Source organism: Caulobacter sp. AVps18, assembly GCF_058681425.1.
The window spans coordinates 4,087,869-4,144,412 of sequence record NZ_CM178737.1; the positions used below are offsets into that span (position 1 = coordinate 4,087,869).

At 66.2% G+C, this 56,544-nt stretch carries 49 protein-coding genes (1 of these 49 cut by a window edge); 20 read left to right on the top strand and 29 right to left on the bottom strand.

Annotated features, from left to right (window positions below):
* A protein-coding gene (locus ACW179_RS18595; RefSeq protein ID WP_492060936.1) for a pectate lyase crosses the window boundary here: on the top strand, window positions 1-67 show its end. 1,571 nt of this gene lie to the left of the window's left edge; the window shows 67 of its 1,638 coding nt (coding positions 1,572-1,638); its start codon lies off the left edge, out of view; the stop codon is at window positions 65-67.
* Here the strand turns inward: ACW179_RS18595 and ACW179_RS18600 are convergent.
* The 3 genes from ACW179_RS18600 to ACW179_RS18610 all read right to left on the bottom strand — a co-directional run bounded on the left by ACW179_RS18600 (window position 51) and on the right by ACW179_RS18610 (window position 2,264).
* A complete protein-coding gene (locus ACW179_RS18600) occupies window positions 51-656 on the bottom strand; it encodes an SRPBCC family protein (RefSeq protein WP_492060937.1) in 606 nt (201 codons plus the stop codon). The genes ACW179_RS18595 and ACW179_RS18600 overlap by 17 nt on opposite strands.
* Window positions 657-727: 71 nt before the next feature.
* Window positions 728-1,798 carry an alkene reductase gene (locus ACW179_RS18605; RefSeq protein ID WP_492060938.1) on the bottom strand — a complete coding sequence of 357 codons (1,071 nt, stop codon included), beginning with the start codon at window positions 1,796-1,798 and terminating at the stop codon, window positions 728-730.
* Between the two features lie 145 nt (window positions 1,799-1,943).
* Window positions 1,944-2,264 (bottom strand): metalloregulator ArsR/SmtB family transcription factor, encoded by a 321-nt coding sequence (locus ACW179_RS18610; protein WP_492060939.1) that lies wholly within the window; start codon window positions 2,262-2,264, stop codon window positions 1,944-1,946.
* 121 nt (window positions 2,265-2,385) lie between these two features.
* Between ACW179_RS18610 and ACW179_RS18615 the strand changes: the two genes are divergently transcribed.
* A complete protein-coding gene (locus ACW179_RS18615) occupies window positions 2,386-3,297 on the top strand; it encodes a fatty acid desaturase (RefSeq protein ID WP_492060940.1) in 912 nt (303 codons plus the stop codon).
* 15 nt (window positions 3,298-3,312) lie between these two features.
* On the opposite strand, the gene ACW179_RS18620 is transcribed toward ACW179_RS18615, so the two are convergent.
* The 4 genes from ACW179_RS18620 to ACW179_RS18635 form a co-directional block, all read right to left on the bottom strand.
* Window positions 3,313-3,585, bottom strand: a complete 273-nt coding sequence (locus tag ACW179_RS18620; protein ID WP_492060941.1) for a helix-turn-helix domain-containing protein — start codon at window positions 3,583-3,585, stop codon at window positions 3,313-3,315.
* A gap of 85 nt (window positions 3,586-3,670) precedes the next feature.
* On the bottom strand, window positions 3,671-4,129 hold the full coding sequence (locus ACW179_RS18625; protein WP_492060942.1) for a hypothetical protein: 459 nt from the start codon (window positions 4,127-4,129) through the stop codon (window positions 3,671-3,673).
* Between the two features lie 34 nt (window positions 4,130-4,163).
* Window positions 4,164-7,028: an ATP-dependent DNA helicase gene (locus ACW179_RS18630; RefSeq protein WP_492060943.1), complete on the bottom strand. Its 2,865-nt coding sequence runs from the start codon at window positions 7,026-7,028 to the stop codon at window positions 4,164-4,166.
* Window positions 7,029-7,068: 40 nt separating this feature from the next.
* Window positions 7,069-8,742, bottom strand: coding sequence for a M20/M25/M40 family metallo-hydrolase (locus ACW179_RS18635; RefSeq protein WP_492060944.1), 1,674 nt, complete (start codon window positions 8,740-8,742; stop codon window positions 7,069-7,071).
* A gap of 230 nt (window positions 8,743-8,972) precedes the next feature.
* On the opposite strand from ACW179_RS18635, the gene ACW179_RS18640 reads away from it, so the two are divergent.
* The gene (locus tag ACW179_RS18640; RefSeq protein WP_492064353.1) at window positions 8,973-11,423 is read left to right on the top strand and encodes a ligase-associated DNA damage response DEXH box helicase; all 2,451 of its coding nucleotides are present in this window, start codon (window positions 8,973-8,975) and stop codon (window positions 11,421-11,423) included.
* Complete coding sequence (gene pdeM, locus ACW179_RS18645) at window positions 11,420-12,127, top strand: ligase-associated DNA damage response endonuclease PdeM (RefSeq protein WP_492060945.1); 708 nt, start codon at window positions 11,420-11,422, stop codon at window positions 12,125-12,127. The genes ACW179_RS18640 and pdeM overlap by 4 nt, the downstream gene beginning before the upstream one ends.
* Before the next feature lie 4 nt (window positions 12,128-12,131).
* On the opposite strand, the gene ACW179_RS18650 is transcribed toward pdeM, so the two are convergent.
* Window positions 12,132-12,593, bottom strand: a complete 462-nt coding sequence (locus ACW179_RS18650) for a DUF3429 domain-containing protein (RefSeq protein ID WP_492060946.1) — start codon at window positions 12,591-12,593, stop codon at window positions 12,132-12,134.
* An 88-nt stretch (window positions 12,594-12,681) separates the two neighbouring features.
* Window positions 12,682-15,732 carry a peptidoglycan-binding protein gene (locus tag ACW179_RS18655; protein WP_492060947.1) on the bottom strand — a complete coding sequence of 1,017 codons (3,051 nt, stop codon included), beginning with the start codon at window positions 15,730-15,732 and terminating at the stop codon, window positions 12,682-12,684.
* A gap of 210 nt (window positions 15,733-15,942) precedes the next feature.
* On the opposite strand from ACW179_RS18655, the gene ACW179_RS18660 reads away from it, so the two are divergent.
* Window positions 15,943-16,158 (top strand): hypothetical protein, encoded by a 216-nt coding sequence (locus ACW179_RS18660; RefSeq protein WP_492060948.1) that lies wholly within the window; start codon window positions 15,943-15,945, stop codon window positions 16,156-16,158.
* Here ACW179_RS18660 and ACW179_RS18665 read toward each other — a convergent pair.
* Window positions 16,155-17,801, bottom strand: coding sequence for a phosphatidylglycerol lysyltransferase domain-containing protein (locus ACW179_RS18665; RefSeq protein ID WP_492060949.1), 1,647 nt, complete (start codon window positions 17,799-17,801; stop codon window positions 16,155-16,157). The genes ACW179_RS18660 and ACW179_RS18665 overlap by 4 nt on opposite strands.
* Window positions 17,802-17,997: 196 nt before the next feature.
* Here ACW179_RS18665 and ACW179_RS18670 point away from each other — a divergent pair, with 196 nt between their 5' ends.
* The 4 genes from ACW179_RS18670 (at window position 17,998) to ACW179_RS18685 (ending at window position 22,367) form a co-directional block, all read left to right on the top strand.
* Window positions 17,998-19,203, top strand: coding sequence for an acyl-CoA dehydrogenase family protein (locus ACW179_RS18670; RefSeq protein ID WP_492060950.1), 1,206 nt, complete (start codon window positions 17,998-18,000; stop codon window positions 19,201-19,203).
* A gap of 101 nt (window positions 19,204-19,304) precedes the next feature.
* Window positions 19,305-20,438 carry an acyl-CoA dehydrogenase family protein gene (locus tag ACW179_RS18675; RefSeq protein ID WP_492060951.1) on the top strand — a complete coding sequence of 378 codons (1,134 nt, stop codon included), beginning with the start codon at window positions 19,305-19,307 and terminating at the stop codon, window positions 20,436-20,438.
* A 128-nt stretch (window positions 20,439-20,566) separates the two neighbouring features.
* Window positions 20,567-21,259, top strand: a complete 693-nt coding sequence (locus ACW179_RS18680; RefSeq protein ID WP_492060952.1) for an SH3 domain-containing protein — start codon at window positions 20,567-20,569, stop codon at window positions 21,257-21,259.
* Window positions 21,260-21,413: 154 nt separating this feature from the next.
* On the top strand, window positions 21,414-22,367 hold the full coding sequence (locus tag ACW179_RS18685; RefSeq protein ID WP_492060953.1) for a Crp/Fnr family transcriptional regulator: 954 nt from the start codon (window positions 21,414-21,416) through the stop codon (window positions 22,365-22,367).
* A 115-nt stretch (window positions 22,368-22,482) separates the two neighbouring features.
* Here the strand turns inward: ACW179_RS18685 and pyk are convergent, their stop codons facing one another.
* The 12 genes from pyk to fliL all read right to left on the bottom strand — a co-directional run bounded on the left by pyk (window position 22,483) and on the right by fliL (window position 39,057).
* The gene (gene pyk, locus ACW179_RS18690) at window positions 22,483-23,913 is read right to left on the bottom strand and encodes a pyruvate kinase (RefSeq protein ID WP_492060954.1); all 1,431 of its coding nucleotides are present in this window, start codon (window positions 23,911-23,913) and stop codon (window positions 22,483-22,485) included.
* 22 nt (window positions 23,914-23,935) lie between these two features.
* Entirely contained in the window at window positions 23,936-26,404 is a 2,469-nt protein-coding gene (locus tag ACW179_RS18695; protein WP_492060955.1) for a glycoside hydrolase family 3 protein, read from the bottom strand.
* Between the two features lie 274 nt (window positions 26,405-26,678).
* Window positions 26,679-27,707: a LacI family DNA-binding transcriptional regulator gene (locus ACW179_RS18700; RefSeq protein WP_492060956.1), complete on the bottom strand. Its 1,029-nt coding sequence runs from the start codon at window positions 27,705-27,707 to the stop codon at window positions 26,679-26,681.
* A gap of 100 nt (window positions 27,708-27,807) precedes the next feature.
* Window positions 27,808-28,797: a glucokinase gene (glk, locus tag ACW179_RS18705; RefSeq protein ID WP_492060957.1), complete on the bottom strand. Its 990-nt coding sequence runs from the start codon at window positions 28,795-28,797 to the stop codon at window positions 27,808-27,810.
* A 14-nt stretch (window positions 28,798-28,811) separates the two neighbouring features.
* Window positions 28,812-30,623: a phosphogluconate dehydratase gene (gene edd, locus ACW179_RS18710; protein WP_492060958.1), complete on the bottom strand. Its 1,812-nt coding sequence runs from the start codon at window positions 30,621-30,623 to the stop codon at window positions 28,812-28,814.
* 4 nt (window positions 30,624-30,627) lie between these two features.
* On the bottom strand, window positions 30,628-31,320 hold the full coding sequence (pgl, locus tag ACW179_RS18715; RefSeq protein WP_492060959.1) for a 6-phosphogluconolactonase: 693 nt from the start codon (window positions 31,318-31,320) through the stop codon (window positions 30,628-30,630).
* Between the two features lie 2 nt (window positions 31,321-31,322).
* Window positions 31,323-32,777 (bottom strand): glucose-6-phosphate dehydrogenase, encoded by a 1,455-nt coding sequence (gene zwf, locus ACW179_RS18720; protein WP_492064354.1) that lies wholly within the window; start codon window positions 32,775-32,777, stop codon window positions 31,323-31,325.
* Between the two features lie 245 nt (window positions 32,778-33,022).
* Window positions 33,023-35,884, bottom strand: coding sequence for a tetratricopeptide repeat protein (locus ACW179_RS18725; protein ID WP_492060960.1), 2,862 nt, complete (start codon window positions 35,882-35,884; stop codon window positions 33,023-33,025).
* Between the two features lie 7 nt (window positions 35,885-35,891).
* A complete protein-coding gene (locus ACW179_RS18730; protein WP_492060961.1) occupies window positions 35,892-36,686 on the bottom strand; it encodes a MotE family protein in 795 nt (264 codons plus the stop codon).
* On the bottom strand, window positions 36,683-37,258 hold the full coding sequence (locus ACW179_RS18735; RefSeq protein ID WP_492060962.1) for a DUF6468 domain-containing protein: 576 nt from the start codon (window positions 37,256-37,258) through the stop codon (window positions 36,683-36,685). The genes ACW179_RS18730 and ACW179_RS18735 overlap by 4 nt, the downstream gene beginning before the upstream one ends.
* Window positions 37,255-38,400, bottom strand: coding sequence for a flagellar motor switch protein FliM (fliM, locus tag ACW179_RS18740; RefSeq protein WP_492060963.1), 1,146 nt, complete (start codon window positions 38,398-38,400; stop codon window positions 37,255-37,257). Before fliM ends, ACW179_RS18735 begins: the two co-directional genes overlap by 4 nt.
* A gap of 30 nt (window positions 38,401-38,430) precedes the next feature.
* Window positions 38,431-39,057, bottom strand: coding sequence for a flagellar basal body-associated protein FliL (fliL, locus tag ACW179_RS18745; RefSeq protein WP_492060964.1), 627 nt, complete (start codon window positions 39,055-39,057; stop codon window positions 38,431-38,433).
* 223 nt (window positions 39,058-39,280) lie between these two features.
* On the opposite strand from fliL, the gene flgF reads away from it, so the two are divergent.
* The 4 genes from flgF to flgH are packed head-to-tail and all read left to right on the top strand — an operon-like array spanning window position 39,281 to window position 42,311.
* Complete coding sequence (flgF, locus tag ACW179_RS18750; RefSeq protein WP_492060965.1) at window positions 39,281-40,018, top strand: flagellar basal-body rod protein FlgF; 738 nt, start codon at window positions 39,281-39,283, stop codon at window positions 40,016-40,018.
* A gap of 13 nt (window positions 40,019-40,031) precedes the next feature.
* On the top strand, window positions 40,032-40,820 hold the full coding sequence (gene flgG / locus ACW179_RS18755) for a flagellar basal-body rod protein FlgG (RefSeq protein ID WP_492060966.1): 789 nt from the start codon (window positions 40,032-40,034) through the stop codon (window positions 40,818-40,820).
* 4 nt (window positions 40,821-40,824) lie between these two features.
* A complete protein-coding gene (flgA, locus tag ACW179_RS18760; RefSeq protein WP_492060967.1) occupies window positions 40,825-41,568 on the top strand; it encodes a flagellar basal body P-ring formation chaperone FlgA in 744 nt (247 codons plus the stop codon).
* An 11-nt stretch (window positions 41,569-41,579) separates the two neighbouring features.
* The gene (flgH, locus tag ACW179_RS18765; RefSeq protein WP_492060968.1) at window positions 41,580-42,311 is read left to right on the top strand and encodes a flagellar basal body L-ring protein FlgH; all 732 of its coding nucleotides are present in this window, start codon (window positions 41,580-41,582) and stop codon (window positions 42,309-42,311) included.
* 97 nt (window positions 42,312-42,408) lie between these two features.
* On the opposite strand, the gene dxs is transcribed toward flgH, so the two are convergent.
* The 6 genes from dxs to ACW179_RS18795 form a co-directional block, all read right to left on the bottom strand.
* Window positions 42,409-44,328, bottom strand: a complete 1,920-nt coding sequence (gene dxs / locus ACW179_RS18770) for a 1-deoxy-D-xylulose-5-phosphate synthase (protein WP_492060969.1) — start codon at window positions 44,326-44,328, stop codon at window positions 42,409-42,411.
* 17 nt (window positions 44,329-44,345) lie between these two features.
* The gene (locus ACW179_RS18775; protein ID WP_492060970.1) at window positions 44,346-45,230 is read right to left on the bottom strand and encodes a polyprenyl synthetase family protein; all 885 of its coding nucleotides are present in this window, start codon (window positions 45,228-45,230) and stop codon (window positions 44,346-44,348) included.
* Complete coding sequence (locus ACW179_RS18780) at window positions 45,227-45,571, bottom strand: tRNA-binding protein (protein WP_492060971.1); 345 nt, start codon at window positions 45,569-45,571, stop codon at window positions 45,227-45,229. The genes ACW179_RS18775 and ACW179_RS18780 overlap by 4 nt, the downstream gene beginning before the upstream one ends.
* Entirely contained in the window at window positions 45,571-45,828 is a 258-nt protein-coding gene (locus ACW179_RS18785) for an exodeoxyribonuclease VII small subunit (RefSeq protein WP_492060972.1), read from the bottom strand. The genes ACW179_RS18780 and ACW179_RS18785 overlap by 1 nt, the downstream gene beginning before the upstream one ends.
* 110 nt (window positions 45,829-45,938) lie before the next feature.
* Window positions 45,939-46,601, bottom strand: a complete 663-nt coding sequence (locus ACW179_RS18790) for a histidine phosphatase family protein (protein WP_492060973.1) — start codon at window positions 46,599-46,601, stop codon at window positions 45,939-45,941.
* A gap of 9 nt (window positions 46,602-46,610) precedes the next feature.
* Entirely contained in the window at window positions 46,611-47,531 is a 921-nt protein-coding gene (locus tag ACW179_RS18795) for a histone deacetylase family protein (protein WP_492060974.1), read from the bottom strand.
* Between the two features lie 88 nt (window positions 47,532-47,619).
* Between ACW179_RS18795 and ACW179_RS18800 the strand changes: the two genes are divergently transcribed.
* From ACW179_RS18800 to ACW179_RS18815, 4 genes are all read left to right on the top strand, one after another.
* On the top strand, window positions 47,620-48,132 hold the full coding sequence (locus ACW179_RS18800) for a GNAT family N-acetyltransferase (RefSeq protein WP_492060975.1): 513 nt from the start codon (window positions 47,620-47,622) through the stop codon (window positions 48,130-48,132).
* A gap of 71 nt (window positions 48,133-48,203) precedes the next feature.
* Window positions 48,204-49,382 carry a vWA domain-containing protein gene (locus ACW179_RS18805; protein ID WP_492060976.1) on the top strand — a complete coding sequence of 393 codons (1,179 nt, stop codon included), beginning with the start codon at window positions 48,204-48,206 and terminating at the stop codon, window positions 49,380-49,382.
* 416 nt (window positions 49,383-49,798) lie between these two features.
* Window positions 49,799-53,212, top strand: a complete 3,414-nt coding sequence (locus ACW179_RS18810; protein WP_492060977.1) for an autotransporter outer membrane beta-barrel domain-containing protein — start codon at window positions 49,799-49,801, stop codon at window positions 53,210-53,212.
* A gap of 128 nt (window positions 53,213-53,340) precedes the next feature.
* Complete coding sequence (locus ACW179_RS18815) at window positions 53,341-53,859, top strand: hypothetical protein (protein ID WP_492060978.1); 519 nt, start codon at window positions 53,341-53,343, stop codon at window positions 53,857-53,859.
* A 44-nt stretch (window positions 53,860-53,903) separates the two neighbouring features.
* Here ACW179_RS18815 and ACW179_RS18820 read toward each other — a convergent pair whose 3' ends face one another.
* Entirely contained in the window at window positions 53,904-54,404 is a 501-nt protein-coding gene (locus ACW179_RS18820; protein WP_492060979.1) for a surface-adhesin E family protein, read from the bottom strand.
* 194 nt (window positions 54,405-54,598) lie between these two features.
* Between ACW179_RS18820 and ACW179_RS18825 the strand changes: the two genes are divergently transcribed.
* The 3 genes from ACW179_RS18825 to ACW179_RS18835 all read left to right on the top strand — a co-directional run bounded on the left by ACW179_RS18825 (window position 54,599) and on the right by ACW179_RS18835 (window position 56,434).
* The gene (locus ACW179_RS18825) at window positions 54,599-55,282 is read left to right on the top strand and encodes a TetR/AcrR family transcriptional regulator (RefSeq protein WP_492060980.1); all 684 of its coding nucleotides are present in this window, start codon (window positions 54,599-54,601) and stop codon (window positions 55,280-55,282) included.
* An 89-nt stretch (window positions 55,283-55,371) separates the two neighbouring features.
* On the top strand, window positions 55,372-56,256 hold the full coding sequence (locus ACW179_RS18830) for a transglutaminase family protein (RefSeq protein WP_492060981.1): 885 nt from the start codon (window positions 55,372-55,374) through the stop codon (window positions 56,254-56,256).
* A gap of 31 nt (window positions 56,257-56,287) precedes the next feature.
* A complete protein-coding gene (locus tag ACW179_RS18835; protein ID WP_492060982.1) occupies window positions 56,288-56,434 on the top strand; it encodes a hypothetical protein in 147 nt (48 codons plus the stop codon).
* Window positions 56,435-56,544 lie beyond the last annotated feature (110 nt).

Consider the following 56,544-nt stretch of genomic DNA (forward strand, 5'->3'; position numbering starts at 1 on the left):
CGGGATCTCGACGGGCGGTTACATTGAAAACATGGCTGCTTTGATCAAGTTCATCGGGACGGCTTAAGGCCCTCGCAAGCCAAGCGCAGATTGCCCAGCACCTTGGGCACGTCCTTGCGCAGGGCCTCACGGATCATGGCCCTGGGCACAGGCCAGTCGACGGCCAGGCGGTTGTCGTAGAACACCCGCGTGCCCTGGCCGCCGTTCAGGGCCTGCAGCCGCCACTCGCCCCGCTGGACCTTGAGATCGCCTTTGACCAGGTTGAAGCGGATGCGGCTGAACGGTTCGTAGTCCGAGCGGAACACGATGGTCATGCCGGGGAAGATCAGGTTGCGGTGGGTGACATGCTCGCGCACGTCCCAGGCCCGCCCCTGGTCGCCCGACAGCACCTTGCAACTGGCCAGGTTGGTGATCAGCTTCGCTGCCGTGGCGCAGTCGGTCATCACCTTCCAGACCTGCTGCGGCGACGCGTCGATGTCGATCACCCCGCGCACCCGGCCCGATATACCATCAGGATCGGGCGAGACGTCGGCATAGGCCTCGCCCCGCGCCAGCGCGGCCTGCGCCCTGGGCGACAGGTCAAAGGCCTTGGCCCCGCCGGCCACGGCCAGGGCCGCCGCCAAGCCCATGAAGCCCCACATCCCTCGCCAAATCATATGGAGCCCGCCCTTTGGCGCAGATGCGCGTCACAGGAAGCTACGAGCGAACTCCCAACTTGGAGGCAGGCTCAGGCCGAGGCGGCCTCGGGCGCCAGCGCCGGATAGTCGAGATAGCCCCGTGCGTCGGGGCCATAGAAGGTCGCCGGGACGGGGGCATTCAGCGGCGCGCCGGTCCGCAGGCGCTCGACGAGATCAGGATTGGCGATGAAGGCCTTGCCGAACGCCACAGCGTCGGCGGTTCCCGCATCCAGCGCCGCCTGGGCGCTCTGACCAGTAAAGCCCTCATTGGCGATATAGACGCCGCCGAACGCACGCTGCAGCTGCGGACCCAGGCTGTCGGGACCCACCGCCTCGCGGGCGCACAGGAAGGCGATCCCGCGCTGCCCCAGGGCCCTGGCGACATAGCCGAACGTCGCGGCCAGATCGCTGTCGCCCATGGTGTGGCTGTCGGCTCGCGGTGCCAGGTGCATGCCCACCCGATCAGGACCCCAGACCGAGATCGCCGCATCGGCGGCCTCCAGCATCAGGCGCGCGCGGTTCTCGATGGAGCCGCCATAGGCGTCCGTGCGCTGGTTAGACCCGTCCTGCAGAAACTGGTCGAGCAGATAGCCATTGGCACCGTGCAGTTCGACCCCGTCAAAGCCGGCGGCCTGGGCATTTTCAGCCCCCTGCCGGAACGCCTCGACCACCCCGGCCAGCTCTTCGGTCTCCAGCGCGCGCGGCGTCGCATACGGGCGCTGCGGGCGCAGCAGGCTGACATGGCCTGTCGCCGCGATGGCGCTGGGCCCGACCGGTGCCTCGCCGTTCAGCAGCGACGGGTCGGAGATCCGCCCGACGTGCCATATCTGCATGAAGATGCGGCCGCCCTTGTCATGCACGGCGCGGGTGACCTGCTTCCAGCCCTCGGTCTGTTCCTGCGACCAGATCCCGGGCACGCCCTGATAGCCCACGCCCTGCGGCGACACCGGCACGCCCTCGGAAATGATCAGGCCCGCCGAGGCGCGCTGGGCGTAGTACTCCGCCATCATCGCATTGGGGATCTGGCTCTCGCCCGCCCGCAAACGGGTCAGCGGGGCCATCACCACACGATTGGGCAGGTCCAGATCGCCAACGCGCAACGGGTCAAACAGGGTGGGCATGGGCAGGATCCTGAAGCGGTCGCCCTGACGTGCGGGCCGTAGCACCTTAGGTGGCCTATCCCCCGCCGTTCACAACCCGCCCGGGCCAAGTTCTTCTGGCGCGGTGTGCGGAAAACTTCAGTCGGAACCAGCCTGACCCAGCCCTTCAGGGCCTGTCTGGGTCTTTCCGATCCGCCAGAACCGCGCTCTCGGCCTTGAGCGGCTTGGAGACGGGACATACCTCCTGGACGAACTCGTTGAGCGTGTTGACCAGGCTGTCGCGCACCAGACTGTAGTAGACAAACTGACCCCGCTTCTCGCTGCGCACCAAACCCGCCGCTTCCAGGATCGACAGGTGCTGCGAAACAGCGGGCTTGGAGATCGAAAATCGCCCCGCAATATCGCCAGCCGTAAGTTCCGCATGAGCCAGATAGGCCAGAATCTTGCGGCGCACGGTGGACGACAGGGCTTCGAATACACGCTGCATAAGAGGGGAATCCAGGCCGACCTTTCGGCTGAGCATTTAAGAAATTACCTAACCGCTTGGCAGCTGCCTGGCAATCATTTAAGCTTGGAGTTAATTACCTCATCAATGAATGAGACAGGCCATGTCCGTCCACGCCCATGACCCCTATGCAGTCCATCACCTGATCGTCGGACCGCACGCAGATGCTCGATCCGGCGTCGTAAAATGGGATCCGGTCCATTCGGCCTGGAACGGCACCATGCTGGCAGCCACCGTGCTGCTTGCACCCTTCGTCTTCAGCTGGAGCGCTTTCGCCGTCTTCATTCTCACGACGGGCGCGACGCTGTTGATCGGCCATTCCGTTGGCTTTCACCGCCGGTTGATCCACGGCAGCTTCAAGGCACCGCTATGGTTGGACCACCTGATGATGTGGATTGGCACGCTGGTCGGCATGAGCGGACCGCTTTGGATGATCAAGGCGCATGACACGCGCGACTGGGGTCAGCGCCAAGCAGACTGCCACCCCTATCTTTCCAACAGGACTGGCTTCTGGCGGGATTATTGGTGGAACCTGCATTGCCGGCTGGAACTGACGAACCCGCCTCGGTTTGCGCCAGCGGGCGGCATCGGGGAGGATCGCTTCTATCGTCTGCTGGAACGGACCTGGATGCTGCAGCAACTTCCACTGGCGCTCGTCCTTTTGGGCTTGGGCGGTCTACCCTGGCTGGTCTGGGGCGTCTGCGTCCGCATCTGCGTTTCGGTGACCGGCCACTGGCTGGTTGGCCGCATCGCACACCGGCACGGCCCCCAAGCCTGGATCGTGGACGGCTCCGGCGTGCAGGCCCACGACGTACCCTGGGCTGCGATCCCGACCATGGGCGAAGCGTGGCACAACAACCACCATGCCTATCCCGGTTCGGCCAAGCTGGGACTGCATCCAGGCCAGTCGGACCTGGGCTTCCTGTTCATCAGACTGCTGGAGCACGCAGGCCTGGCCTGGGATGTTCGCACCCCTGATACAATGCCGGCCCGCCCCGTTCTAAGGCGCGTATAGCGCCCGACAACGCCGCTAAAGCCCAGCCCGCTCCAGCGCTTCGCGCACCACCTCCGGCGCATGGTCGATGACGCGCAGATAGGCGGTCAGGGCGGCGTCTGGGCGGGTCTCGCCCTGTTCGAGGGCCGCGATTAGTTCCGGGTCGATATGGAAGGCGCAGGCGAAGTCGCTTTGCGACAGGCCGCTTCGCCAGCGCACCGCTCGCACCAGAGCGCGCGCCGAAAAGGCCTGAGCGGGGGTGGCGGCCTCGTCGATGGCAGGATCTGTGGGGTGGGCGAGTCGGGTCATCTGTACGCTCCGTTACAATGCCCCCACGTCCCCTTCTAAGCCCTCTTGATTGCGGAATTTCGACGACTTTGCGGTTGAAGCGCGATCAATGGCCCGCGATCAACGCCTGGGCCCTGCCTTCCACCCGTTCAAGGCCCGTTTGCGGGTCGCCTGCGGCCTCCAGCATGGCGTTGAAAACCTTGAGGTCAGCGGTCCGGATACGCTGGATGCGTTTGTCGCGGGCCCACTCCAGCCCGATCAATTGTCCCAACCGGCAGGCCTTGGGCAACAGCACTGCCCGATCCTGGGGTTCGCCCTTCGCCACAAGCTTGCTGACAATCTCATTCCAGTTGGGCGTGCCCGGCAAGCAGAGCCGCAGGCCGGCGGCGCATGAGCCGGTCCAGAACCGCTTGTACCAAAGGGCATGGAGATCGGTTTCAAACTTCAGAGCGACCGAAGGCTGGACGACAGGCTGGCAATCCTGGCGGACAAACTCCTGAGCATGGACCACGCCCGGCGCTATCAGCGCCAAGACCGCCAGGCACGTCCCGATGACGCGAACCATGAAACCCCCACCGCCCTTTGCTCTCAAAGGATAGTCAGTTCATATTCTTAGCGCCGTTCTCTGACAGAAATGCGGCAGTGGCCTCGATCACTTCGACCAGGCTGAGGCGCTCGACGGTGATCCCCTCCGGCAGGCCCGAGAACAGCCGCGTCGGTGCGGCGGCGTCCAGCATCACGAACACCCCCCGATCGTCGGCGCGACGGATCAGGCGGCCGAAGGCCTGGCTGATCCGGGCGCGGGCCGTGGAGTCGTCATAGCCCTTGCCGCCAAACCGGGCCCGGCGGGCCTTGTGCAGAATGTCGGGGCGGGGCCAGGGTACGCGGTCAAAGACCAGCAGGCGCAGGGAGCGGCCGGGCACGTCGATCCCGTCACGGATGGCGTCGGTGCCCAGCAGGCAGGCGTCTTCCTCGGCTCGGAAGATGTCGACCAGAGCGCCGGCCTCCAGCGGATCGACATGCTGGGCATAGAGGGCCAGCCCCTGGTCCGCCAGGGGCGCGGCGATCTTCTCGTGAACGGCCTTCAGCCGCCGAATGGCCGTGAACAGACCAAGCCCGCCGCCGCCCGAGGCCAGGAACAGCTCGCGCATCGCCGCCGAGACCTGGCGGGAGTCTTCCTTGTTGACGTCGGTCACCACAAAGGCCCGCGCGTTGCTGGCATAGTCGAACGGCGAGAGCAGTCGCAGCACCTTGGGCGTCTGGGGCAGGCGCGCGGCGCCGGTGCGCATCTCGGCCAGGGCGAACGGGTCATCAAGGGCTGGATCGGTCAGGGTGGCGCTGGTCACCAGCACGCCGTGGGCGGGGCTAAGCACGGCGGCGCGCAGGGGCTCGGTGGGATCCACCCAATGGCGGCGACAGGCGGCATCGACCACCCGCCCATAGAGGAACGTCGCCTCAAACCAGTCGACGAAGTCGGGATCGTCCTCGGCGTCTTCGTCGATGGCCTTGAGGATCGAGCGCCAGGCCGGCAGGGTCATGCGCGCGCGGCGATCCAGACCGCGTAGCGCGCCTTCGATACGAGCCCGTTCTGAGGTTCCCAGATGCTCGGCGTCTTCGTCGAGAACGTCTTCCAGTTGGCGGGCCAGGGCCAATAGCGGGGCCTCGATCCCGGCCAGGGCCTTGGCCGCCTCGCCGGCCCGCTCGCGCACCAGATCCACGGCCGGGCGGGCGGCGCATTGCAGGCCCTGCTCGACGCCGCCGCGATCGCTGGAGCGGGCGCGCAACTGCTCGATTACGGCCACCAGATAGGTCTCGATCGGCCCGATGGGATTGGCCTGACTGTCAGGCGGCGCGATACGGCCAGACCAGCCCTCGCCCGGCAGGGCGGCGGCGGCGTGGAGCACGGCCGTCAGGGCCTGACGCGCGCCCTCGCGGTCGCCCAGGATGTCGAGCAGGCGAGCCTCAAGCCCCCTGCCCCGCCGGCCGCGGCCTTCCGGTCCCCGGATCCAGCGACGCAGTTCGGCGGCTTCCGCTCCAGACAGGGCGGCCGAGAAGGCGCTGTCGGCTGCGTCGAACAGGTGGTGGCCTTCGTCAAACACCACGCGCTTGACCGCTGTGGTCTCGTTGTCGCCCTTCAGGCCCCGCGCCGCCCGCGCCCCGTCAAAGGCGGCCTGGGTCAGGACCAGCGCATGGTTGGCAATGACGATGTCCGCCCGCTTGGAGGCCCGCACCGCCTTCTCGATGAAGCAGATACGATAGTGCTGGCAGCCGGCATGGACGCACTCGCCGCGCCGGTCGACCAGGTTGGCGGGGCTGGCCTGCTGCGCTGGAGCGATGGAAAACAGGGTCGGCAGCCAGGCGGGAAAGTCGCCGCCGGTCATGTCGCCGTCGCGGGTGGCGCGCGCCCAGCGAGCCGCCAGGGCCAGGCCGATCAAATCACCATTGCCCAGTTGGGCGCCGTTGATCTGTTCCTGAAAATTCAGCAGGCAGATGTAGTTTTCGCGCCCCTTGCGTACCACCGCCTTGCGGGCGCGCACGGCGGGGTCAGGATAGATCGACTGGCTTTCCCGCTCGATCTGCCGCTGCAGGGCGCGGGTATAGGTGCTGATCCAGACCGAGGGACCATTGGCCTCGGCCCACAGCGACGCGGGTGCCAGATAGCCGAGGGTCTTGCCGACACCCGTGCCGGCCTCGGCCAGCATCATGCGCGGCTCACCCTCACGCTCGCGGGGCTGGAAGGCAAAGGCCGCCTCGCGGGCGAAGGTGGCTTGAGCCTCGCGCACCTCGTCCAGACCCGAACGCTGCAGGAGCTCGGTCAGACGCTCGGCCACCCGGTCGGGATCGATGGGCCGCGTGCCGGACTCGCCGACCGGGGCCTGGTCCTCCCACTCGACGATCCGCGCCCAGACATCCAGGCCCGAGCTTCGGAACTGGTTGCCGACCGGAACCGAGCGCAGGGCACCGATCACGGCCGGACCCCAGGCCCAGCCAGCCTTGGCCATGGTTTCGGCCGCCGCCAGGGCCTCCTCGCGCGAGGGCTGGGGCGTCAGCTGCAGCTCGGCCAGCAGGGCGTCGGCCGAAATCCGCAGACTGGCCGCCTGCTCGGCCGCCCCCTTGGGTTCAGGCAGGCCCAGGGCCATGGCCAGGCCCACGGCCGACGGCGCGCAGAAGGTGGCGGGACGCGTAAAGGCATAGAGTTCCAGCACATCGAACAGCCGGCCGCCGCGCGGCGGGGCGTGCATGTTCAGGCGCTTGGCAGTCATGGCCGCATGGGCCACCAGCACTGGGCCGTGTTCCAGCAGGTCGCGGGCGTCGGGGGCGCGCAGCATGCGGCCGCCGCCTTCGTCCCCGGGTCGCCCACTGCCGCCATCGGCATAGCCGGCCCGAGGCCCGGGCAGCACCACCAGGGCAGGCGCAAGATCGAGAGTCGGGGCGAAATGAGACACGCCCGATCCTATCGCCATTCGCGCCCCGACGGAACGCGAACTGTCAGAGGTTCTGACCTCAACGACGGCTGGCGGCGGTGGCGGCGCGGATCGGCTTGAACTCTGACCCCGGCTTCCAGTCGGGCCAGTCGCGGGAATTGGCCAGATCCAGACCCACCTTCAGGGTCAGGTCCACATCCTGAGCCGCGCCGCGCAGGTCCCAGTCAGGACTCCAGGCGTCGCAGGTCTGGTGGTAGCAGCGGGCCGTATAGTCGGCGACCCAGGCGTCGCCTGCCGCTCGGCCGCCCTCGACAAGGTCCGCGCCACCGCCCAGACCCATCAGCAGCAGCACCGGCACGCCGCGCTTGGCCAACGAGAAGTGATCGGCGCGATAGAACAGCGCCCGCTCGGGCCGCGCATCGGGCGTGATCGTCCGGCCCTGGGCCTGGGCGGCGACCGCCAGGCGGTCCTCCAGCATGTTTTGCCCCGCGCCCACCAGCACCACGTCGCGGGCGGGCCCCTTAGTCTGCAAGACATCGAAGGTGAAGTTGGCGACCATGCGCGACAGCTGCGCCTCATGTCGCGCGGCATAGTATTCCGAGCCCAGCAGGCCCCGCTCCTCGGCGGTCCAGGCGGCGAACAGGATTGAGCGCTGCGGACGTGGGCCGGCGGCGAAGGCGCGAGCGGTCTCCAGCACAGCGGCCACGCCGATGGCGTCATCGGCCGCGCCTGGCCGAATAGTGCGCCCCTGGGCGTCGGGCGCGCCTATGCCGAACGCGTCCCAGTGGGCGGCATAGAGGATACTTTCCTCCGGCCGCGTGGAGCCCGGCAAGCGGGCCAGAACATTGCGGCTGTCCATCCGCTCGTGTTTGACCGCAAAGTCGGCCGACAGGCTCGCGCCCTGCAAGACCACCGGCCGGAAGTCGGCTCGACGCGCGGCAACTTTCAGCGCCTCGAAATCCTGTCCTGACCGGCGGAAGAGTTCGACCGCTGCGTCGCGCTGGATCCAGCCCTGGACCAGCAGCTTCTCCTTGGCCGGATCGGACCGCACGATGTCATAGCCCTCGCCGGCCGGCGCGATGACGGTGGACCAGCCATAGCCGGCCCCGGGGACCTCATGAACGATGACCGCGCCGATCGCGCCCTGGCGAACAGCCTCTTCGTATTTGTAGGTCCAGCGGGCATAGTAGGTGGCGGCGGTTCCAGCGAACTTGCCGGCCACGGGTTCATCTGACCTGGCCTCGAAGTCGGGGTCGCTGATCAGGAACACCGCGATCTTGCCCTTCAGGTCGGTGCCCTTGAAGTCATCCCAGCCTCGCTCGGGCGCGGTGACTCCGTAACCGACAAAGACCATCGGCGCGGCGCTCAGGGTCACCCGGTCCACCGGCCGCAGGGTGCTGATCTGGATTTCCTGGCTCTGGCGCGCCGCCAGCGGTCCGGCAGCAGTGGCCAGGGTCAGAACGACAGGGCCTTCCGGCTTGATCCGCACCAGCGGCACGGTCTGGGTCCAGCCGCCATGATCGCCGGCTGGCTCAAGCCCCAGCGCCTTGAAGCGCTGGACCAGGTATTCGATGGTCGGCGCTTCGCCGGGACCGCCGGGCGCGCGGCCTGCAAAGGCGTCCGACGCAAGGTCGCGGGTGATGTCCGACAGGCGCTCGGGCGAGACCGCCAACGCAGGCTCTCCCGCCTGAACCGGCGCACCGCCCAACAGCATGGCCAGGCCCAGAGCGGAAACGGAAAGACGGCGACTCATGGGCTTTCTCCGAATGCGACTGGCGCGCGACACTAGAGCGTTATTCGGCGAAGTGGATACCGGTTCGCCGCCGAAATAACGCGTCAAAACAAGAATCTAGAGCAAACGACATGATTCAATCATGACGACCTTTGCTCTAGTCCGCGCCCCTTGCGACCTCCAGTCTTGCGCGGACGAACCCCACACAGCCCGTCTGGAAACGGAACGGGAACATGCTATATCCACAGACAATGCCCTTGGCCAACGCCCTCCCACCGCGTTTTCAGGACTGGTTCGCCGCGCGCGGCTGGGCTCCCCGGGCTCACCAACTGGAAATGCTGGCCAAGGCGCGGGCCGGCCGCAGCGCTTTGCTCATCGCGCCGACCGGTGGCGGCAAGACCCTGGCGGGGTTCCTGCCCAGCCTGATCGAGCTGTCTGAGCGCGCGCCGCGCAACACGCCGGCCGGGGTCCACACCCTCTATATCTCGCCGCTCAAGGCCCTGGCCGTGGACGTCGAGCGCAACCTGATGACCCCGATCCGTGAGATGGGGCTCAAGGTGGTGGCCGAGAGCCGCACCGGCGACACCGGTGAAAGCCGCAAGGCGCGTCAGCGCATCCGTCCGCCCGACATCCTGCTGACCACGCCCGAACAGTTGGCCCTGTTCTGCGCCTGGGAAGGCGCGCGGGAGTATTTCGCAGACCTGGCCTGCGTGATCATCGACGAGGCCCATGCCATCTGGCCCAGCAAGCGCGGCGACCTGCTGGCCCTGCACCTGGCGCGCCTCCAGATGTTCGCGCCGAGGATGCGGCGGGTGGGACTGTCGGCAACGGTCGACGACCCCGACTTGGTGCGGCGCTGGCTGGGGGGCGGCGGCGAACAGAGCGTCGACCTCGTGCTCGGCTCGGGTGGCGCGCCGCCGGTCGTGGAGGTGCTGGTCTCCGGCGGGCGCGTGCCGTGGGCGGGCCACACCGCCGAGCACGCCATGCAAGAGGTCTATGAGATCATCAAGGCCAGCAAGACGGCCCTGGTATTCGTCAACACCCGCTTCCAGGCCGAGTTCGCCTTTCAGAAACTGTGGGAACTGAACGACGACAGCCTGCCCATCGCCCTGCATCATGGCAGCCTGGCCGCCGAGCAGCGCCGCAAGGTCGAGGCCGCCATGGCGCGCGGCGAACTGCGGGCGGTGGTCTGCACCTCGACCCTGGACATGGGCATCGACTGGGGTGACGTGGATCTGGTGATCCAGCTGGCCGCGCCCAAGGGTGCCTCGCGGATGGTGCAGCGGATCGGCCGGGCCAACCACCGGCTGGACGAGCCTAGCCGCGCCATCTTCGTGCCCGCCAGCCGCTTCGAGATGCTGGAATGCCGCGCCGCCGCCGACGCCATTCTCGAAAACCATCTCGACGGCGAGCCCGAGCGCATCGGCGCGCTCGACGTTCTGGCCCAGCACATCATGGGCTGCGCGTGCTCGGAGCCCTTCGACCTCATCGCCCTGCACGACGAGATCCGCACAGCAGGCCCCTATGCGGACCTGTCCTGGGAAGACTTCGAAAGCGTCGTCGATTTCGTCTCCACCGGCGGCTACGCCCTGAAATCCTACGACAAGTTCCGTCGCATCGTTCCGGGCCAGGACGGCCTGTGGCGGGCGCGCGACGCCCAGACGGTGCAGCGCCACCGCATGAATGTCGGCACGATCGTCACGGCGGCTACGGTCAATGTGCGGATCGGCGGCGGCAAGCGCCCGATCGGCGGCCGCAAGATCGGCGAGGCCGAGGAAGGCTATTTCGAGCAGCTGGCCCCCGGCGACACCTTCGTCTTCGCCGGACAGGTCTGGCGGTTCAACGCCATCGTCGGGGCTGACGCCTTTGTCAGCCCTGCACCGGACAGCGACCCCAAGATGCCCAGCTGGGGCGGCTCGAAGTTTCCGCTGTCCACCTATCTGGCCAGCCGCGTGCGCAAGATGATGCATGACGAGGCCGAATGGCTGGCCCTGCCCCCCGACGTGCAGGAATGGCTGGCCTGGCAGAAGCTGCGCTCGGCCCTGCCCCATGAGGGCGAGATGCTGGTCGAGACCTTTCCGCGTGGAAAACGCTTCTATCTGATCTGCTATCCGTTCGAGGGGCGGCTGGCCCATTCGACCCTGGCCATGCTTCTCACCCGGCGGCTGGACCGGCTGGGCGTGGGGCCGCTGGGCTTTGTCTGCAACGACTACGCGCTGAGCCTCTGGTCGCTGAAGCCAATGGACGGGCTGGATCTGGGTGCCCTCTTCGACCAGGACATGCTGGGCGATGACCTGGAGGCCTGGCTGGAAGAGAGCTTCATGATGAAGCGCAGTTTCAAGGCCTGCGCCCTGATCGCCGGCCTGATCGAGCGTCGCCATCCCGGCCAGGAGAAGTCAGGCCGACAGGTCACCTTCTCGACCGACCTGATCTATGACGTCCTGCGCCGCCACCAACCCGACCACCTGCTGCTGCGCTGCGCCCGGATGGACGCGGCCAGCGGCCTGTTGGACGTAGCGCGGCTGGGCGACATGCTGGCGCGGATCAAGGGCCATATCCGGCACAAGGCGCTGGAGCGCGTCTCGCCCTTCGCGGTGCCGATCATGCTGGAAATCGGCCGCGAGCGGGCGCCAGGCGACGCGGCGGGCGAGATGATCCTGGCCGAGGCCGAAGACGATCTGATCGCCGAGGCCATGGCTTGACCCGGTTCGAAACCGGCCCTTGCGGCGGCCTGCGTATCGAACTGTTCGGTGCCCCGGTGTTGCTGCGCGCCTCGGGCGCTCTGTGGCTGGAGGCCGAGCACACCCTGGTGGTGGCCGACCTGCACTTCGAGAAGGGCAGCCACTACGCCGCCCGGTTTGGCCAGATGCTCCCCCCATACGACACGCGCGAAACGCTGGACCGGCTGGACAGCGAGATCGCTGCCCTGTCTCCGGCACGCCTGATTTTCCTGGGCGACAGCTTTCATGATGGGCAGGGCGAGGCTCGGTTGGCCAGAGACGATGCGGCGCGGCTGGCGGGTCTGGCGCGCGGCCGCGAGCTGATCTGGGCGGTGGGCAATCACGATGAGGAGGGTCCACGCGCTCTGCCCGGCGAGGTGATCGACGAGGCGACGATCCAGGGCCTGACCCTTCGCCACGAGCCGCAGGCGGGATTGCAGCCCGGCGAGGTGGCCGGTCACCTGCACCCGGCGGCGCGCGTGTCGAGCGGGCGCGGCAGCGTACGCCGGCGCTGCTTTGTCACCGATGGCGAACGGCTGATCCTGCCGGCGTTCGGCGCCTATACGGGCGGACTGAATATTCTGGATGTCGCCTTTTCAGGACTTTTCGGTGGCCCGCTGCTGGCCGCAGCCCTGGGCAGGCAGAAGGTTCACGCGATCGGACCGCGTTCGCTGCGTCCCGACTGAAACCCTACATGTGCAGGGCCTGCTCCAGCGAGAAGGCCAGTGAGATGGCGGCGCCGGAGGTCAGAACGGTGCGCATGCGCGGTCGCCAGGCTGGCCCGTCGTGGTCGGTGACGTCCCAAACCCATTGCAGCAGAAACAGCAGCAGGAAGCCCGACAGCTGCCAGGCGGGCTCGAAGCGCAATTCGCCCAGTAGCAGGCCAAAACCCGCCAGGGGGAACAGCAACGACAGCCCCAGAACCACCCATCGCGGACTGGGATTCTCGATCTCCAGCCCCGTGCGCACGCCGCCAAAATACGAGACAATGGCCGTGGAATAGGCCAGCAGCGAGATCAACGCGCCGCGACGGGCTTCGAGCGGCCCATAACAAAAGACGCCGGATGCAACGAAGAACGGAATCAGGGTCGCCAGACCAAAGACCCAAACCGCCGGCGGCGCCGGTACGCGATCCGCCACAGGTTCGCTCATGACTCTACTCCTCCGGCCGGTCGCCTAGGCGACCGTTCCCGCCCCGGACGCGACTATTACCGAGACGAGGCCGTAGGTCCACGGACGATCAACGAACATAGACCGACAGACGATCCAGGGTCTCGGCGTCGAGCGCACCCGAGGCCGAGAGCCCCTGGTCGCGCTGGTAAGCGGCGATGGCCATGCGCAGTGCCGGAGACGCGACCCCGTCGCGTGGACCCTGATAGTAGCCCAACTGCGACAGCACGCGCTGGGCGGTGCCCAGCCCGGCCGCCTGCGGCGCGGCGACGGCAGAGTTGGCGGCGACCACAGGGCTGACAGTGGTCTGCGCGCGGAAGGCGTAGGCCGACCGGTCAGCCGTGCGTTGGGCCTCTGCGGTCAGTTGCGGGCGCAGGTTGGCGGCGCGGGCCTTGGAGGTGGCGTCGCCGGCGCGACCGGCGATCACATACCACTTGTAGGCTTCGGCCGCGTTCTGGCTGACGCCCAGGCCGCGCTCATAGAGCTGGGCCAGGTTGAACTGGCTGTCCAGCAGGCCCATGTCGGCGGCCCTGCGGAACCAGCCCGCAGCGGTGGTCGAGTTCTGCGGGCCGCCCTCGCCCTTGAAGGCGTAGAGACCCAGATTGTGCATGGCGCGCGCATCGCCCGCGATGGCCGCTCGCTCAGTCCAGCGCCGGGCCTCGGCGAGGTTCTTCTTCACGCCACCCTCGCCCATCTCGTACATCTTGCCGAGATAGAACTGGGCGCGCGGCAGGCCCAGATTGGCCGCCTTGCGCATAAGGTCGACGCCGGTGCGGTCCTTCGCCTCGATCTTGCGAACGGCCTCATCGAAAAGCGCCTGGCTGTTTTCCTGCGGCGGAGCAACCGGCGTGGGAGCCGCGACGGCGGGTTCCACCGGCGTGATCCGCTGCGGCGACAGGACGACGGCGGCGCGGGGCAAGCTACGATTGGGGTCAACCTCACCGGTGCTGACCTCGACCTCGGCCTTGCGCCCGGCGATCGCCTGGGCGACGCGGTCGGGAACCTGGCTTTCGCCGTTGTGAGGCAACAGCAGCAGACCGGTGCCGCCGCCGATGGCACCGGCGACGCCGAACACCATAAGGGCCGTGGTCAAGGACGAGTTGCGGCGCCGCGACTTCTTGGCCGACGCCTTGGCGGCAAAGCCCGAGAAGATCGACGTTTGGCTGGTCGCCGGCTTGGCCTTGATCTTGTCCTTGGACTTGTCCTTGCGGGCGTCTGTAGTGGCAGCCGCTCGCGCGGCGGCCCGGGCTTGCTCGATCACCTCACGGGTCGAAAGCGGGCGGGCCGAAGACGGATCGATGGCCTCAGGTGCCGGATCGTCAAAGTCCGACGGACCCTGGAAGCCCTCGGCCAGATCGGTGTCCAGCGACGGGCTCTTGGCTTCAGACCGGGGCTCGTAGTCCTGTTCAACCACGCCAAACGCCTCGGGCGCGGCGGCGGCGTCATCTTCAAAGCGCGGCGCAGCCTGCTCGATGGCAGGGAATGCCGAAGCGTTAAAGGGATTGGCCTGGAACGGCGCGGGATCGAAAGCCATCGGCGGCGGTGCCGCAGCAGTCGAGGGCGAAGCGAAAACGTCCTCGTCCACCGAGGACTCGCCGCCGAACGAATAGCGGTCTGCGTCGAAAGGCGAGACCGGGGCGCGAGCCACGGGCACCGGAGCAGCGGCGGCGAGCGCCTGCTCAGCCAGCTTGCGCTGCGCCTCGCCCAGGCGGCTGTCAATCTTCTCGCGCGCGTCCTCCAGCAGCTTGACGGTGCGCTCTTCGCTCTGGCGGATCCGGTCGATCAATTCCTGCGAAGAGCGCTCGTGGCGCTGGTTGAGGCGATCGGTGACACGGGCCACCTGCTCGCCGACATCATCGATGGCCAGGGCGTTGCGGCGCTCGGCGTTGCCGATCCGCTCGGCCAGCTTTTCGGTGATGCGGGCGATTTCCGAGCCCAGCTTTTCCAGGGCTTGAGCCTGAACGCTGTCGGTGCGGTTCAGCTTGTGCTCGACAGTCGAGGCGATGCGGGCCACTTCGCCGCCCACCTGCTCAATTGCGGCGGCGCTGCGGCTTTCGGCGGCCTGGACGCGGCGGTTGAAGGCGTCTGCGACACCGACGACCTCGCGGCCCATGCGTTCGATAGCCTGGGCCGAGCGTTGTTCGGCGATCTGGACGTGCGCGGCCATCTCGCCGAGCTTCTTTTCCATGCGGTCAAAGCGGCCATCGGCGCTGTCGCGCAGCTTGGTCGCCATCTCGAGCCGCGCGGCTTCCATGCGCTTGGACAGGTCGCCGGCCAGTTGGTCGAGGCGTTCCTGCACGCCCGAAGTCGGGTTGGCGCCTTCGACGCTCCGCAGGCGGCCATCCAGAGCGCTAAAGGACGCGCCCAGATCACGCAGCGCCTCGGCCGTGCGGGTCTCGGCGGCTTCCAGACGTTGACCCAGCTTCGAGACGACCTCATCGACCACAGCGGTCGGGTCGATCTGGGGGGCGCTCTGAGCTTGCGGCTGCGCGTCGAGTCGCGCCTCCAGGGCGGCGATGGAGTCTCGGGTGCGGGCCTCGCCGTCGTAGAGATGGCCGGCGACCTTGCCCAGCGCCCCTTCGAGGGCGCGCATGGCTTCGGCCGAACGCGGGCCAACGGCTTCGGATTCGATGCGGCGCAGGCGCTCTGCGGCCCGAACCTGCTCGCTCTTGATATCGTCGACCGCGCCCTCAAAGCGGGCCGCCACGGCGATCTGCTCGCGCTCGGACTGGGCCAGTCGCCCCAGCGTGCCACGCACCGACTGGTCGATGCCCGCGATGGCAGCGGCAGAACGATTCTCGGCGGCCTCGATGCGAAGGGTTAGACGGTCCAGGGCCAGCGCAACGCGTCCCACTTCGTCAGCGGGATGCTCGGGAACCTCGAAGCGCGGCGGGGCGTCGTCATCCTTGGCGATGTGGAGATAGGGACGGGCCGAGCGCTCGTGCGCGCCGCCGCCGAAGGTGTCAGCCACGGGCGCCTCGGCCCCCTGGCTTTCGCCCTCGATGATCATGCGGTTGAGCCACTCGCCCAAGGTCATGCCGGAGCGACGCGCGAGGTCCTTGGCGACCTCACGTGCCTTGGGATCAATTCCCTTAACGCTCCATGGCGCTGCGGCCGTCATACGAATCGATCTCCCCGTACCTGGGGACAAACGCTAGTCACCGATTCCTAGGGTGTAAACGCGACCAAATAGCTAAATCTAGTAGGTTTGCGAATAACAGGTGGAGGAATCGGGACGCACCTTTAACCATAAATAGCTTGGTTAAAAAGCAAGAGGGTTAACGCAGGTTAATCATTTGCCAGGCCGATTGTCGCAGGGCATGGAACGCCCATGGACCTGCCCTTCACCATCGCCGTCCTCGTCGCGCTTCTCGTCCTGGCAGTATTCTGCGGATGGCGCGGCGCCCGTCCGGCCAATATTCTAAAGGGCCCGCGCATGGTACCCTGGCGTCCGCTGATGATGGTCTGCGTGGTCGCCATGATGCTGTTACTGGCGCATCTGATGAACCTTCTGGGGGTCGAGACGGGCAACCAGCCGCGCTATTAGGTCGCGGACCGTTTTGGCCGCTTCGTAAGACCGCTGACCCCGCCCGAAGACAGCAAACCGATGTCTGCGAGCAGAAAAGGAATGGCCCACTTTCGTGGCGCGGCAATATAGCGCGGCTGCCAGACTGGGTCGTACTTGTTCTTGTAACGACGCACGCCCTGGAAATTGTAGATTTCTTCTCCGCGCTCATAGAGCAGACGGCCGACACGGGACATGATCGGGGCCAGTGGGCGATCTTCTAGGCCGGCCAACGGGGCCATGCCGAACTCGAACGCTTGATAACCCTCCTCGCGGCCCCATTGCAGAAGCTCGACGAACAGATAGTCCATGACGTTCTTGGGCGCATTGTCGGAGTAGCGCATCAGGTCCATCGAGAAAGCCGCCTTGTGCGAGGTGGTCCACAAGGTGGCAAACGCTACGATCTGACCCTCGGCACGGACCAGGGCGACCGGGAACTCCGCGACGTAGCGAGGATCGAAGCCGCCCATCGAGAAGCCCTTCTCGCCGCCGGCATGGTGCACGAGCCACGAGTCAGAGATGGCCTTGAGCTCGTCCATCACCGCCACCGCGCCGCCGACCGGCAGAACCTCGAAAGCCGCGCCGCCCTCGCCCGCCTTGCGCCAGTTGCGCCGCAGGACTTCACGGCGGCGGCCGACCAGTGAGAAGGCGGCCAGCGGCACGGCCGCACTTTCCCCTGTCTTCTGGATCGCCAGACCCAGATCGACGGTGTCGGGCAGGTCTTCCGGGCCCAGAGCATAGAACCCTGCCCTTGCGGCATGGGCGTCGGCCAGTTCGCGGAACCGCCAGAACAGCTCCATACGCTCGTCACGGCGACCGACCGGCGGCCCCAGGGCGATCCAGGACCGGCGACGCACGCCGAACATCAGGAAGCTCTCGCCCGAAGCCGAGAACAGGAAGCGCTTGTCACCCAGCAGGGCCAGGTTGGAGCCCGGCTCGGCGTCTTCGGCCTTGGCCAGGATCGCTCGCACGCGGTCGAACTCGGGATCGGTATCATCGACGACCGGCGGCTTGGCAGGCGTCGCGATCAGGCGCCAGACGCCGATGGCCAGCAATACGATTGCAGCGGCGACCGACGAGCGGATGGCGCGGGCCGCGTCCTGGTCTCCCATCAGCCGCATCCACGACTTGTCGGCATATTCGGTGTGGGTGAAGATCCACCAGCCGCAGAAGGTCGCCCCGCCCAGCGCCGCCGCCGCCGACAGCAGCCACCCCGGCGTGATCTCCATCCGAAACAATGCCGCCTTACGGGGGAAGGCCTCGTGGAAGGGCAGGATCAGCAGGCAGCAAAGGCACAGCAGCGCCGTCTCCTCCCAGTTCAGCCCCTTGAAGATCGCCAGCAGAGCCGAGGCCGCCAGGGCGATCACGGCCGCCCACCAGGCGCCGTCGAGGCGCGAGCGCAGGCCAAATGCCAGGAGCAGCAGCACCAGCCCCAGGATTGACGAGACAAAGTGGCTGATCTCGATCAGCAGGTCAGGGGCAAAGGCCAGCAGCAGCGCAAAACGCGTCGGCTCGGAGGGCGTGGCCCCCGAGGTCAACAGCATAACCCCTGCCGAAACGGCGAGAATGGCCGATAGCGTCGGCGCCATCGCCAGAGCCGCCGGTCTGAATTCAGGCGCTGACATCAAGATCCCGGATCGGCGAATCCCCTACGGGACCCCACGGCTGAACCTTCTATACGCCAGATCACCGGAACCCGGCGCCCGGCTTGCGGCGAACATCCGTTTGAATCGACTTGCCCGCCGCGCGTCGTCGCGTAGTCTGAACAATGAAGCGGCGCGAAAAGCGCCGATGAATGACGATCCCAAGGGAGAGACGACCATGGCCGACTTCGGAGCAACCGAGATCGACGTCTTCCGTGCCGAAACCCGCGCCTGGCTGGAGGCCAACTATCCGTCGTCGCTGCATGCGCCGATGGGCGAGGATGAAGCCCCCTGGGGCGGCCGCAAGATGGTCTGGAAGAATCCCGACGCCAAGCTTTGGCTGGACCGCATGGGGGCCAGGGGCTGGACGGCCCCGACTTGGCCCACGGAATACGGCGGCGGCGGGCTCTCAAAGGAACAGGCCAAGGTTCTGGAGCAGGAACTGCGTCGCCTGAAGGCTCGTCCCGCCCTGATGAGCTTCGGCGTCTGGATGCTGGGTCCGGTTCTGCTGGAATACGCCACCGAGGAGCAAAAGAAACGGTTCCTGCCGGAAATCGTGCGCGGCGAAAGCCGCTGGTGCCAGGGCTATAGCGAGCCGGGCGCGGGCTCCGACCTCGCCGCCCTGCAGACCAAGTGCGAAGATCAGGGAGACCACTATCTGATCAATGGCCAGAAGGTCTGGACCAGCTATGCCGACCAGGCCGACTGGATCTTCTGCCTGGTGCGCACCGACACCACCAAGAAGCACGAGGGCATCTCGTTCGTGCTGTTCGACATGACCACGCCGGGCGTCGAGGCGCGGCCGATCAAGCTGATCAGCGGCTCTTCGCCCTTCTGCGAGACCTTCTTCGACAATGTGAAAGTCCCCAAGGAACAGCTGGTGGGCAAGCTGAACGGCGGGTGGGACATCGCCAAGCGGCTGCTGCAGTATGAACGCCAGAACATCAGCGCCAGCGGCTTTGGCGGCGGCGGTGGGCTGGACGTGGTCGAGGCGGCCAAGACAGAGATCGGTGTCGACGCCGAAGGCCGGATCGCCGACGGCGATCTGCGTGCCCGGATCACCTCGCATCGCATGGATGCTCATGCCTTCATGCTGACGGTCCGGCGGGCCGAGGCCGAGTCAAAGACCGGCAAGGGCCCCAGCGCCGCCGTCTCGATCATCAAGTACGCCGCCGCCAAGATGAACCAGGAGCGCACAGAGCTGCTGGTCGAAGCCCTGGGCCTGCAAGGCCTGGGCTGGGAGGGCGAAGGCTTCACCAGCGATGAGTTGAATGCCACCCGCGCCATGCTGCGCGCCAAGGGCAATTCCATCGAGGGCGGCACCAGTGAGGTCAACCTCAACGTCGTGGCCAAGCGCGTGCTCGGCCTGCTGGACCACCAGTAGACGGTCCTGTTGCTCGCCCCGCCAGGAGCGCCTCTCCCGGCAGCCTATCCGACAGACCTTTCACCGGGTCGAATACAGTCACTTATGGGAGTAAGCCTGACATGGCCGTCCTGACCGAAGAACAGACCATGCTGCGCGACGCAGCCAAGGGCTGGACCACTGACAGCGCCCCCGTCGGCGCCCTGCGCAAGCTGCGCGACGGCAAGTCGGGCCAGAGCTTCGATCCCGCCGTCTGGGCCGAAATGGGCCAGATGGGCTGGGCCGGCGTGATTGTACCCGAAGAGCACGGCGGCTCGGCCTTCGGTTATCTGGGCCTGGGCCTGGTGCTGGAAGAAGCCGGTCGTAACCTGGTGGCCTCCCCCCTGCTCTCCACCGCCCTGATCGCCGCTTCGGCTCTGAACCTGGCGGGCACGAGCGAGCAGAAGTCGGCGTGGCTGGACAGAATTGCCTTAGGCGAGGCTGTGGCAACCCTGGCCGTGGACGAGCATGCTCACCACGCCCCCGCCCGCATAGCCCTATCGGCGACGGCATCGGGCGACGGCTTCACCCTGAACGGCGTAAAGACCTTCGTTCTGGACGGCGACGCCGCCGACCTGCTGATCGTCGCGGCGCGCACCAGTGGCCAGTCCGGCGATACGGCGGGCATCACCCTGTTCCTGGTGCCGGCCGACACCGCCGGCGTCACGCGCGCCCATCTGGCCCTGGTCGACTCGCGCGGCGCTTCGAAGATCACCTTCTCCGATGTGAAGGTCAGCGCCGACGCGGTGCTGGGCGAGGTCGACAAGGGCTGGGCCGTGCTCGAGCCGACGCTGGACCGCGCCTATGCCGGTCTTGCAGCGGAAATGCTGGGTAGCGCCAACGCAGCCTTCGAGATCACGCTGGACTACCTGAAGACCCGCACCCAGTTTGGCCAGGTCATCGGTACGTTTCAGGCCCTGCAGCACCGGGCCGCCAAGTGGTTCACCGACATGGAGACCACCCGCTCCTGTGTCGAGGCGGCGCTGGAGGCCATCGACGCCGGAAATGACGCTCGCGCCCTGTCGTCCCTGGCCAAGGCCAAGGCCAGCGAGGTGCTGCATCTGGCGTCCAACGAGATGGTCCAGATGCATGGCGGCATCGGCATGACCGACGCCCATGACTCCGGGCTCTATATGAAGCGCGCCCGGGTGGCCGAGGCGCTGTTCGGCGGCCCGTCGTTCCACCGCGATCGGTATGCTCGCCTGCAAGGCTTCTAAACCCCGCGCCCATCCCCCCTGAACAGGGGATGGGCGGCCCTGCCCCATACCGCATATCGTTGTTCGGTACAGACGGGATCCAGACCTGACACGGACACTTTCCGGCGGGCGATCCAGGGCTTCGGGGAATGACCATGATCACCATCAAGAACAAGACGGCCGCCTTGCGGTCGAGCCTGGCGCTTGCGACGGCGCTTGCCATTGGCACACCGGCCTTGGCGCAATACGGCCTGAACGGTGCCACGCCCGAAGCCTCATTGAGTTGCGACCAGTTGATGGCCGAGATCGCCCGCATGGATCAGGCCATGGGCCTGGCCAATACCGCCATCGCCAACGCCGCCGGCACGGCCCAGGCTACCGACACAGGCGTCGCACTGGGCATGGAAGCGGCTCTGCGTAGCGGTGCCCTGGCCAAGATGCCTGGCCTGGGCCGCTTTGCGGGCATGGCTGCCCAGGCTGCCAAGGCCTCTGCCGCCGCCAAGGCTGAGCAAGGTGCGCAAGCCATCCAGGTTGCCCAGCAACGCCGCACCATGATGGCCGGCCTCTATCAGGGCCGCAACTGCGGCGCGCCGACCAATATGACCGCGATGACCGCTTCGATGTCGGCAAGCCCGGCCTCGGCCAACGCGGTAGCCGCTCTGGCCGTGACCCAGGACCTGCCGCTTCGCGCCGCCGCTGCGCCGACCGCCGCTGTAGTCGGTAATCTGCGCACAGGCGCCAATGTCTATCCGACCGGGGCCCGCAACGGGGTCTGGATGGAGGTCGACGACGACAATGGCGCACGCGGCTGGATGTCGTCCGCCTTCGCCAAGCCTCGCTAAGGTTGCTCCGGGCCGTCCCGCTTCGGCCCGGATCGACGCCCATGGGATCAGGTCCGGATCCAACCCCCGGATATCTCCGGACCTGGAGCGGCGGCTCCGCCGGTCGCGCTCAAGGCCTCTTCCAGCGGTTCCCCAATCGCCGGAGGAGGCCCCCATGCCGCGTTCGCCAAGTCTTGCGGACAGCAGCTGCCCAGATGTCGCATGCATAGAGCCCTGCGCTCATCGGCCCGGAGATATCGAGCGTCACGTTCTGACGACCAGCCAGGAGGCTAAGATCGACAATCACTGTGATTTCGCGTCAGGCCAGCCTGACTATGTCGGCTATCCGGCAGCGGCGGCCCAGCTTCCAACCCATGGATCGGAGCCTTGCAGGGCGACGGCGGTCGATTCCCTGTCCGGGCTGGCCTATCCGTTGAAGAACCGCCTTCTCATCGCCTTGCCGGCTCAAGAGTATGGCCTGCTTTCGCCGCACCTGACTGCAGTCGAACTGGAACGGGGACGGGTTCTGTACGATCCAGGCGACCGGGTCGAGACGATCTACTTCCCCCAGACCTGCGTCATTTCCCTGATGACCCTGATGGACAACGGGGCCGCCATCGAGTCGGCGGCGATCGGCCGGGAAGGCGCCCTGGGGCTGATGGCGGCGCTGGCCCCGCGCCAGTCTCTGACTCGCGCCATCGTTCAGGCTCCGGGCCTGGTGTCGCGGATCGGGGCCGGTGCCCTGCGCGACATGGCTGGACAGCTTCCGGCCCTGCGGGCCCTGATCGACCGCCACAACGAAGCGCTGTTTGGCCATGCGATCCAGTCGGTGGCTTGCAACGCCCTGCACGCTGTGGAGGCGCGCTTCTGCCGCTGGCTGCTGTCGAGCCACGACCGGATAGACTCAGACGCCATTCCCCTGACCCAGGAGTTCTTGGCCGACATGCTGGGGGTGCAGCGGACCACAGTGACGGCTGTCGCCCGCTCCCTGCAAAACAAGGGTCTGATCCGCTATCGCCGGGGCGCAGTAGACATCCTCGACCGCAGCGGCCTCGAGGCCGCCGCTTGCGAATGCTATGGCGCGGTCCGGCGCGGCTACGAACGCCTGCTGCCCTCGCCTTTCGGCTGAATGCGACTGACCTAGAGCAAAGGTCGCCATGATTGAATCATGTCGTTTGCTCTAGATTCTTGTTTTGACGCGTTATTTCGGCGGCGAACCGGTATCCACTTCGCCGACTAACGCTCTAGCGCTTACGGATCGGCATGGGCGCGTGCGCCAGTCGCAGCAGATTGGCCGCGCCCGGCGCCCCAAACGGGGTTCCCGCCACGATCAGCAGCCGCTCGCCCGGAGCCACCAGCCCCAGTTCCAGCGCCTTGCTGGCGGCGTTGGTGGTTACCACTTCCAGGCTGTCGGGCTGCGTGCTGACGCGCGGCTCGATCCCCCAGACCAGGGTCATGCGGCGCACCGCGTTGATCTGCGGCGACAGGGCCAGCACAGGCTGCAACGGGCGCTCGCGCGCCAGGCGCCGCGCCGTGGCGCCGGTCGTGGTGAAGGCCACCAGGCATTTGGTCGAACCGGACTTGGCGGCGCCGGCGGCGGCCACCACCAGAACGTCGGCATCCTCATCTACGTGCGGCTGCTCGGCCTGCATCAGTTCGGGCCAGCGCGGATCGCGCTCCACTCGCTCGATGATGCGGTTCATCATCGAGACGGCTTCTTCGGGGTAGTCGCCGGCCGCGCTCTCAGCCGAGAGCATCACGGCGTCGGCACCCTCATAGACGGCATTGGCCACGTCCGAGGCCTCGGCCCGGGTCGGGGTGGGCGAGCTGGTCATGGATTCCAGCATCTGGGTGGCCACAATCACCGGAATGCCACGCTCGCGCGCCGCCCGCAGGATGACCTTCTGGGCCACGGGCACTTCTTCGGGGGCCATTTCCACGCCGAGGTCGCCGCGGGCCACCATGACGCCATCGCACAGGTCCATGATCGCGCCCAGGCACTGCAGCGCCTGGGGCTTCTCGATCTTGGCCAGAACCGCTGCGCGACCTTCGACGATGCGACGCAGTTCGGCCATGTCTTCAGGAGCCTGCACGAACGAAAGCGCGACCCAGTCGACGCCCAAGCGCAGAGCGAAGGCAAGGTCCTCACGGTCCTTGGGCGTCAGCGGCGACATCGGGATCACGACGTCCGGAACCGCCACCCCCTTGCGCTCCGACAGTTTGCCACCGTTCACAACGGTAGTGTTGGCATAGCCCGGACCGGCGTCGGTGACGGTCATCCGCAGCTTGCCGTCGTCCAGTAGCAGGGTCGCGCCGGGGCGCATCGCCGTCAGGATCTCGGGATGCGGCAGGTGAACCCGCGTTTCGTCACCCGGTGTCGGGTCGGCATCGAAGCGGAACGCCTGGCCGGCCTTCAGCATGACCGGGCCGTCCGCAAACTTTCCGACCCGAAGCTTTGGGCCTTGCAGGTCGGCCAGGATGCCCAGCGGCCGGCCAACGATCGGCTCGGCCGCCCGGATCGCGGCATAGACCGCCGCGTGGGTCTCATGGGCACCATGGCTAAAGTTCAACCGGAACACGTCAGCCCCGGCCTTGGCCAGGGTGACGATCATCTCTGGTGAACTCGACGCCGGGCCGATGGTGGCCACAATGCGGGAACGACGCGCGCGGATCATGCCGCCGCTCCTTTTGCTAGGTTCAGTTTACGGGGCAGACGGCGTCGCCCTCGTTGGAGGCCAGTCGAATCTCGGTAAAGGCCATCGTGAAGCGTCCGGCCGTCGACAGGGCGAACGGGGACGAAACGTGCGCCATATCGGCACCCTTGGCCTTGAAGCAGGACAATTTGATCTTGGCTGTACGCCATTCGCCGATTTTCGCACTGGAGAACGTTGACGTTACGTCTAGTCCGACATTGCAGGATTCGCCACAACCGATCGCCAAGGAAACCGGCCCTGTCGGGGCGACGTCGACCCGGTAGCGGATCATCACCGCCATGTCGCCGGTGGTCTGGCGAGACAGGTCGACCGGCTGGCCCAAAATAATCAGCGCCCCGTTGCCCTGCCCGCTCCAGTCAGCGAGGCGGGCATTCTCCTGGGCCCCGGCATCAATGGCCTTGACTGAGAGCGCCCCAGCCACATTCAGGGTCCAGGGCGGCGGAGCGCGTCCTGCCTCGAAGTAGCGATCAACATTGACGGCCGCCGAGACCATGCCAGGATCCTCGGACAGGGCCCCGAACTTGCCCGGCTTGGCGTAGCTTAGCCCGTAGCCATAGGCGAATTGGGGATCGTACCCCGCATCGCCGCGATTGAGCGGAACCTGGTTGGCGCGCTTGGGCCAGGAAAAGGACAGCTTGCCGGAGAAGTCGTGACGGGCCTTGCCGGCCTTGTCGCCGACCAGAACATCGGCCAAGCCACCCCCCTCGCTGCCCGGCAGCCATGCTGCCACGAAGGCGTCAGCGGCGTTGATCTCGGGATTGGTCCACAGTGGCCGGCCGCTCATGAAGACCGCGACGACAGGGATCCCCTGAGCTTTCAGCTTCTTGATCAGAGCCAGGTCGGTCTTGTCGCCGGGCTGGTACTCGAGATTGGTCAGATCCCCCTGGAACTCGGCATAGGGGTTCTCACCGAAGACGACCACGGCGACGTCCGGCTTCTGCTTGAAGCTGCCATCCATCGAGACCTCTGCCGAGCCGCCCCCGGCTTTCAGCGCATCGACAATGCCCGAATAGATAGACTGCCCGTTCGGGAAGTCGCTGTTCTTGTTCCCCGTCCCCTGCCAGGTCAGGGTCCAGCCCCCCGCCTGCTTGCCGATGTTATCCGCCCCGTCGCCGGTCACCAGAACCCGGGCCGAGTTCTTGATCGGCAGGACGCCCTGGTTCTTCAGCAGGACAAGCGACTTGCGGACGGCCTCACGAGCGACGGCCCGGTGGGCCGGTGCGCCGAGGAGCTGGAACTGGCCTTCCAGGGGGCGCTTGGCGTCAAACAGGCCGGCCTTGACCTTCACACGCAGAACCCGACGTACGGCGTCATCCAGACGGGCCATGGGGATGGTTCCGTCCTTGACCTGGGCCAGGGTGTTTTCGAAAAGGCCCTTCCAGCTGTCGGGGCCCATGACCATGTCCATGCCGGCGTTCCAGGCCTGCGGGCAGTTGGTGTTGGTACAGCCTTCGACCTGGCCATGGGCGTTCCAGTCGCCCACAATAAAGCCTTCAAAGCCCATGCGGCCCTTGAGAACGTCGGTCTGCAGGCTCTTGTTGCCTGTATGCTTGACGCCGTTCCAGCTCGAAAACGAGACCATGACGGTCAGGATCCCGGCCTCGATGGCTGGCGGATAGCCCTGGGCATGCAGACGGATCAGATCCTGCTCGGGCAGCAGGGCGTCCCCCTGGTCCTTGCCCCCTTCGGTACCGCCGTCCGCCACGAAGTGCTTGGCCGAACCCACGACATGGTTTGAGGCCAGCGGTCGGCCCGCCTTGAGAACGCCTTGCAGCCCGACAGTCATTGGGCCCGCATAGGCCTTCGCGACCTCAGGATCTTCGGCATAACCTTCATAGGTCCGGCCCCAGCGCTCGTCGCGGGGCACGGCCAGGGTCGGGCCAAAGGTCCAGTCTGCGCCGGTGGCCGCGACTTCCGTGGCCGTGACCTCCCCGATCCGGCGGATCAGGTCAGGATCACGCGCAGCCCCCAGACCGATATTGTGTGGAAAGACCGTCGCCCCGACGATGTTGTTGTGACCATGCACGGCGTCGATGCCGAAGATGATCGGGATGGCATTTTGGCCCTCCCGCTTCTCAAGCGCCACAGCGCGATAGGCCCTGATCCACTCCACCCAGCGCGCTGCCGTCGCGCGGTCATTGCCGTCCGGCGCGGTATTGCCGCCGGCCTCCACCGACCCGAGGGGATACTTGCGCAGGTCTTCCGGAGCGATGGCCGAGCCGTCGGCCATAATGGTCTGCCCGACCTTTTCCTCCAGGCTCATCTTGGCCATCAGGTCGGTGATGAAGGCTTCGGTCCGGGTGTCCGTGATCGAGGCCGGGCTGGCCGCCTTGGGCCACAGCTCCGGATGGGCCACGCCCGAGGGGGCCTGGGCTGCGGCAACGCCACTCAGCCCCCCTGCCAACAAGAGGGCCAGGACCGATGCGGAAGCGAGACGGCGACGAGCGAACATGGCGTTTCCCGTAATTTTCAGCCAACGGCCGGGAGCCGGCCGCGAGACATGGACATGGCAACCCGCGCGCATTTGCGTGCAGGGCGAACGACTTCAGATCTGGGGGAAGAGGAGCCGCGCGGCGGACAAACAGCCTTCGCGATCCCATAGGGATGGCCTGGAAATTGCGCTTCCTCCTGCGGCCCCCTCTTTGGAGTGACCATCGTTTTATAGAAGGGAATGACAACGTAATCAGACAGCGCTGTCAACCTGAAACTGGCAGTTTAGGTGTCAGTCAGGAATTGACCATGCACGGCCCGGTTGACTCCCGGACCACCAGTTCAAAATCCAGCAGACTTGAAGGTGGGGGCGCGCCCTCGTCCCAGGTAACGCCCTTCAGCAGCATATCGGCCGCCGCTCCCGCCATGGCGGCGATCGGCTGCCGGATCGTTGTCAGTTGTGGCCAGGTCACCTTGGCCCCCGGGGTATCGTCGAAGCCCGCCACAGAAAGCGCCTCCGGCACATTCAGACGCAGGCGATTGGCGACAGCCATCACGCCGAGAGCCATGTCGTCGTTACTGGCAAAGATTGCCGTAGGCCGGTCGCCGTCTGCAAGCATGCGCTCAGCCGCTTCAAAGCCCGAGCGGAATGAGAAGTAGCCCTGCTCCATTCGCTCCGGACGAACCGGCAGCCCGGCATCGGTCATCGCATCAACGAAACCCTGCTGACGCAGATGGGATGCACCGTGATCCGGGTGCCCGATGATGAAACCGATATCGCGATGTCCAAGGTCGATAAGGTGGCGCGTCATCTCGTAGGCCGCGAGCCTGTCGTCCATACCGACCCGCGCGGAGCGGTCGAGATCCGAGCCCGGGGAGATCCGCACAAAGGGGATGCCTTCCCGCTCAAGCGCATCCATTACGATCGGATGATCGCAGACCGGAGCCGTCAGGATCACACCGTCCATTCGCAGATTGGCCAGCATCGGCGCGACCTGCGCCTCGAGGTCATCGGCCGTAGAATCGAGGGGCTCGACGATCAGGTGATACCCCTCCTCCCGGCAGCGCGCGATCGCGCCGAGCTGGACGTCGGTGATGTATCCGGGGCTGGGGTTGTCGAAGAAGACGCCGATCAGATAGGCCTTCGAGCCCGCAAGGCTGCGGGCCGAAATGTTGGGGCGATACTTCAGCGCTGCCACCGCCGCTTGCACCCGGTCACGCGTGTCGGCCTTGACGTTTGGCTCGCGGTTGAGCACCCGCGAAACGGTCTTGATCGACACGCCTGACACACGGGCGACGTCATGGATCGTGATCTTCGTGCTCAAGTCCGCCCCTCGCAGTGCCGATTCGTCCGGCTTGTAAGGCAATAAGCCATGACAGCCTTGTCATGGCCACACCCTCGAATGCTAAGGCGTCGATATCCCTTCAGGAAATGGAGGCACGACCGTCGGGCGTCATCGCTACGGCCGCCCCAATCAGGGCGGTGTGGGGATGCAGGATCACATGGGTCGGAATCGACTTCATATAGTCGACGAACCGGCCCTTGGCCTCGAAACGGGCGCGGAACGGCCCGTTCTCAAGTTGCTCGATGATCCGGGGACCGATACCGCCGGCGATAAAAACCCCGCCCCGCGCGCCCAGGGCCAGGGCCAGGTCGCCTGCCGTCGAGCCGAGAATGGCAGAGAAGCGCTCGATCGTGGCGAGGCAGTCGACGCAGCCTTCAACCGCGCGTTCGGTGATCTGCTTGGCGGCCAGGGGCTCAACCTCGCGACCTTCCGCGTCGCCAAGGGCCACATGCAGGTCTTCCATGCCGGGACCCGACAGGATGCGCTCCACCGAAACCCGGCCAAATTTCTTGGCCAGCAGACGCAGGATCTCGATCTCGACCTCGTCGGTCGGCGCAAAGGCGATGTGGCCGCCTTCGGTGGTCAACGGCGTGTCGACTCCGTGCCGGCGCGCCATGCCGGCGACCCCAAAACCGGTGCCCGGACCCAGGATCGCCAGATCTCCCTCGCCTGAGGTCGGCAGCGGACCGATCTGGCGCAGATCCTTGGGCGACAGGCGCGGCGCGGCCAGGGCCTGGGCCGTAAAGTCGTTGATCAGCGTGGCCTGACGGAAGCCGCCGGCGCGACGCAGGCTGTCTTCCGAAATACGCCAGTCCAGATTGGTCATATGGACTGTGCCGTGCTCGATCGGACCGGCCACAGCGACCACCGCCTGATCGGGGTGCTTGACCCCGACCTTGGCCAGATAGTGCTCGATGGCGTCCTCGGCGGTCTTGTAGTCCTCGCCCTTGTAGGCGGTCGGCTCGATCAGACGCGGATCAGGCCCGTCGAATTCCACCAGGGCGAAACGGGCATTGGTTCCACCGATGTCGCCGACCAGGCCCAGCCCGCCGCCATTGAAGCCGTTCATATGCATCCGCTTCCTCAAGCAAAAAGCACGGAGGCGCCGGCGTCGGCGGCGCCGACCCCCGTCCGCATCCAGCCGAAGAGTTCCCTACCAAAGCCCGGCTTGGACGCCGGGACGTTCGCCGGCGTCCGGGCGCGCAAGGTCGCCTCGTCCACCAGGATTTTCAGTTCGCCGTTTGCGGCATCGACGGTGATGACGTCACCGTCCTGGACATAGGCCAGTAGCCCACCCTTGGCGGCTTCCGGCGTGACGTGGATAGCCGCCGGGGTCTTGCCCGAAGCCCCCGACATCCGGCCATCGGTCACCAGGGCGACCTTGTAGCCACGATCCAGCAGAACCGAGATCGATGGCGACAGATTGTGGAGTTCGGGCATGCCGTTGGCTGCCGGCCCCTGGAAGCGCATGACGACCACAACGTCGCGGTCCAGTTCGCCACGCTTGAAGGCGGCGATGAAGTCTTCCTGCTCCTGGAAGACGGCTGCCGGCGCGGTGATGGTGTGATGCTCGGCCTTCACCGCCGAGATCTTCATAACGCCGCGACCGAGATTGCCGCTGAGCAGGCGCAGACCGCCCTCCGGGCTGAAGGCGTCGGAGACCGGACGGACGATGGCGGTGTCGAGGCTTTCGACCGCTCCCTCGCGCCACTTCAGTTCGCCGTCGTCCAGGTAGGGCTCCTGGGCATAGCGCGACAGGCCCGGGCCTGCGATGGTCAGGACATCCTCGTGGGCCAGGCCTGCCTTGAGCAGTTCGCGGATCACGAAGGCCATGCCACCAGCCGCCTGGAAGTGGTTCACATCCGCCGAACCGTTCGGATAGACCCGGGCCAGCAGCGGTGTTGCCCGCGAGATCTCATCGAGATCCTCGACGGTCAGGATGACGCCGGCCGCGTGGGCCATGGCGATCAGGTGCAGGGCCAGATTGGTCGAGCCGCCGGTCGCCATCAGGCCGACCACGCCATTGACGACCGACTTCTCGTCGATCATCCGGCCGACCGGAATGTACTCGTTGCCCTTGGCGGTTACGGCTGCGGCGCGCCGCGCGGCTTCCTTGACCAGGGCTTCGCGCAGCGGCGTGTTGGGATGCACGAAGGCCGAGCCGGGCAGATGGAAGCCCATCAGTTCCATCAGCATCTGGTTGGTGTTGGCCGTGCCATAGAAGGTGCAGGTGCCCGGGCCGTGATAGCTGGCGCTTTCGGCGGCCAGCAGTTCCTCGCGGCCGACCTTGCCCTCGGCATAGAGCGCGCGGATGCGGGCCTTTTCCGAATTAGGCAGACCCGAGGTCATCGGACCGGCCGGCACGAACAGGGCCGGCAAGTGACTGAAGGTCAGGGCGCCGATCACCAGGCCCGGTACGATCTTGTCGCAGACGCCCAGATAGAGCGCGCTGTCGAAAGCGTCGTGGGTCAGGGCGATGCCCGTGGCCATGGCGATCACGTCGCGCGAGAACAGCGACAGCTCCATGCCAGGACGGCCCTGGGTGACGCCATCGCACATGGCCGGAACGCCACCGGCGAACTGGGCGGTGGCGCCGGCTTCGCGCGCAGCGACCTTGATCAGGGCCGGATACTCTTCCAGCGGCTGGTGGGCCGAAAGCATGTCGTTATAGGCCGACACGATGCCGATATTGGGCGCGTTCGGATCGAGGGCCCGGACCTTGTCGATCCCGGGGGACGCGGCGAAGGCGTGGGCCCAGTTGGCGCAGGACAGCTTGGCACGGCCCGGATTGCTGGCGATCGCTTCATCCATCTGGGCCAGATAGGCGGCGCGGCTGTCCTTGCTGCGCGCGATAATCCGGGCCGTGACCCTGGCGATAACGGGGTTGAGGCTCATGGCGCTACTCGGCCCAAAGGATGCGGACCGGCACGCGGTCCTGGTTGAGAATGGCGGCAACCGGCAAGGCAGGATCGACGGGGGCCTGCAGGAGATCCCGCTTGGCCTGCCCGGTGACCAGCAGGACGATCAGCGAGGTTCGGGTCAGCGCTGCAAAGGTGAGGCTCAGGCGCGGCAGATCGGGAGCCGGCTGGCCGGCGGGCACCGCGAGGACCAGTCGGTTGTTCGCCGGGTCGAGGCCGGCGTCCAGAACGGTCGAACCGGGAAACAGCGACGCGAAGTGGCCATCGCCGCCGACGCCCAGGACCACGACGCCGAACGGCAGGGCCTCTGCGACACCGGCCTCGGCGGCCCGGGCCGCTTCATCCGAACCGAGCCCTTCGAAGAACAGCGGCGCGAAACGGGCTGCAGAGGCCTCGCCCTTCAGAAGATGACGGCGAACCAGGCCTTCATTGCTGCTGGCATCCGACGGCGGCACAAATCGCTCGTCGGTCAGGGTCACGGTGACCTTGTCCCACGGAGCCGGCAAGGCCGACATGCGCTCATAGACCGGTGCCGGGGTGGTTCCCCCGGTCGCGGCAAAGCCGGCAGCACCGTTTGCGGTCACAGCCGCTGTCAGGCTCGAAACCAGCAAGGCCGCAGCGGCGTCATAGAGCGCTTCGCGGCTCGCAAAGGCCTCGATTGTCGGCAAGCTCATGATCAAGCCTTCCACGCACGCCCACCGGGCGCAATGAGACCGTTGGACGACTGTGGTCCCCAGGTACCGGCGGCATAGGGGGCGGGCTCGATATTGGCTTCGACCCAGGCGGCCGAGACGCCATCGATAAACTTCCACGCCTGCTCGACCTCGTCCCGGCGCACGAACAGGGTGCGGTCGCCGCGGAACACGTCGAGGAACAGCTTTTCATAGGCAATGCGGCGACGGCCGCCGCTCTGGCTGAACGACAGCGACAGCGGCAGGGACTGCAGGCGCATCCCCTCTTCCGACAAACCGGGGCGCTTGTTCATCAGGGTCAGAACGATGTTTTCGTCAGGTTGCAGGTCGATGACCAGGCGATTGGCGACCAGATCGCCATCAGTGGCCTGACCAAAGATGTTGTGTGGCAAAGGCTTGAACTGGACCACGATCTGGGTGCGACGGTCGGGAAGGTTCTTGCCGGTGCGCAGGAAGAACGGCACCCCGTCCCAACGCCAGTTGTCGATGGCCACCTTCATCGCCACGAAGGTTTCGGTCTTGGTCGCCTTGCCAACCTCGTCCAGATAGCCCTCGCGCGCTGCGCCCTCGACGACGCCGGCCACATACTGGCCACGCACCGTATCGTGAGCGACCGAATCCTTGGTAAAGCGGCGCAGCGACCTCAGAACCTTGACCTTTTCGTCGCGCACCGCATCGGGATCGAAGCCCGACGGGGCCTCCATAGCGACCAGACACAGCAACTGCAGCATATGGTTCTGGACCATGTCACGCAGCGCGCCGTATTCGTCGTAGTAGGGCCAGCGGTCGCCGACCTTCTCGGTTTCAGCGATGGTGATCTGAACGTGGTCGATGGTGTTGCGATCCCACAGGGGCTCGAACAACACGTTGGCGAACCGCAGGGCGGTCAGGTTCTGGACGGTCTCCTTGCCCAGATAGTGGTCGATGCGGAAGATCTGGTCCTCGCCCACCACGGCACCGACAGCGGCGTTGGTGGCGCGCGAGCTTTCCAGGTCGCGGCCGATCGGCTTTTCCAGAACCAGCCGGGTCTCAGGTCCGGTCAGGCCGGCCGTCTTGAGCGCCGCGCAGGCCGGGCCGTACAGGCTGGGCGACAGCGAGAAGAAGATCACCAGCGAGCCGTACTCGCCAATGCGCTCGGCCAGCTTGGCCGTGCCTTCATCCTTGGTTATGTCGACCGAAATGTAGTCGAGGCGTGCGGCCAGGCGGGCCCAAGCGGCCTCTTCGACCGTAGCGCGCTTTCCTAGCTGCTCGCGAACCAGAGCCTTGTAGCTGGCCGCGTCGTGATCTCCACGAGCCACGCCGACGATCCGCATGTCATGCGGCAGGAGGCGATCAACCTCCAGAAAATAGAGGGAGGGCAGCAGCATCCGCAGGGCCAGGTCCCCGGCTCCGCCAAGCAGAACCAGTACCTCGCGGCCATTTTCGCCGTCGTTGGTCATATTCACTAGATCTTCCACCCTATGACAACGTTGTCATGACATGCCCGCGCGCGCTTGGCAAGCGGCCGCAGATCAACGTTCCGCCCGGGAAGTCGGGCAGGCTCTACCTAGGCCAAACGCAGGGCACCCGCCATAAGACCAATCGCATTTCGGAGGATGTTCGCGCCGAACGCCGCGCCATCGCGAACATCTTGTGCGCGAGCGGCTGAACTCAGGGGCTTCTGGGGGTAGATTTCAACTCGGCCCTACCCGCGCGCGGCGGTTCCGGCAGGACGTGCGGCACGGAAACGATCCTTCATCTTGGCAACCCAGCCGCCAAAGGCCTCGTTGTCGGCGGTCACGCGGCCGAAGTCAGCGCTGGACAGCGATTCGACATCCATCCCCGACAGGGCCACCCGCAGCCCTTCGGGGTTGGCCGCGCCTTCGATGAAGCCCGAATAGCGCTGGCGCAGGCGCCCAAGGCCGGCGCCATCGTCTGCCAGGCTGTAGGCGACGCCGGCGCGCAGCAAGCGCCCCTCTTCGCCCACCGACAAGGCCCCCTGCCCCTTCCAGCGATCTGCCAGCGCCTTCTCGTAGAGTGCGCCGGCCACAGGCCAGGTGCGCTGCTTCCAGGCGATGTCGGCACGCAGATCCTGGGCGTCGCGGCTGTTGTCCTTCTCGACCAGTTCAAGCGCCGCATCATAACGACCAAGACCCATATAGGCCCTCGCGGTCGCCAGACGCCGTTCGGCGTTCAGTCCTGCGGGCAGGATGGTGGTTCGGGTATCGTTGATGGCCTGCAGCGCGCTCTCGGGCTGCTTGTTCATCAGGTAGATCCAGGCCAGATCAGTCGCCACCTGGGCCTTGGGCACACCGTTCAGGCGATTGTCGACCTGGTACTTCAGCAGCTTGGCGGCGTCGTCCAGCAGATCGACGTCGACAAGGCGGCGCACAAGGTTGCGCACCATCTGGTCTCCATCGACGCCGATCGGCGTCAACTCCTGAAAGTCATAGAACATGCCGACGGCCTGGATCGGCTGCATGCCGTCGGCCAGCCCGTCCAGGAAGAGTGCCCGAAACGCGGTGTTGAGGTCGTTGCGCAGAGCCAGCGCTTCGGGATGATCCGACTGGTTACCCGCCGAACGCAGGACTTCCAGCGCCTCGCGATAGCGCCCCTGGTCGATATAGAGCTTGCCAAGACCCCGGATGGTTTGCAGTTCGACCCCGTCGCCGCGCCAGCGGAAGCGAAGCTGGTTGAGCTCGTTGGCTGCCGTTGCCGCGTCAATCTGGCCCTTGGCCAGACGAATCTGGGTGGCGTACAGCATGGCCGGCGTCGCCAGCCTGTCGATGGGTGCCTTGGCGATGGCCTGGTACATGCGCAAGGCGCGCATCTTCTCGCCCTTGGCCTCGAAGATCCGGGCCTGGGTCAGGCGAATGTCCAACTGGTCGGCGACGGGAACCTTGGGCTGCTTTAGGGCGTCGCCGACCAGCCGGGCTGCCCCTCCCAGATCGCCGGTTCCGAGCGCCGCCTTGGCCTGGGCGTGCAGAAAGCGGGCACGCCAAAGCGGCGGGAAAAGATCAAGGGCACGACCGGCGGCGGCGAACTTCTCGCGCGCCTGCGCCCAATCGCCCGTCTGGGCGGCGATGTAGCCACGCCATTGGGCGCTGGAGGGATCATCGGCCAGAACCGGAGAGGCGAAGTCACTTTCGGCCTCAGCCAGGCGATTGGCCAGCACCCTGGCCACGCCGCGCAGCCCGCGGAATTCTGCGTCGCCCATCAGGGTCTGGTGCTTGCGGGCGGCGGCGTTGAGCACGCCGATGGCCTCATAGGCCATGCCCGACCCGACGAGGAACCGGGCCAGAGCCATGCGCGCGCCGATGTCGCCGGCCTTGTCCTCGCCCTCGCCCGCTACGGGGATGGCGCTCTGCAGGGCGTTGTAGCGCGCCAGGAACCCGCCAGACCCGGTCTTTGGCCAGTTCTCAAGATCGATCAGCGCCGGCATGGCCATAGGCTGTGGGGCACCGGCGGCCGCGATCTCCGGCGGGGTCGAGACCGACAGCGGCGACAGGACCAGCCCCTTGGGCCGACCGATCCGCAGCAGATCGCCCTCGGTCGAGACCATCATGTCGCTGGCATAGGTTTCGGCCGCCAGGCCCTGAGCGGACGGCAGTAGGGCCATCTCGACATATTCGCGTCGCGAGGGCAGGCCCTTTGACGGTGCCAGGGCCGGCGCGACGAGCAGACGGTCGCCAACCGCTGGATCGGCAACCCAGACGGCGCGGGTTACGCCGGCGAGCACAGCCGTCAGGGTAGCCGGATTGGCGGTCTCGTCGCGAGCGACGCGGATTGGGTCGGGCGTCGGCTGCGAGCCGGCTCCCAGGCTGATCGTCCACAGCCCACCCAGACCTTCGGCATAGTAGGGCGCGCCCGCCGGTGTGACGATCCGCACAGCGGAATAGTCAGCGCCCTTGAAGACCTGCAGCTTGCTGTAATGGGCGCTGGAAGCCGGCAGCTTGGAGATATCCAGCCGCGCAGGCGTATCGAACACCACCCAGACCGCCTCGCCGCGGCGGAATACGGCGGCCCCGGCGGGTGCCGCCCAGTTGAAATTGAGACGAACCTGGGAGTCGGCCTTTTCGAAAGCGGCCCGTACGACGCCGCCCGGCGGCATCGGGTTTGGGCGGCCGATTGGCGCGGCGGGCGGCGGCGTCTGGGCCGCATCGGCCATGGCTCCGGCCTTGGCGAAGACATTGACGAACTCGGCGCCGTCCGCATTACCGGTGCGCGCATCGGCGTCGTCGGCCAGGGTCAGCACGATTTCCAGCGCTCCGCCCGTACGACGGGCCTGAGCAGACTTGACCCAGCGCGGGGGCGTGAGGCCCAGCACCGTCATGTCGGGACTGGCGTCACGATTGAAGCGCAAGGTCATGACCTGACCGTCGCGCTTCACGGTCATCCGCGCGCCGCCGTGGAACTCGATCCGTGAAAAAGTAGCCGCCTGGGCCACGCGCACGTCCACGCCGCCACGCGCAGCGGCGATGGGGCCGGCGGCATTGACCGACGGTGCCGCCACGCTGGCGATACAAACCGCCGCGACACCGGTCCGCAGGAGCGTGCGCAGGCTCATCGAGGGCCTAACCGGCCTTCTTGGGCGCGGCGCCGGCCAGCGGAGCGGCGGACGCCTGGGTGCCTTGCGGACCGGCCTTTGCGGCGTTGTCGGCGACGGCCGCCTTGCCCTTGGTGATCGCGTCGCCGACGAAGCGGTTGGCGAGCTTCTCGGTCAGCACCTTGGCATCGGTCGGCGTCATATTGGCCAGGATCAAGCTGAGCGTGCGCTCTTTCATCTTGGCGGCGATCGGCACGCGAACGGCGTCGTCCAGGATGGTCATGCGGGCGGCGGCGTCCTTGGGCTTCATACCCGAGAACACGGTGACCATGCGATCGATCTCGGCCGACTTCTGAGAGTCGGCTTGGCCCAGCAGCCCCTGGATGTCGCCCTTCAGGCCGTTCAGAGCCTTGACCTTGGCGTCCAGCTTGGCTTCCGCAGCCGACAGAAGCTGCAACTGAACGTCGATGTCCTGTTCGCGCTGGTCCAGCTGGCCGCGGCGCGCACCCAGGCTTTGAAGGATGCGAAGTTCGGCAGGCGACAGGCCGGCCTCGCGCGCCAGGTCACTGGCCGACGGGGCGCAGACCCGCGGCGGCGCGGCGGCCGGAGCCTTGGCTGCGGCGTCGCGCCCGGCGCTTTCAGCCGAGGCCGCTGCTTCACCCTGCCCTGCCTTGGAGCCGGCCGGCTTGGCCGCGCCCTCAGCGAACGCCTTGGCGCCACTGATCATGTCAGGCAGCGATCGGGCCCCGGCCAGGGCGTTCATGGCCAGGACGCCACCGACCGCGACACCGACCAGCGGCAGGATACGGGGAATGTTCTTCATCGCCGGTCTCTGAAACTGGATCCGGGACGCGGCGTTTCGACCGGTCCCTCAAAAAGGTCATCATCAACCCGCGCGCGTGAACGTGGGGTTTCTTTGGGCGGCAAAGGCCTTGCAGACGCGGGGCCCGGCGCAGGTTCTGGACGGACGGCCGCGCTGGGCGGGCGGGCCTTGGCCTCGCGCTCAAGCAGGCGCTCGAAATCCTCGGCCTTCAGGCGTCGGTCGGCCTTGGGGGCGACAGGCTCGGAGCGGGCGGCGAGGGCCGCAGTGGGCGCGGCCGGCGGCGGCGTGACCAGGGGGCGATTGATGCGCTCATCCAGCTTGGCCGCCAGGACCGTGGCGCGCTCGATCCGGTCAGCCAAGGCCTCGGAGGCCTCGTCGGTGGCGGCGCGCAGATCGGCCAGACCCTGCTCGGCGCGTGCGGCGGCCTGGTCCAGGTCAGCGACAGCCTTGGCGAAGCCGACATGGCTGTCGCGCAGGGCTTTCAGCCGCCGCTCCAGCCGCCAGCCAAAGCCCAGGGCCACGATCAGCAGGACCGCCAGGAAGATGTTCAGGGCGAGCGCGGCGAACGTCATTTCAGCTTCTGGACCGCTTTCTTGGCGGCCGGCGTCAGCGGAGCCTCTGCGCGGATGGCGATAGAATGATTGCGCCGGCCCATGCGGCCGCGCGTCAGCGGGATGGCCCCGGCGCGCAGCTCGACCAGGCTGTCGGGCGTGGCGTTCAGCATCATGGTGTCGCCGACCTTCAGGTCCAGTACGCGCGACAGGGGAAGCTGCTGCTCGTCGAGCACGGCGCGAACCTCCATCTGGGTGGTCCAGAGTTCGGTGGCCAAGTGGCCTTCCCAGATGTTGTCGCGACCGAACTTCTCGCCCATGAACTGCTGCAGCAGCATCTTGCGGATCGGCTCAAGGGTCGCATAGGGCAGCAGCAGCTCGATGCGACCGCCGCGGTCTTCCATGTCGATCCGCAGCTTGACCAGGATCGCGGCATTGGCCGGTCGGGCGATGGCCGCAAAGCGGGGATTGGTCTCCAGCCGGTCCAGCGAGAAATTGACCGGATGCAGGGGCTCAAACGCGCTCTTCAGATCGTGCAGCACCACCTCGATCATCCGCTGCACCAGAACGCGCTCGATGGTCGTGTAGGGACGGCCCTCGATACGCATGGCCGCAGTGCCGCGACGCCCGCCCAGCAGCACGTCGACGATCGAGTAGATCAGGTTGGAGTCAACCGTCAGCAGGCCGTAATTGTCCAGCTCCTCGGCCCGGAACACCGCCAGAATGGCCGGCAGGGGGATCGAGTTGAGATAGTCGCCGAAACGGATCGAGCTGATGTTGTCGAGGCTGACCTCGACGTTATCCGAGGTAAAGTTGCGAAGTGACGTGGTCATCAACCGCACCAGGCGGTCGAAGACGATTTCGAGCATCGGCAGACGCTCGTAGCTGACCAGGGCAGAATTGATGATCGCCCGGATGCCGGTACGGTCGTCTCCGCCATCGCCCGACAGGTCGAAGCCCAGCAGGCTGTCGATCTCGTCCTGGTTCAGGATCCTTTCGGATCCCATCATGTCGCCGCCGCCATCGTCCCAGCCGCCGCCACCCATGCCGCCGCTGAAATCGCCGAACTCGTTGCCGCCACCGGCGGGCTGGTCGAAGCCTCCCGGAGGATTCTCCGAGGCCCATTGAGCCATCGCGGCCTGATCGTCGATTTCGTCCGCCATATTGGTTCGCCCAACCAGCTCCCGAGGGGGCTAGTTGATCAGCATCTCCTCGATCAGGACAGCGTTCACCTTGGACGGCGCCGCGACGAGATTGACGCGACGCAGCAGCTCGACACGCAGTTGGTAAGCGCCCTGGCTGCCGTTCAGATCTTCCGGGCGCAACTCCCGCAGGAAGGTCTGGAACATGTCCGACAGTCTGGGCAGATTCGGCGTGAGCACCTCGGCGGTTTCCTCGTCGGGCAACTCGAAGGTCAGCTTCAGCTTCAGGAAGGTGGTCTTGCCGTCCGCCGTCTGCATGTTCACGACAATATCAGGCAGGGTATAAAAGACGATCCCGTCGGGGCCTTCCTTGATCACCGGCGTGCCGGCGGCACCCTCAGCGGCCTTTTCAGCGCCCTTCTCGCCTTCCTTCTTCTTATCGTCCTTCTTCTTTTCCTTCTTTTCCTTACCGTGCTCCTCCGCACCCTTTTCGCCATGGGCGGCAGGCTTGGGCTTGAGCAGGAAGAAGGCCGCAGCACCGCCGCCACCCAGCACCAGAACGCCGGCAGCCGCCGCGATCAGGATGATCGGTGGCTTCTTCTTGGCAGGCGCTTCGCCCTCGGCTGCGCCCTCTTCGCCTTCGGGGGCGGGAGCTTCCTTTGGGGGTTTCTTGGCCACGCGCGCGGTTCCTTGGAATCTATGCCCCTACTGATGGCTCAGCATGGTTAACGATGTGTTTTGGAGGCCATTTCGCCGCAGGCTGAATCTGCCCGGCAGACTCCGCCCAACACCCCCTCGTTAACCTTTCTATCTATTGTTTTCATTGACATTTTCGAGTTGGCCCAAAGGTTGCAATGACCCTGTCGGCGTAATTGTCGCGCCAGCCGTCCGGGTAAACGTCATGGACAACGCACTGTTTGTGGGCCTTTCGCGGCAGATGACGCTGCGTCGCGAACTCGACATCGTGGCCAACAACATCGCCAATGCGAACACGACGGGCTTCAAGACCGAAGACCTGATGATCCGCACAGAGCCCGCCAGCCCCGCCCGCACCCTGGGCGGGTCAAACCCCGTCAAGTTCGTGCTGGATGACGGCGTGATCCGCGACTTCACCCAGGGCGCAATGACCAAGACCGGCGGTGATTTCGACCTGGCCGTCGAAGGCCAGGGCTTCTTCAAGGTTCAGACGGCAGGCGGCGAGCGCTACACCCGCGACGGCCGCTTCACCACCAATCCGGAGGGCAAGCTGGTCACCCAGGCCGGCGCGCCGGTTCTGGATGAAGGCGGCGGCGAGATCACGATCAATCCCCTGCTGGGTGCCGTCACCATCGGCAAGGATGGCTCGATCAGCCAGGGCCAGGTCCGGGTGGGCAAGATCGCCGTGGTCCGCGCCGACGACCTGTCGGCCCTGCGCAAGGACGGCGACAACCTCTACCGCAATGTCGCCAACGTCACCCTTCAGCCGGCACCCGACGCGGTTGTGCACCAGGGCATGCTGGAATCCTCCAACGTCCAGTCCGTCGTGCAGATCACGAAAATGATCGAGGTGCTCCGCGCCTACGAGAGCATGGCCAAGATGATGGACAACACCGCCGAACTGACGCGCTCCGCCGTCGAGCGCCTCGGCAAAGTCAATTAAGGGACCCTAGATCATGCAAGCTCTGCGTACCGCCGCGTCCGGCATGTCGGCCCAACAGCTGAATGTCGAAGTGATCTCGAACAACATCGCCAACATGAATACTGTTGGCTTCAAGCGTCAGCGGGCCGAATTCCAGGACCTGCTCTATCAGACCATCGAACGGGCCGGTGCCCAGTCGTCAAGCGACGGCAACGTGGTCCCCACGGGCGTCCAGGTCGGCGGCGGCGTCAAGGCCGGCTCGGTCTATCGGATCACCGAGCAGGGCACGCCCACCATGACCAACAACGAGCTGGACGTGGCCATACAGGGCAAGGGCTACCTGCAGGTGCTGCTGCCCTCGGGCGAGACGGGCTACACCCGCGCCGGCAACTTCTCGACCAATGACCAGGGCCAGGTCGTGACCGAGGACGGCTATCTCGTCCAGCCCGGGATCACCATCCCCCAGAACGCCACCGCCATCACCATCGGCAAGACCGGGCTGGTGCAGGTGACCATCGACGGCTCGGCCCAGCCCCAGCCCGTGGGTCAGATCGAGCTGGCCAACTTCATGAACGAGGGCGGCCTGGAGGCCATCGGCGACAACCTGCTGATGGAAAGCGGTGCCTCGGGCCCCGCCAATGTCGCTGCCCCCGGCCAGCCTGGCTTCGGCACCCTGCTGCAGAACTACACCGAGTCCAGCAATGTCGACGCAGTCAGCGAGATCACCGCCCTGATCGTCGCCCAGCGCGCCTACGAGATGAACTCCAAGGTCATCACAACGGCCGACCAGATGCTCCAGGCCACCTCGCAGCTGAGGTCATAGGATCATGAAAAGCCTGCTTCTGGCCGCCTGCGCCCTCCTGATCGCCGCCCCGGCCCTGGCCGGCCAGCCGGTCACCCTGCGCTTCGACACTACCGACGCCGACGGCCGGGTCACCCTGGGCGACCTGTTCGAAGGCGCGGGAGCCGGTTCAAATGTGCTGGTCGCCACGCGGGTGGGTCCGTCGGCCGTGCTGGATGCGGGAATGGTGCAGTCGGCCGCCCGCCGCGCAGGCCTGGACTGGAGCAATTCGCAGGGCATCCGCCGGATCGTTGTGCGCCAGGGCGGTGACGGCGGCAGCGCACCGACCGCTGTGCGCGGCAATGTGGAAGTTCTTGCCTATGCCCGCAGCCTGGCGGCCGGCGAAATCGTCCAGCCGCAAGACCTGATCTGGACCAAGGTCGCCGCCGCCCCCAGCGACTCGCCGGGCGACGCCGACGCCCTGATCGGCATGAGCGTCCGCCGCCCGCTGCGCCAGGGCGCAGTCGCCTCGCTGCGCGACGTTTCAGCCGCCCAGGTCATCAAATCCGGCGACCTGGTTTCCGTCACCTATGAGGATGGTGGCATCTCGTTGACCCTGCAGGGCAAGGCCATGGCCGCCGCCGCAGTCGGCGATGCCTTCGCCCTTCAGAACACCCTGTCCAAGAAAATCATCGAGGCCGTCGCCACCGGCCCCGGTTCCGCCGTCGTCGGTCCCCAGGCCCAGCGCCTGAAGGCCAACCGCTCACCCGTTCGCTACGCCGCTCGCTAGAGGTCATCGCCATGCGCTCTCCCCTCCTCGCCGCCGTCATCCTGCTGGCCCCGCTGGCCGCCTGCTCGACTGTCACCGAAGCGGTGAAGGGTCCTGAACTGGCGCCGGTTGGCTATCCGGCGCAGCTGGCCCCGATGACCCAGCAGTTCGTCGCCTCCCGCGACGTGGCTCCACAGGCCGCTTCCGCCAACTCGCTGTGGCGGGTGGGCGCGCGCGCCTTCTTCAACGACCAGCGCGCCAGCAAGATCGGTGACATTCTGACCGTCCAGATCGACATCGACGACAGCGCCAGCACCAAGAACACCACCGCCAGCTCGCGCACCTCCAGCACCAAGGCCGGGGTGAGCAACCTGCTGGGCCTGGAGTCCAGCCTGGGCAAGATCCTCCCGGGCGGCTTCGATCCGGCCAACGCCATCGGCACCGACTCCACCTTCAGCAACAACGGCGGCGGCAGCGTCAGCCGGTCGGAAAAGATCAGCCTGACCATCGCCGCCGTGGTCAGCCAGGTCATGCCCAACGGCAACATGGTTATCCAGGGCACCCAGGAAGTGCGCACCAACGCCGAACTGCGCCAGCTGACAGTGGCCGGCATCGTGCGCCCCGAAGACATCTCCTCGGCCAACACGATCAGGCACACCCAGATCGCCGAGGCCCGCATCAGCTATGGCGGCCGGGGCGATATCAGCCGCGTGCAGAAGACCCCGGCCGGTCAGGCCCTGGTCGAGCGCTTCTCGCCGTTCTGATCGCGATCAGCCGACTTTCCCTTCAGGCGCGGCCCCGCAAGGGTGTCCGCGCCTGTTGCGTATAGGGCTAGCGACTAGAGTGGGCTGCCGTGAGGCCCTAAGCCCGCCGCCCCGCCGCCGAGGCATTGTCGACACCCAGGGCCGCCAGCGCGCCGTGCAGGATGCCTTCGGCGTCGAGACCGGCCTGGGCGTACATCAGGTCGGGCTTGTCCTGGTCCTGGAAGACGTCGGGCAGCACCAGGGTGCGGATCTTCAGGCCGCGATCCAGCGCGCCGTGCGTGGCCAGGGCCTGCAGCACAAAGGCCCCGAAACCGCCCATGGCCCCCTCTTCCACCGTGATGATCGCCTCATGCTCGCGGGCCAGCCGCAACAGCAGGTCGATATCCAGCGGCTTGGCGAAGCGGGCGTCGCAGACGGTGGCCGAGAGGCCGCGCGCGGCCAGCAGGTCGGCGGCTTTCAGGCTCTCGGTCAGGCGCGTGCCGAACGACACGATGGCGACGCTGGTGCCTTCGCGGACGATGCGGCCCTTGCCGATCTCCAGCGGCTCGGCGCAGCCAACCGGCATTTCGAGGCCCAAACCCTCGCCGCGCGGATAGCGGAAGGCGCTGGGACGGTCGTCGATCTCGACGGCGGTGGCGACCATGCGGGCCAGTTCCAGCTCGTCGGCGGCGGCCATCAGCACCATGCCGGGCAGAGCCCCCATGAAGCCGATGTCAAAGGTGCCGGCGTGGGTTGGGCCATCGGCACCAACCAGGCCTGCGCGATCCATGGCGAAGCGCACCGGCAAACGCTGGATGGCCACGTCGTGGACCACCTGGTCATAGCCGCGCTGCAGGAAGGTGGAATAGATCGCCGCGAACGGCTTCATGCCGTCAGCCGCGAGACCGGCGGCGAAGGTCACCGCGTGCTGCTCGGCGATGCCGACGTCGAAGGTCCGCTCTGGAAAGGCCTTCTGGAACAGGTCCAGACCCGTGCCCGACGGCATGGCGGCGGTGATGGCGACGATCTTGGAGTCGGCCTCGGCCTGCTTGACCAGCTCCTGGGCGAACACCTTGGTGTAGCTAGGCGGGCCCGCGGCGGCCTTTTGCTGCTGGCCGGTGACGACGTCGAACTTGACCACTGCATGCAGCTTGTCGGCCGCGCCCTCGGCGGGGGCATAGCCCTTGCCTTTCTGGGTCACGACGTGAACCAGAACCGGCTTTTCCTTGAACTCGCGGGCGTTCTTCAGCACCGAGACCAGGGCGTCCATGTCGTGGCCGTCGATGGGGCCGACATAGTGGAAGCCCAGTTCCTCAAAGAAGGTGCCGCCGGTGACCATGCCGCGGGCATATTCCTCGGCCTTGCGGGCGGCTTCGCGCATCGGGGTCGGCAGCTTCTCGACCACCGTCTTGCCCAGCTTGCGGACCTTGCGATAGGCCCCGCCGGACACGAGATTGGCCAGATAGGCGCTCATCCCGCCGACGGGCGGAGCGATCGACATGTCGTTGTCGTTGAGGATGACAGTCAGCTGCTTGGTCGTGTCGGTGGCCGCGTTCATCGCCTCATAGGCCATGCCGGCGCTCATCGAGCCGTCGCCGATCACGGCCACGACGCGGTTGTCTTCGCCCTTGGCGTCGCGCGCGGCGCAGAAGCCCAGGGCAGCCGAGATCGAGGTGGCCGCATGGGCCGCTCCGAACGGGTCGTATTCGCTCTCGGCCCGCTTGGTGAAGCCTGACAGGCCACCGCCCTGACGCAGGGTCTTGATGCGATCGCGCCGCCCGGTGAGGATCTTGTGGGGATAGGCCTGATGGCCGACGTCCCAGATCAGGATATCCTTGGGCGTCTCATAGACGTGGTGCAGGGCGACGGTCAGTTCGACCACGCCCAGGCCCGCGCCCAGGTGACCGCCGGTCACGGAGACAGCGTCGATGGTCGCGGCGCGCACTTCGCTTGCCAGCTGTTTGAGTTCCGCCACCGAAAACGCGCGCGTGTCGGCGGGTGAAGCGATCTTGTCGAGGAGAGGGGTCACGGTCGTCATGTCCGAAGAAAGCGCGGTCAGTTGCGGCGGTCCAGCACGAAATCGACGCTACGGCGCAAATGATCGGCGCGTTCGCCGAAAATATCGAGGTGAGACTTGGTCTGGGCTGCCAAAAGCGTCATCCGGTCCTTGGCGGCGTCCAGGCCCAGCAGGGTGACATAGTTGGTCTTGCCCATGGCGGCGTCCTTGCCGCCGGCGGCCTTGCCCAGCACGGCTTCATCGCCCTCGGCGTCCAGGATATCATCGACGATCTGATAGGCCAGACCCAGGTCCTGGGCGAACGCCATCAGGGCGGCGCGCTCGGAATCCTTTGCCCGAGCGATGATCAGCGGAATCTCGAAGGCGAAGGCGATCAGCGCGCCGGTCTTCAGGCGCTGCATGCGGGCCACGGCCCCCAGGTCGTCGCGAACGCCCAGAATGTCGATCATCTGGCCGCCGGCCATGCCCTTGGCCCCGGAGGCGATGGCCAGCTTGCGCACCAGCTCCGAGCGCACATTGCCGTCGTCATGGGTGTCGGGGTGAGCCATGATCTCGAAGGCTGCGGTCTGAAGGGCGTCGCCGGCCAGGATGGCGGTGGCCTCGTCATACTGGATATGAACGGTCGGGCGACCGCGACGCATGTCGTCATCGTCCATGGCCGGCAGGTCGTCATGCACCAGGCTATAGGCGTGGATGCACTCCAGCGCGCAGGCGGCCCGCAGCACCGGCCGCTCCGGCAGGTCGAACATCTTGCCCGTTTCAAGCGCGAAGAACGGCCGCAGCCGCTTGCCAGGCCCGAGGGCCGCGTAGCGCATGGCTTCGGTCAGGCGGCTTTCAGGGCCCTCGGCACGGGGCAACAACTCGTCCAGCGCCACGGTGACAATGTCGGCGGCCTGAACGATGCGGCGTTCCAGATCGATCAAAACAGCTTCCCCCCGTCCGGCGTCGCGCGATCCACGCCCAGCAGCACCACGCCGCCCTCGGCGTCCGGAAAGCCCAGACACAGCACTTCAGACATCACCGGCCCGATCTGGCGCGGCGGAAAATTGACGACAGCGGCCACCTGGCGACCGACCAGTTCGTCAGTCGTATAATGCTTGGTGACCTGGGCCGACGAGCGCTTGATCCCGATGACCGGGCCAAAATCGATGGTCAGCTTGTAGGCCGGCTTGCGCGCTTCGGGAAACGGCTCGGCCTTGGTGACGGTCCCTATGCGGATGTCGACCTTCTCGAACTCGTCATAGGTGATCGTCGCAGATCCCATCAGACGAAGTCCGTCGCTTCAGCTGAAACAGCACCGCCCTGACCCAGGACAATCTTCTCGACCTTGAGGCGCGCGGCCTCCAGCTTCTTTTCGCAGTGCGCCTTCAGAATCGCGCCGCGCTCGTACATGTCGATGGATTGTTCAAGCGGAGCCTGTCCCGACTCCAGGCGCGAGACGATGGCTTCCAGCTCGGCCAGGGCTTGCTCGAAGCTCAGGCCGGCCAGGTCTCCATCCAGGGCTTTCGGGGCGTCGGTCATTTCAACTCCGAGGAGAACGTCGCACCCTAGTGGCGCGGCGACATGCGGGCAACGGCGTAGAGGTCGCCCAGGGTTAAGGAAAGTCAGAATACGACGGCGGGGCCGCGATTTCAGGGCCGAGCGAAGCGCTTGACGCTCCAGTAGCCGTGGCCCTCGTCGAGTATCCGACGCAGCCCCCTCTTCTCCAGCGACCGGGCGATCATCCAGTTGAAGAAGCCGTGGGCCACCAGAAGCACGTCCTGTCCGTTCGCGGAGCGTTCGATCAGCAGGTCGGCGGCCCGGTCGGCGCGAACCTCGGCCTGGGCGCGGGTCTCCTGCCCACCGTGATTATTGAAGAACCACCACCAGAAGCGGGCGAAAAAGCCCAGATGGCTGGGCGTCATCCTGATCCAGCGCGGCCAGGGCGGTGGTGGTAAAGGCGCCTCGATGAAGAGCTCGTCGGTGACAAAGGCCCGCTCGCCAAAGACGGCCTGAGCAGTCTCGATGGCGCGGCGACGGGTCGAGGCCAGAATCACGCCGGCGTCGCGCGCCATTTCGACCAGGGCAGCCGGCGGCGGCTGGTCAGGCTTCAGGCCGCCCACTTCATAAAGGGCCCACCACTCGCCATAGGCCTGGCAGTTGAAGCGCACCTTGCGCGACAGGGCCGGCTCGCCATGGCGCGCCAGGGTGATCAGGCCGCAACGCGACGGCGCGGCCGCAACGGGAATGTGGTCGGCGGGCATTGCGTCGGCCATGTTGTGGAAGACCCGATTGGGGTGCGCCAGGCGCGCCATTCGTGTCCTTCATCCCTCCTGCAGAGCGCTGACATGTGCTGCGGCGGACCGCCCAAGCGCCTGCAGGTCGTAGCCGCCCTCGAGCGAGGAAACAATACGGCCCTTGGCGCGGGCATTGGCCACCGAGACGATAGCTCGCGTCGCCCAGGCGAAATCCTCGGCTTCCAGGTTCTGGGCCGACAACGGGTCGCGGACATGGGCGTCGAAGCCTGCCGAGACCAGGACCAGGTCGGGGGAAAAGGCATCGACCTTGTCCATCAGCCCCTCGAACATGGCCCGCCAGACCTGAGGCGAGGCATTGGGCGACACCGTGGCGTTGGCGATATTGCCCAGACCCGTCTCCGACGGATCACCGGTGCCCGGATAGAGCGGCGACTGGTGGATCGAGGCGAAGAACACGGTCGGGTCGTGCTCGAACGCCGCCTGCGTGCCGTTGCCGTGGTGGACGTCGAAGTCGATGATGGCCACCCGCCGCAGGCCCGAGGCCTGCGCCACCCGGGCCGCTACGGCGATGTTGGAGAAGACGCAAAACCCCATGGCGGTTCCAGGCTCGGCATGGTGCCCAGGCGGACGCACAGCGCAGAAGGCCCGGCTGCCCTGTCCGGCCGCCACCTGACGCACCGCTGAAACCGCCGCCCCGGCTGCCCGCCGCGCCGCGCCCAGGCTGCCCGTCGACAGCACGGTGTCGGGGTCCAGCGCCACGCGGCCTGAACGCGGCGCAGCGGCAAGGATTCCGTCGATGAAGGCCTGCGGATGCACGAGAGCCAGGTCGGCAATATCGACCAACGGCGCCTCGTGGGTTTCGAGATGCAGCGCGGGATCGTCGTCCAGGGCGTCGATCACCGCCTGCAGGCGCTCGGGGCGCTCGGCATGGCCGTCGCCGGGCCGGTGGTCCAGCATGTCGGCGTGGGTGTAGAGCGAGACGTCCATCACAGATCCTTGTGGGGCGCTTGGCGGGAAAGCCTATCGCAAGAGCGACATTGGACGAAACCGCAAGATCGCAGCTATTGAAGCCGTCATGACTCTTTTGATCCGCCGCGCCACCCTCGAAGACGCCGATACGGTTTCAAGCCTGGGCACCCGCACGTTCAGCCAGACCTTCGACTATCTCTATCCGTCCGAGGATCTGGAGACCTTCCTGGCCTATGCCTATGGCCTGGAGCGAACCCGAAACGATCTGGCCGATCCCTCCAAGGCCACGTGGCTACTGGAAGACGATGGCGAGGCCATCGGCTATGCCCTGGCCGGCCCCTGCGACCTGCCCCACCCCGACGTCCAGCCCGGCCATGGCGAACTCAAGCGCGTCTATGTGCTCAAGGCGCACCAGGGCGGCGGCAAAGGCTCGATGCTGCTGAACACCGCGCTGGACTGGCTGGAAAAGGACGGTCCCCGCCCGCTCTGGATCGGTGTCTGGTCAGAAAATTTCGGTGCTCAGAAGCTTTACGAGCGTCTGGGCTTTGCCAAGGTCGGCGAGTATTTCTTCCCGGTCGGCGAGACGCGGGACCTGGAGTTCATCCTGCGGCGGGGGTGAGTCCAACGCCCCCCGTTGCGTCTCGATAAAGAACCCTCCATGCTCCGAACAACTGTTCGAGGCCCTCCGCCATGTTCCTGCGCTTCTTCTCAGAACTCCGATCGGCCAAGGTGCCGGTGTCCCTGCGCGAGTACCTGATGCTCATGGAGGCGCTGGACAAGGACGTCATCGATCGCTCGATCGAGGACTTCTACTTCCTGTCGCGCGCCAGCCTGGTCAAGGACGAGAAGAACCTCGACAAGTTCGACCGCGTTTTCAGCCACGTCTTCAAGGGGCTGGAGACCGTCAATGACGGCCTGACGGCCGACATCCCGGAAGAGTGGCTCAAGGCCCTGACCGAGAAGTTCCTGACCGACGAGGAAAAGGCGGCGATCGAGGCCATGGGCGGCTTCGAGAAGCTGATGGAAACCCTTCAGGAGCGCCTGAAGGAGCAGAAAAAGCGCCACGAGGGCGGCAACAAGATGATCGGCTCGGGCGGGACCAGCCCGTTCGGCAACAACGGCTACAATCCCGAAGGCGTCCGCATCGGCCAGGACAAGAGCCGCCACGGCCGGGCCGTGAAGGTCTGGGACAAGCGCGAATACAAGAACCTGGATGACAGCGTCGAGTTGGGCACCCGCAACATCAAGGTGGCCCTGCGCCGCCTGCGCAAGTTCGCCCGCGAAGGTGCCGCAGAGGAACTGGATCTGAACGGCACCATCCGTGGCACGGCGGAAAAGGGCTATCTGGACATCCAGCTGCGACCCGAGCGCCGCAACAAGATCAAGGTGCTGCTGTTTTTCGACATCGGCGGCTCGATGGACGGCCATATCAAGCTCTGCGAGGAGCTGTTCAGCGCCGCCAAGACGGAGTTCAAGCACCTTGAATTCTACTATTTCCACAACTGCCTCTATGAGGCTGTGTGGAAGGACAACCGTCGCCGCCAGGTGGAAAAGATCCCGACCTGGGACGTGCTCCACAAGTTCCCCAGCGACTACAAGGTGATCTTCGTCGGTGACGCGACAATGAGCCCGTATGAGATCACCTATCCGGGCGGCAGCGTCGAGCACTGGAACGAGGAGCCCGGCGCGATCTGGATGCAGCGCGTAGCCGACATCTATCAAAGCGCCATCTGGCTGAACCCGACGCCAGAGCGGCATTGGGACTACACCCAGTCCATCGGCGTGATGAAGACCCTGATGAACGACCGCATGTTCCCTCTGACGATCGAGGGCCTGGACAAGGCGATGCGCGAACTGGTGCGCGGCTAGACCTCAAACCTGCGCGTCAGCAGATGCCCCCGGTCCACCCTGCGCCACCCGACGGCGGACGGGATCGCTGATTCGCGGCGTCGTCAGAACCTGCAATCGCCCAAACCCGCTAGCCTGTCGCGTCATGTAATAGAGGTCTCAGCAGCGATGCACAGACCTCGAGACGGGTTCAGCCTTGCGCTGACAGAGCATATTCCTCGACGGCAAACATTCCACCCCAGAGATTGGCGGCAATTGTCGGTCATGACTTCACAAGTAGCGCCCTAGGCTGAAATGGTGTGCGTTTCAGCAAATTTTCAACCAGCCAACGTGGCGTAACATACGGTGGCTCAATGAAGCCACCATCGCTTGAGTTTTCCCCTCGAACCAAGCAAGGTCCGCCGAGAAATACTCGAATCTCCGCCAATGGGGGGTCCATGGCTCGCGGCACGAAACGACTGGCGCTTGTTCTGATGACCAGCGCCGCACCCGCCTTGGCGGGACTGCTGGGCGCCGGCGTGGCCCTGAGCCTGCCCGGCAGCGCCCTGGCCGCCGACGAGTGCGGCCCCGCAGTCAGCCAGTCGGTCACCTGTGCCCCGGGGACCTATTCCAGCGGCATCGCCTATACGCCGGCCTCGCCGATCAGCGTCACCCTGCAGCAGGCGCCGGGCGGAGCGGTCAATGTGACCAATGGCGGATTGCGGGTCACCACCGCAGTCGCTGACGCCATCGCGGTTGGACGCACCGCCACAGGTACGCTGACGACCGCCAGCCCATCGCTGGCAATCATCAACACCACCGCCGGCGGCTCAGCCGTGAACCTCAGCGGCGCGCAGGGCGCGGTCACGCTGGACCTCACCGCCCCCGCCACCAACGCCTCTCTTCTGGTGCGCGGCCAGACCGACGCAATCCGTATCACGACCGGTGGATCGGCGAGCGTGGCGCTGAGCCAGGGCCAGGTGACCGGCCTGAACGGCGACGCCATCGATATCACGGCGGGCGGAGCCATCACCGTCTCGACCGGTCAGGCCAGCCTGCAGGCGACAAACGGCGCAGGCATCGCCCTGGTTCAGAACGGACCGTTGGGCGCGATCAACGTTACCACCGGCGGTTCGATCACCGCCCCGACATACATTACCGGCGACGGTATCCTGATCGGTGCGCAAGACCCGACCAATGTCGACGCGATCAATGTAGCGGCAAATGGGGCGATCACGGTCGGCGGTTCGGGTATCCGTATCAATTCCAGCGGTTCGCGAAACCTGACTATTTCAACGTCGGCCAACGCAGCCATCCTGGCCCAGAATGACGGGATCTTTGCCCGGACGTCTGGCGCTGGCGCCATCAACCTGACGACGGCCGCCGACGTGACCGGCGACGCAAACTCAGGCGGCGTGGGCAACGCGGTCTCCTTGATCACGGCGAACGGCAATATCAATTTCAGCGCCGCCGCCGGGACCACAATCTTCGAAGGCGTTGGCTCACCACCCGCCGGCCAGGCCAGCAAGAGCATTGTGTCGCTCACCAGCACGAACGGCAGCATCGTTTTCAACAACGGTGCTGCCCTGCGCAACAGCAACGTGTTCAGCGGCGAAGCCCTCGCTACCGGCATTTTTGCTCGCACCGTCGGCGGCGGCATAACGCTGAACAACACCGGAGCAATGGGCACGGCCGATAGCGTGCTCGGTGCCAGTGCGATTGACGCTGCCATTACGGGCACCGCGTCAACCAGCGACCTGATCGTTTCCAACAGCGGCGTCCTGCGGGCTTTGGGTCCCGCCGTGATCGACCTGACAAACGCCGGCTCGGGCGCCCTGCGCCTCGACTCCAACGGCGTGATCGATGCGACAGCCCTGTTTGGCGTGCAGACCTTCGCAGCGACCGGAACCAGCACGCTCAACTTCGGGGCCAATGTCAGCTCGACCACGAGCACGGCGGTTCGGGCAGGCTCGTCCACCGGGGTGGTCAATGTCAGCGTCGCCAGTGGCGTTCAAGTCCAGGGCATCGGCGGCTTCCTGCTGTCGTCCACCAGCGGTGCCCTGTCACTGAACAACGCCGGCTCTGTCCAGACCACGAGGGGCGGCACATCGGCGGTCGTGCTGTCGACCTCGGGCGCGGCCAGCGTCACCAACAGCGGCACGATCAATGCGCTTGGCCCGGAGATCGGCCGGGCGGCGCTAAGCTTCGTCAACGCCTCCGAGGTCTCCCTGACCAACACGGGAACGATCACCACCGGTCGTGACGACCACGCCGGCTATGCGATCGGCGTTTTCTCCCTCGGCTCGCCCAACCCCACCGCAATCACCTGGTCCAACGCGACCGGTGGCGTGATCAATGGTGCCCTGAACAACGCCACGGCCACAGCCATGACCTTCGGCAATGCCGGAACCTGGTTCACGGCCAACATGCAGTCGAACTTCAGCTCAGCTAATGTCAGCACGCTGAACAACAGCGGCCGGATTCAGGTGGGCCTGACCAATGCCCTCCCCGTCGCCACCACCACGACCTTCGCGGGCCTGACACGGTTTAACAACAACGGCACGGTCAGCCTGTCGAACGGGGTCGTCGGCGACATCCTGAGCGTCACCGGAGCCTATGTCGGCGGAACTGGCGCTCAGCTGAACCTCGATATCCAGTCCGGTGTCAGCGACAGGCTGGTCATCGCCGGAACAGCGACCGGGGCCACGACCGTCGTCATCAACCAGCTCGGCGCGCCGGGCAGCTTCGGCAAGATCGCCATTGCACAGGCCGCCACCGGCTCCAGTGCAACGGCATTCGTCCTGCCCAATGGCACGCTGCGCCAGGGACTGACGCAGTCAGGCATCATCTATGATGCGACCTCCAGCATCTATTCGCTGATCCGCATCCCTGACACCGCAGCCGTCGAAACGGTGAAGTTCGCCGAGATCCGTCGCAACCTCTTCTTCAAGGCCGAGGCCGCCTGGTCCTCGCATCTCGAACGCTATCGCACCCTGGCGATGGAAGAGGATGTGCCCGAGGGCGTCCACACCTGGGCGCAGGTGTTCGGTGGTGAAGAGCGCCGCGACGACAGCCGCACCCTCGCTCCGCTGGGCGTGCAGACCACCTATCGCCTCGACTACGACCAGCGTTATGCTGGCGGCCAGTTCGGGGTCGATGTGTTGCAGGGCATGAGCACCGGGGCCGCCGTGCTGGGCGTTACCGCCGGCTACGCGACCTCGCGAGCCACCTTCAAGGAAACCCGCGACACCTACGAGGTGAAGGGCTTCAACATCGGGGCCTATGCGTCCTACACGCCCAACGCCTTCTTCATGAACGCTCTGGTCCGCTACGACCGGGGCGACGGCGATATCGAGAGCCCTTACGCCAACTACCGCCAGTCGCTGAAGACCAGCCAGTTCGCCGCTACGCTCGAGGCCGGCAAGCACATGACCATGGGCGGCTGGTTCGTCGAACCCTCGGCCGCAGTCACCGCCAGCCGTGGCTCCGTGGCGCGCAAGGGCGACGAAGAGGCCCTGAACAACTATACCGTCCAGGACGTGGCCGTGGCCCTGTCGCGCGACACCCTGCTTCGGGCCAAGGTGGGCGTGCGCGCCGGCGCCAAGCCTCATGCGGCCATGGGCGGCATCCTGACGCCCTATTTGGCTGTCGCTGCGGTCAATGACTTCGGCGGCGCGGACAAGGTCACCTTCAACCCGACCAGCAATCCGATCACCTTCGCCAATCGCGAGGGCGGTGCCTTTGCCGACGTGCGGGTGGGGGCCCACCTGGCCCAGGCCGGCGGTATGGAGTTCCTCGCGGAAGCCGGCGGCAACTATGGATCCCATGTCAGCGGCTATGGCCTTCGGTTCATGGTCAAACGCAGCTGGTAAGCCGCAGCGATCAAAAACAATCTCGATCACCCCGGCGCCCCTGGCGTCGGGGTTTTTCTTGAATGGGTATCATCTTGACGCGTGGCGGCAGGCAAACGACCCTACGATCAGGCATAGGGAACGCGGTCATGAACCAGGGCGTCAGAACCATCGCCATTGTGCTGGCCTGTGCGAGTCTCGCCGGCCAGACGACCAGCGCTTTGGCGGCCCAGCCCAAAGGCGAGACCTGGGGCAAGCCAGGGGTGTCGTTCCTGCAATACCGCACCGACGCCGTGGAATGCGCCTATGACGCCGAGACCAAGGCTACGGTCAGCACCCCGCAGGTGGATCTGGCCTTCATGACCGAGGCCGCCCAGATGGACGGCTCGCCACAACCCGACCTGACCAGCCCAAATCCCGATATCAGCGCCGTGCTCGACTATGCGGCCCAGTCGCGCATGCGCATGGACCGCACCTGGCGCCAGGTGGCTCGCCAGATCGAACCGGTTCTGACGGCCTGCCTGAAAGGGCGCGGCTATCAGCGCCTGCGACTGACCAGCGAGCAGGCGGGCGAGCTCAAGCGCCTGCGCGCCGGCACCCGCGCACGCAATATCTACCTCTGGAGCCTGGCGGCCGATCCTGCCGTTTTACAGTCGCAGGCGCGGTAAAGCCGCCCTGGCGAAACGCCATAGATTGCTTTTCCGACAATGCCTTAAGAGGCCGGCCTCATGCAGGCGGCCTCGACCACCGTTTCGTCGAAGGTGCCGGGCTCGGGCTTTACCCAAGTCTTGTCTTCAAAAGCGAACGGCACGGCCTCGCCGCCCAGGTTATTCTCGGGATAGCGATAGACGGCCAGGCTTCGGAATGTCCGGGTTTCACAATCCACATCCTGAGCCAGGCGCTCGGAGCGATAGGTCAGGGGTGGCGCGGCCAGGGCCTCAACCTGCTCAAGCCGGAACTCGTGGCGCACCCAGACCCGCTGGTAGGGCGCGCCGGCCACTGACCTGCCCGTCTTGGCGAACATCAGCACGGTCTTGTCCTGACCCAGACCAAGGAATGGCCAGCCGATCGCGCGCACCTGTCGCGACCAGGGCGGCAGCGACACCTTCTTGCCGGCGGCGGTCACGGTGACCGAATCCACATTGGCAGGGTCATCTGGCTGCGCGGGCGTCTGAGCGCTTTGCAGCATCAAGGCCAAAGCCGTACCGATCATCGCCGCGCCCTCCGTCGCTTGATACCGCTACCCTACTGCGTTTCGCCGCCAAGGAAAGCACATCGCGTTCGCGGCGCTTGCTCGGCCCGCATACCCTCGCTCAAGCGGCATTTCATCAGCGCTCGGCCCATCTTGACGCTTGCGCCAAATTCGAACAGCCGTAAGACTTCCCCACGGGTAAAGGGGAAATTGTAGTGAGTCCGACCACCGACGCCGTCGCTTCGCCCGTTCTCAACGAGGTCGGGGTCGAGGCCGCCGAGACTGAAGCCGCGACCAAGAATCTCGTCTTCATCGCCGCAGAACGCCTGTTCGCCCTTCACGGCTTCCAGAACGTGTCGGTGCGCGACATTACAGCCGCAGCAGGCGTCAATCTGGCCTCGGTGAACTATCATTTCGGCTCCAAGGACGCCCTGCTGTTCGAGATCTTCCGGCGCCGCACTGCGGAGCTGAATCGCGAACGGGCCCGCATGCTGCACGAGGCCAATGACCGCAATCAGGGCAAGCCGCCCGTGCGTGAGGTGCTGGCCGCCCTGCTGACCCCTCCCCTGCGCTGGCTGGCCCCCGACCATGAACGCCGCATCTCGCTCCAGTTCCTGATCCGGGCCCGCAGCGAGGGCACCGATGAAATCCGCCAGGTTCTGAAGACTGATGTCTCGCACCTGCGCCGCTTCTCCGACGCCCTGCTAGTGGGCCGCCCCGACCTTTCGCCCGAAGACGTCTATTGGCGCCTGCACTTCACCCTGGGCATGCTGCACAACAACCGCTTCGCCGAGTTCGACCGATTGAACGTGCTGTCGGAAGGCACGACCAGCGAAGGCGACGTCGTGGCGCTGCTGGCCCGCATGCTGGCCTTCGCCGAGGCCGGCTTCGCCGCCTGACCTCGGATCGGGCTCGGGTCGCGGACGTCAGCGGCACACGTTGAGCCAGAAGCTGGAACGAAGCCGCCGCGACCGGGTTAAACTGCCCGATGGCTCGGCTTCGCATCCTTCACCAAACCCGGTACGAGTATGATCGCGCCGTGGGCTTTGGCCAGCACCGGCTGTTGATCCGGCCGCGCGACAGTCACGCCCTGCGCATTGTCAGCGCCTCGCTAAAGCTGTCGCCGCCGGGCGACACGCGCTGGACCTATGACGCGAACGGCAATTGTGTGTGCCTGTTCCATCCTCAAGGCGTCGCGACGTCCTTGAGCATCGGCAGCGAACTGGTCATCGACCGCTTCCCGGCTCCGCTATCCCCGCTGAGGATCGACAACCCCCACACCCTGTCGCCCATCGTCTATGCGCGCGAAGATCGCGCGACGCTTGAGCCGTTCATCGTACCCGTCACCGATGATCCCGACGGCATCCTGTTGAAGTGGCTGCGCGGATTGACCAGCAGGCTGGACGAGCCTGCGCTGGACTTCCTGCTCAGGGTCAATGAAACCATCCACAGCCAGTTCGGTTATGTCGCCCGCTATGCAGAAGGGGTGCAAAAGCCGCTGGAAACCCTGGCCCTTGGCTCGGGAGCCTGCCGCGATCTGGCCTGGCTGATGGTCGAGGGTTTGCGCCAGTTAGGCTACGCCGCGATGTTCGCCACCGGTTATCTGTACTGCCCCGCAAGCGCGCCGGGCTCGGTGCGCGGCGCGGGCGCAACCCATGCCTGGTGCGAGGTCTTCCTGCCTGATCTGGGCTGGATCGAGTTCGACCCCACCAACGGACTGGCCGAGTCCCCCGACCTGATCCGAGTGGCAGCGACGCGCACGCCTGCCCAGGCGATGCCGGTTTCGGGCGCGATCCTGGGCGACCCAGGCGCCGCAAGACTTCACGTCTCCGTGGATGTCCAGTTGCTCGGCACCGTCAGCGAAGCGGCGTGATAGAGTGATGGGACGTTTGGGAGGTAAGGCCATGACCAACGGCTTCCAGCACCAAGACCCCATGACCCACTACAGCGTTAGAAAGTCCGAGCCCAAGCCGCAGCACGGCCGCAAGCCCGACGCTGAATGCCTGAAATTGAAAGAGAAGCGCAGCTTCGAGCCGCGTCCCGGCCACTGAGATCCCTGGCTTGGGCCATGGTTGGCCTTGCCCTCGGGGTCAGCTTCACCTGGCACGCGGCACGAACGGTTCCCTGACGCCCGATCACTTTGCCCGGCCCTAGCTGGCCA

Bases quoted from the DNA above. Each gene is read 5' to 3' on its own strand.
- ACW179_RS18600 (WP_492060937.1), bottom strand. From the start codon at position 656: ATGATTTGGCGAGGGATGTGGGGCTTCATGGGCTTGGCGGCGGCCCTG.
- ACW179_RS18605 (WP_492060938.1), bottom strand. From the start codon at position 1,798: ATGCCCACCCTGTTTGACCCGTTGCGCGTTGGCGATCTGGACCTGCCC.
- ACW179_RS18610 (WP_492060939.1), bottom strand. From the start codon at position 2,264: ATGCAGCGTGTATTCGAAGCCCTGTCGTCCACCGTGCGCCGCAAGATT.
- ACW179_RS18615 (WP_492060940.1), top strand. From the start codon at position 2,386: ATGTCCGTCCACGCCCATGACCCCTATGCAGTCCATCACCTGATCGTC.
- ACW179_RS18620 (WP_492060941.1), bottom strand. From the start codon at position 3,585: ATGACCCGACTCGCCCACCCCACAGATCCTGCCATCGACGAGGCCGCC.
- ACW179_RS18625 (WP_492060942.1), bottom strand. From the start codon at position 4,129: ATGGTTCGCGTCATCGGGACGTGCCTGGCGGTCTTGGCGCTGATAGCG.
- ACW179_RS18630 (WP_492060943.1), bottom strand. From the start codon at position 7,028: ATGGCGATAGGATCGGGCGTGTCTCATTTCGCCCCGACTCTCGATCTT.
- ACW179_RS18635 (WP_492060944.1), bottom strand. From the start codon at position 8,742: ATGAGTCGCCGTCTTTCCGTTTCCGCTCTGGGCCTGGCCATGCTGTTG.
- ACW179_RS18640 (WP_492064353.1), top strand. From the start codon at position 8,973: ATGCCCTTGGCCAACGCCCTCCCACCGCGTTTTCAGGACTGGTTCGCC.
- ACW179_RS18650 (WP_492060946.1), bottom strand. From the start codon at position 12,593: ATGAGCGAACCTGTGGCGGATCGCGTACCGGCGCCGCCGGCGGTTTGG.
- ACW179_RS18655 (WP_492060947.1), bottom strand. From the start codon at position 15,732: ATGACGGCCGCAGCGCCATGGAGCGTTAAGGGAATTGATCCCAAGGCA.
- ACW179_RS18660 (WP_492060948.1), top strand. From the start codon at position 15,943: ATGGACCTGCCCTTCACCATCGCCGTCCTCGTCGCGCTTCTCGTCCTG.
- ACW179_RS18665 (WP_492060949.1), bottom strand. From the start codon at position 17,801: ATGTCAGCGCCTGAATTCAGACCGGCGGCTCTGGCGATGGCGCCGACG.
- ACW179_RS18670 (WP_492060950.1), top strand. From the start codon at position 17,998: ATGGCCGACTTCGGAGCAACCGAGATCGACGTCTTCCGTGCCGAAACC.
- ACW179_RS18675 (WP_492060951.1), top strand. From the start codon at position 19,305: ATGGCCGTCCTGACCGAAGAACAGACCATGCTGCGCGACGCAGCCAAG.
- ACW179_RS18680 (WP_492060952.1), top strand. From the start codon at position 20,567: ATGACCATGATCACCATCAAGAACAAGACGGCCGCCTTGCGGTCGAGC.
- ACW179_RS18685 (WP_492060953.1), top strand. From the start codon at position 21,414: ATGCCGCGTTCGCCAAGTCTTGCGGACAGCAGCTGCCCAGATGTCGCA.
- pyk (WP_492060954.1), bottom strand. From the start codon at position 23,913: ATGATCCGCGCGCGTCGTTCCCGCATTGTGGCCACCATCGGCCCGGCG.
- ACW179_RS18695 (WP_492060955.1), bottom strand. From the start codon at position 26,404: ATGTTCGCTCGTCGCCGTCTCGCTTCCGCATCGGTCCTGGCCCTCTTG.
- glk (WP_492060957.1), bottom strand. From the start codon at position 28,797: ATGAACGGCTTCAATGGCGGCGGGCTGGGCCTGGTCGGCGACATCGGT.
- edd (WP_492060958.1), bottom strand. From the start codon at position 30,623: ATGAGCCTCAACCCCGTTATCGCCAGGGTCACGGCCCGGATTATCGCG.
- pgl (WP_492060959.1), bottom strand. From the start codon at position 31,320: ATGAGCTTGCCGACAATCGAGGCCTTTGCGAGCCGCGAAGCGCTCTAT.
- zwf (WP_492064354.1), bottom strand. From the start codon at position 32,777: ATGACCAACGACGGCGAAAATGGCCGCGAGGTACTGGTTCTGCTTGGC.
- ACW179_RS18725 (WP_492060960.1), bottom strand. From the start codon at position 35,884: ATGAGCCTGCGCACGCTCCTGCGGACCGGTGTCGCGGCGGTTTGTATC.
- ACW179_RS18730 (WP_492060961.1), bottom strand. From the start codon at position 36,686: ATGAAGAACATTCCCCGTATCCTGCCGCTGGTCGGTGTCGCGGTCGGT.
- ACW179_RS18735 (WP_492060962.1), bottom strand. From the start codon at position 37,258: ATGACGTTCGCCGCGCTCGCCCTGAACATCTTCCTGGCGGTCCTGCTG.
- fliM (WP_492060963.1), bottom strand. From the start codon at position 38,400: ATGGCGGACGAAATCGACGATCAGGCCGCGATGGCTCAATGGGCCTCG.
- flgF (WP_492060965.1), top strand. From the start codon at position 39,281: ATGGACAACGCACTGTTTGTGGGCCTTTCGCGGCAGATGACGCTGCGT.
- flgG (WP_492060966.1), top strand. From the start codon at position 40,032: ATGCAAGCTCTGCGTACCGCCGCGTCCGGCATGTCGGCCCAACAGCTG.
- flgA (WP_492060967.1), top strand. From the start codon at position 40,825: ATGAAAAGCCTGCTTCTGGCCGCCTGCGCCCTCCTGATCGCCGCCCCG.
- flgH (WP_492060968.1), top strand. From the start codon at position 41,580: ATGCGCTCTCCCCTCCTCGCCGCCGTCATCCTGCTGGCCCCGCTGGCC.
- dxs (WP_492060969.1), bottom strand. From the start codon at position 44,328: ATGACGACCGTGACCCCTCTCCTCGACAAGATCGCTTCACCCGCCGAC.
- ACW179_RS18780 (WP_492060971.1), bottom strand. From the start codon at position 45,571: ATGGGATCTGCGACGATCACCTATGACGAGTTCGAGAAGGTCGACATC.
- ACW179_RS18785 (WP_492060972.1), bottom strand. From the start codon at position 45,828: ATGACCGACGCCCCGAAAGCCCTGGATGGAGACCTGGCCGGCCTGAGC.
- ACW179_RS18790 (WP_492060973.1), bottom strand. From the start codon at position 46,601: ATGGCGCGCCTGGCGCACCCCAATCGGGTCTTCCACAACATGGCCGAC.
- ACW179_RS18795 (WP_492060974.1), bottom strand. From the start codon at position 47,531: ATGGACGTCTCGCTCTACACCCACGCCGACATGCTGGACCACCGGCCC.
- ACW179_RS18800 (WP_492060975.1), top strand. From the start codon at position 47,620: ATGACTCTTTTGATCCGCCGCGCCACCCTCGAAGACGCCGATACGGTT.
- ACW179_RS18805 (WP_492060976.1), top strand. From the start codon at position 48,204: ATGTTCCTGCGCTTCTTCTCAGAACTCCGATCGGCCAAGGTGCCGGTG.
- ACW179_RS18810 (WP_492060977.1), top strand. From the start codon at position 49,799: ATGGCTCGCGGCACGAAACGACTGGCGCTTGTTCTGATGACCAGCGCC.
- ACW179_RS18815 (WP_492060978.1), top strand. From the start codon at position 53,341: ATGAACCAGGGCGTCAGAACCATCGCCATTGTGCTGGCCTGTGCGAGT.
- ACW179_RS18820 (WP_492060979.1), bottom strand. From the start codon at position 54,404: ATGATCGGTACGGCTTTGGCCTTGATGCTGCAAAGCGCTCAGACGCCC.
- ACW179_RS18830 (WP_492060981.1), top strand. From the start codon at position 55,372: ATGGCTCGGCTTCGCATCCTTCACCAAACCCGGTACGAGTATGATCGC.
- ACW179_RS18835 (WP_492060982.1), top strand. From the start codon at position 56,288: ATGACCAACGGCTTCCAGCACCAAGACCCCATGACCCACTACAGCGTT.